At 65.3% G+C, this 57,671-nt stretch carries 54 protein-coding genes and 1 pseudogene (1 of these 55 only partly in view); 16 read left to right on the top strand and 39 right to left on the bottom strand.

What is annotated here, in order from left to right; all coding sequences use genetic code 11:
• The 4 genes from OG716_RS12490 to OG716_RS12475 all read left to right on the top strand — a co-directional run.
• Positions 1-922, top strand: the 3' portion of a protein-coding gene (locus OG716_RS12490) for a TolB family protein (protein WP_405137799.1). The gene continues 74 nt to the left of window position 1, outside the view; 922 of the gene's 996 nt are visible here — the last part of the coding sequence; the start codon falls outside the window, past its left edge; it ends in the stop codon at positions 920-922.
• 61 nt (positions 923-983) lie between these two features.
• Entirely contained in the window at positions 984-4,187 is a 3,204-nt protein-coding gene (locus OG716_RS12485) for a CHAT domain-containing protein (protein ID WP_405137798.1), read from the top strand.
• Positions 4,188-4,730: 543 nt separating this feature from the next.
• Entirely contained in the window at positions 4,731-5,396 is a 666-nt protein-coding gene (locus OG716_RS12480) for an RNA polymerase sigma factor (protein ID WP_405137797.1), read from the top strand.
• Positions 5,393-6,013: a hypothetical protein gene (locus tag OG716_RS12475; RefSeq protein ID WP_405137796.1), complete on the top strand. Its 621-nt coding sequence runs from the start codon at positions 5,393-5,395 to the stop codon at positions 6,011-6,013. Before OG716_RS12480 ends, OG716_RS12475 begins: the two co-directional genes overlap by 4 nt.
• A 236-nt stretch (positions 6,014-6,249) precedes the next feature.
• Here the strand turns inward: OG716_RS12475 and OG716_RS12470 are convergent, their stop codons facing one another.
• From OG716_RS12470 to OG716_RS12440, 7 genes are all read right to left on the bottom strand, one after another.
• Positions 6,250-6,657: a hypothetical protein gene (locus OG716_RS12470; protein ID WP_405137795.1), complete on the bottom strand. Its 408-nt coding sequence runs from the start codon at positions 6,655-6,657 to the stop codon at positions 6,250-6,252.
• 356 nt (positions 6,658-7,013) lie between these two features.
• On the bottom strand, positions 7,014-8,189 hold the full coding sequence (locus OG716_RS12465) for an amidohydrolase family protein (RefSeq protein ID WP_405137794.1): 1,176 nt from the start codon (positions 8,187-8,189) through the stop codon (positions 7,014-7,016).
• Positions 8,190-8,250: 61 nt separating this feature from the next.
• A complete protein-coding gene (locus OG716_RS12460; RefSeq protein WP_405137793.1) occupies positions 8,251-9,972 on the bottom strand; it encodes a class I adenylate-forming enzyme family protein in 1,722 nt (573 codons plus the stop codon).
• Positions 9,973-9,997: 25 nt separating this feature from the next.
• A complete protein-coding gene (locus tag OG716_RS12455) occupies positions 9,998-11,251 on the bottom strand; it encodes a MaoC family dehydratase N-terminal domain-containing protein (RefSeq protein WP_405137792.1) in 1,254 nt (417 codons plus the stop codon).
• 12 nt (positions 11,252-11,263) lie between these two features.
• The gene (locus tag OG716_RS12450) at positions 11,264-12,247 is read right to left on the bottom strand and encodes an MDR family oxidoreductase (RefSeq protein WP_405137791.1); all 984 of its coding nucleotides are present in this window, start codon (positions 12,245-12,247) and stop codon (positions 11,264-11,266) included.
• 55 nt (positions 12,248-12,302) lie between these two features.
• Positions 12,303-13,073: an SDR family NAD(P)-dependent oxidoreductase gene (locus OG716_RS12445; protein WP_405137790.1), complete on the bottom strand. Its 771-nt coding sequence runs from the start codon at positions 13,071-13,073 to the stop codon at positions 12,303-12,305.
• Positions 13,070-14,608 (bottom strand): class I adenylate-forming enzyme family protein, encoded by a 1,539-nt coding sequence (locus tag OG716_RS12440; protein ID WP_405137789.1) that lies wholly within the window; start codon positions 14,606-14,608, stop codon positions 13,070-13,072. Before OG716_RS12440 ends, OG716_RS12445 begins: the two co-directional genes overlap by 4 nt.
• 92 nt (positions 14,609-14,700) lie before the next feature.
• On the opposite strand from OG716_RS12440, the gene OG716_RS12435 reads away from it, so the two are divergent.
• Genes OG716_RS12435 through OG716_RS12420 form a run of 4 tightly spaced genes read left to right on the top strand, consistent with a single transcriptional unit; the run spans position 14,701 to position 18,841 of the window.
• Positions 14,701-15,909, top strand: a complete 1,209-nt coding sequence (locus OG716_RS12435; protein WP_405137788.1) for a CaiB/BaiF CoA transferase family protein — start codon at positions 14,701-14,703, stop codon at positions 15,907-15,909.
• Positions 15,910-15,912: 3 nt separating this feature from the next.
• Entirely contained in the window at positions 15,913-16,806 is an 894-nt protein-coding gene (locus OG716_RS12430; RefSeq protein ID WP_405137787.1) for an HpcH/HpaI aldolase/citrate lyase family protein, read from the top strand.
• Positions 16,803-18,074, top strand: a complete 1,272-nt coding sequence (locus OG716_RS12425) for an acetyl-CoA hydrolase/transferase family protein (RefSeq protein WP_405137786.1) — start codon at positions 16,803-16,805, stop codon at positions 18,072-18,074. Before OG716_RS12430 ends, OG716_RS12425 begins: the two co-directional genes overlap by 4 nt.
• A complete protein-coding gene (locus OG716_RS12420) occupies positions 18,074-18,841 on the top strand; it encodes an enoyl-CoA hydratase/isomerase family protein (protein ID WP_405137785.1) in 768 nt (255 codons plus the stop codon). Before OG716_RS12425 ends, OG716_RS12420 begins: the two co-directional genes overlap by 1 nt.
• Before the next feature lie 17 nt (positions 18,842-18,858).
• On the opposite strand, the gene OG716_RS12415 is transcribed toward OG716_RS12420, so the two are convergent.
• Entirely contained in the window at positions 18,859-20,400 is a 1,542-nt protein-coding gene (locus tag OG716_RS12415) for an AMP-binding protein (protein WP_405137784.1), read from the bottom strand.
• Positions 20,401-20,585: 185 nt separating this feature from the next.
• On the opposite strand from OG716_RS12415, the gene OG716_RS12410 reads away from it, so the two are divergent.
• A complete protein-coding gene (locus tag OG716_RS12410; RefSeq protein WP_405137783.1) occupies positions 20,586-21,143 on the top strand; it encodes a TetR/AcrR family transcriptional regulator in 558 nt (185 codons plus the stop codon).
• 364 nt (positions 21,144-21,507) lie between these two features.
• On the opposite strand, the gene OG716_RS12405 is transcribed toward OG716_RS12410, so the two are convergent.
• Positions 21,508-22,965, bottom strand: coding sequence for an aldehyde dehydrogenase family protein (locus OG716_RS12405; RefSeq protein ID WP_405137782.1), 1,458 nt, complete (start codon positions 22,963-22,965; stop codon positions 21,508-21,510).
• 288 nt (positions 22,966-23,253) lie between these two features.
• Between OG716_RS12405 and OG716_RS12400 the strand changes: the two genes are divergently transcribed.
• On the top strand, positions 23,254-23,652 hold the full coding sequence (locus tag OG716_RS12400) for a hypothetical protein (protein ID WP_405137781.1): 399 nt from the start codon (positions 23,254-23,256) through the stop codon (positions 23,650-23,652).
• A gap of 341 nt (positions 23,653-23,993) precedes the next feature.
• Here the strand turns inward: OG716_RS12400 and OG716_RS12395 are convergent, their stop codons facing one another.
• The 4 genes from OG716_RS12395 to OG716_RS12380 are packed head-to-tail and all read right to left on the bottom strand — an operon-like array spanning position 23,994 to position 26,423.
• Positions 23,994-24,299, bottom strand: a complete 306-nt coding sequence (locus tag OG716_RS12395; RefSeq protein ID WP_405137780.1) for a cytochrome C oxidase subunit IV family protein — start codon at positions 24,297-24,299, stop codon at positions 23,994-23,996.
• Positions 24,300-24,307: 8 nt separating this feature from the next.
• Entirely contained in the window at positions 24,308-24,919 is a 612-nt protein-coding gene (locus OG716_RS12390; RefSeq protein WP_405137779.1) for a cytochrome c oxidase subunit 3, read from the bottom strand.
• Positions 24,916-25,683, bottom strand: a complete 768-nt coding sequence (locus tag OG716_RS12385; RefSeq protein ID WP_405137778.1) for a hypothetical protein — start codon at positions 25,681-25,683, stop codon at positions 24,916-24,918. Before OG716_RS12385 ends, OG716_RS12390 begins: the two co-directional genes overlap by 4 nt.
• Positions 25,680-26,423, bottom strand: coding sequence for a hypothetical protein (locus tag OG716_RS12380; protein WP_405137777.1), 744 nt, complete (start codon positions 26,421-26,423; stop codon positions 25,680-25,682). Before OG716_RS12380 ends, OG716_RS12385 begins: the two co-directional genes overlap by 4 nt.
• Positions 26,424-26,576: 153 nt before the next feature.
• Here OG716_RS12380 and OG716_RS12375 point away from each other — a divergent pair, with 153 nt between their 5' ends.
• Complete coding sequence (locus tag OG716_RS12375) at positions 26,577-27,233, top strand: TetR/AcrR family transcriptional regulator (protein ID WP_405137776.1); 657 nt, start codon at positions 26,577-26,579, stop codon at positions 27,231-27,233.
• 370 nt (positions 27,234-27,603) lie between these two features.
• Here the strand turns inward: OG716_RS12375 and OG716_RS12370 are convergent, their stop codons facing one another.
• A complete protein-coding gene (locus OG716_RS12370; RefSeq protein WP_405137775.1) occupies positions 27,604-29,070 on the bottom strand; it encodes an MFS transporter in 1,467 nt (488 codons plus the stop codon).
• Between the two features lie 176 nt (positions 29,071-29,246).
• Between OG716_RS12370 and OG716_RS12365 the strand changes: the two genes are divergently transcribed.
• Positions 29,247-29,861 (top strand): TetR/AcrR family transcriptional regulator, encoded by a 615-nt coding sequence (locus tag OG716_RS12365; protein WP_405137774.1) that lies wholly within the window; start codon positions 29,247-29,249, stop codon positions 29,859-29,861.
• A 347-nt stretch (positions 29,862-30,208) separates the two neighbouring features.
• Here OG716_RS12365 and OG716_RS12360 read toward each other — a convergent pair whose 3' ends face one another.
• The 11 genes from OG716_RS12360 to OG716_RS12310 form a co-directional block, all read right to left on the bottom strand.
• Positions 30,209-31,063 (bottom strand): ABC transporter permease, encoded by an 855-nt coding sequence (locus OG716_RS12360; protein ID WP_405137773.1) that lies wholly within the window; start codon positions 31,061-31,063, stop codon positions 30,209-30,211.
• A 1-nt stretch (position 31,064) separates the two neighbouring features.
• Positions 31,065-31,910 (bottom strand): MlaE family ABC transporter permease, encoded by an 846-nt coding sequence (locus OG716_RS12355; RefSeq protein WP_405137772.1) that lies wholly within the window; start codon positions 31,908-31,910, stop codon positions 31,065-31,067.
• Between the two features lies 1 nt (position 31,911).
• Positions 31,912-32,493, bottom strand: a complete 582-nt coding sequence (locus OG716_RS12350) for a hypothetical protein (RefSeq protein ID WP_405137771.1) — start codon at positions 32,491-32,493, stop codon at positions 31,912-31,914.
• 288 nt (positions 32,494-32,781) lie between these two features.
• Complete coding sequence (locus OG716_RS12345; RefSeq protein ID WP_405137770.1) at positions 32,782-34,059, bottom strand: MlaD family protein; 1,278 nt, start codon at positions 34,057-34,059, stop codon at positions 32,782-32,784.
• Positions 34,056-35,162, bottom strand: a complete 1,107-nt coding sequence (locus tag OG716_RS12340) for an MCE family protein (protein WP_405137769.1) — start codon at positions 35,160-35,162, stop codon at positions 34,056-34,058. The genes OG716_RS12345 and OG716_RS12340 overlap by 4 nt, the downstream gene beginning before the upstream one ends.
• The gene (locus tag OG716_RS12335; protein ID WP_405137768.1) at positions 35,159-36,271 is read right to left on the bottom strand and encodes an MCE family protein; all 1,113 of its coding nucleotides are present in this window, start codon (positions 36,269-36,271) and stop codon (positions 35,159-35,161) included. The genes OG716_RS12340 and OG716_RS12335 overlap by 4 nt, the downstream gene beginning before the upstream one ends.
• The gene (locus OG716_RS12330) at positions 36,268-37,317 is read right to left on the bottom strand and encodes an MCE family protein (RefSeq protein WP_405137767.1); all 1,050 of its coding nucleotides are present in this window, start codon (positions 37,315-37,317) and stop codon (positions 36,268-36,270) included. Before OG716_RS12330 ends, OG716_RS12335 begins: the two co-directional genes overlap by 4 nt.
• Positions 37,318-37,322: 5 nt before the next feature.
• On the bottom strand, positions 37,323-38,360 hold the full coding sequence (locus OG716_RS12325; RefSeq protein ID WP_405137766.1) for an MCE family protein: 1,038 nt from the start codon (positions 38,358-38,360) through the stop codon (positions 37,323-37,325).
• Positions 38,357-39,661, bottom strand: a complete 1,305-nt coding sequence (locus OG716_RS12320) for an MlaD family protein (RefSeq protein ID WP_405137765.1) — start codon at positions 39,659-39,661, stop codon at positions 38,357-38,359. The genes OG716_RS12325 and OG716_RS12320 overlap by 4 nt, the downstream gene beginning before the upstream one ends.
• Positions 39,662-39,667: 6 nt before the next feature.
• Entirely contained in the window at positions 39,668-39,805 is a 138-nt protein-coding gene (locus OG716_RS12315; RefSeq protein WP_405137764.1) for a hypothetical protein, read from the bottom strand.
• A 224-nt stretch (positions 39,806-40,029) separates the two neighbouring features.
• The gene (locus OG716_RS12310) at positions 40,030-40,323 is read right to left on the bottom strand and encodes an alpha/beta fold hydrolase (RefSeq protein WP_405137763.1); all 294 of its coding nucleotides are present in this window, start codon (positions 40,321-40,323) and stop codon (positions 40,030-40,032) included.
• A 179-nt stretch (positions 40,324-40,502) separates the two neighbouring features.
• On the opposite strand from OG716_RS12310, the gene OG716_RS12305 reads away from it, so the two are divergent.
• A complete protein-coding gene (locus OG716_RS12305; RefSeq protein ID WP_405139649.1) occupies positions 40,503-40,715 on the top strand; it encodes a helix-turn-helix domain-containing protein in 213 nt (70 codons plus the stop codon).
• A 289-nt stretch (positions 40,716-41,004) separates the two neighbouring features.
• Here OG716_RS12305 and OG716_RS12300 read toward each other — a convergent pair whose 3' ends face one another.
• From OG716_RS12300 to OG716_RS12285, 4 genes are all read right to left on the bottom strand, one after another.
• Complete coding sequence (locus OG716_RS12300; RefSeq protein ID WP_405137762.1) at positions 41,005-41,220, bottom strand: hypothetical protein; 216 nt, start codon at positions 41,218-41,220, stop codon at positions 41,005-41,007.
• Between the two features lie 173 nt (positions 41,221-41,393).
• The gene (locus OG716_RS12295; protein WP_405137761.1) at positions 41,394-43,166 is read right to left on the bottom strand and encodes an acyl-CoA dehydrogenase; all 1,773 of its coding nucleotides are present in this window, start codon (positions 43,164-43,166) and stop codon (positions 41,394-41,396) included.
• 674 nt (positions 43,167-43,840) lie between these two features.
• A complete protein-coding gene (locus OG716_RS12290; RefSeq protein WP_405137760.1) occupies positions 43,841-45,094 on the bottom strand; it encodes a cytochrome P450 in 1,254 nt (417 codons plus the stop codon).
• 871 nt (positions 45,095-45,965) lie between these two features.
• The gene (locus OG716_RS12285; RefSeq protein ID WP_405137759.1) at positions 45,966-46,148 is read right to left on the bottom strand and encodes a hypothetical protein; all 183 of its coding nucleotides are present in this window, start codon (positions 46,146-46,148) and stop codon (positions 45,966-45,968) included.
• Positions 46,149-46,677: 529 nt separating this feature from the next.
• On the opposite strand from OG716_RS12285, the gene OG716_RS12280 reads away from it, so the two are divergent.
• Entirely contained in the window at positions 46,678-46,908 is a 231-nt protein-coding gene (locus OG716_RS12280; protein ID WP_405137758.1) for a hypothetical protein, read from the top strand.
• Between the two features lie 181 nt (positions 46,909-47,089).
• On the opposite strand, the gene OG716_RS12275 is transcribed toward OG716_RS12280, so the two are convergent.
• Positions 47,090-47,488 carry an HD domain-containing protein gene (locus tag OG716_RS12275; RefSeq protein ID WP_405137757.1) on the bottom strand — a complete coding sequence of 133 codons (399 nt, stop codon included), beginning with the start codon at positions 47,486-47,488 and terminating at the stop codon, positions 47,090-47,092.
• A gap of 34 nt (positions 47,489-47,522) precedes the next feature.
• Between OG716_RS12275 and OG716_RS12270 the strand changes: the two genes are divergently transcribed.
• Positions 47,523-47,660, top strand: a complete 138-nt coding sequence (locus tag OG716_RS12270; protein ID WP_405137756.1) for a hypothetical protein — start codon at positions 47,523-47,525, stop codon at positions 47,658-47,660.
• A gap of 14 nt (positions 47,661-47,674) precedes the next feature.
• Complete coding sequence (locus OG716_RS12265) at positions 47,675-47,860, top strand: cation transporter (protein ID WP_405137755.1); 186 nt, start codon at positions 47,675-47,677, stop codon at positions 47,858-47,860.
• A gap of 29 nt (positions 47,861-47,889) precedes the next feature.
• On the opposite strand, the gene OG716_RS12260 is transcribed toward OG716_RS12265, so the two are convergent.
• The 9 genes and pseudogenes from OG716_RS12260 to OG716_RS12220 all read right to left on the bottom strand — a co-directional run bounded on the left by OG716_RS12260 (position 47,890) and on the right by OG716_RS12220 (position 57,611).
• Complete coding sequence (locus OG716_RS12260) at positions 47,890-49,023, bottom strand: Mrp/NBP35 family ATP-binding protein (RefSeq protein WP_405137754.1); 1,134 nt, start codon at positions 49,021-49,023, stop codon at positions 47,890-47,892.
• A 50-nt stretch (positions 49,024-49,073) separates the two neighbouring features.
• Positions 49,074-50,450 carry an FAD-dependent oxidoreductase gene (locus tag OG716_RS12255; RefSeq protein WP_405137753.1) on the bottom strand — a complete coding sequence of 459 codons (1,377 nt, stop codon included), beginning with the start codon at positions 50,448-50,450 and terminating at the stop codon, positions 49,074-49,076.
• Positions 50,447-50,782: a ferredoxin gene (fdxA, locus tag OG716_RS12250; protein WP_405137752.1), complete on the bottom strand. Its 336-nt coding sequence runs from the start codon at positions 50,780-50,782 to the stop codon at positions 50,447-50,449. Before fdxA ends, OG716_RS12255 begins: the two co-directional genes overlap by 4 nt.
• Complete coding sequence (locus OG716_RS12245; protein ID WP_405137751.1) at positions 50,779-51,546, bottom strand: ABC transporter ATP-binding protein; 768 nt, start codon at positions 51,544-51,546, stop codon at positions 50,779-50,781. The genes fdxA and OG716_RS12245 overlap by 4 nt, the downstream gene beginning before the upstream one ends.
• Entirely contained in the window at positions 51,543-52,415 is an 873-nt protein-coding gene (locus OG716_RS12240) for an ABC transporter permease (RefSeq protein ID WP_405137750.1), read from the bottom strand. The genes OG716_RS12245 and OG716_RS12240 overlap by 4 nt, the downstream gene beginning before the upstream one ends.
• Positions 52,416-52,450: 35 nt before the next feature.
• The gene (locus OG716_RS12235) at positions 52,451-53,875 is read right to left on the bottom strand and encodes an ABC transporter substrate-binding protein (protein WP_405137749.1); all 1,425 of its coding nucleotides are present in this window, start codon (positions 53,873-53,875) and stop codon (positions 52,451-52,453) included.
• 21 nt (positions 53,876-53,896) lie between these two features.
• Entirely contained in the window at positions 53,897-54,124 is a 228-nt protein-coding gene (locus OG716_RS12230; protein WP_405137748.1) for a ferredoxin family protein, read from the bottom strand.
• Positions 54,124-56,789 (bottom strand): annotated as a pseudogene (locus tag OG716_RS12225) (fumarate reductase/succinate dehydrogenase flavoprotein subunit). Before OG716_RS12225 ends, OG716_RS12230 begins: the two are co-directional and overlap by 1 nt.
• 12 nt (positions 56,790-56,801) lie before the next feature.
• Positions 56,802-57,611, bottom strand: a complete 810-nt coding sequence (locus tag OG716_RS12220; protein ID WP_405137747.1) for a GntR family transcriptional regulator — start codon at positions 57,609-57,611, stop codon at positions 56,802-56,804.
• Between the last annotated feature and the right edge of the window lie 60 nt (positions 57,612-57,671).

The following is a 57,671-nucleotide window of genomic DNA, read 5'->3' as shown; positions in this document are numbered from 1 at the left end:
CCTGCTCGCATCCCTCGGATTAGCGACCGGCTGCTCGACTCCAGCACCGGAGCCCGGCACGGCAGGCCCTGCAAGTCATCATTTCGCAAACGGTCGTATCGTCTACGCCGCCGACTCGGGTACCACGTACACGTCGATCTTCTCCATTGGTACCGACGGCAGTGACGTCCAGCGGCTCACGGACAGCAGTGGCGACAACGGCACGGTGGCAGCCGCACTAGACGGCAGCAAGATCGCGTACATGCGCACCAGCGCAGACGACGCCTCCGGCCTCTACGTGTCGAACATCGATGGCACCAATCCGCAGCATGTGATCGGGAGGTCCCCCGACACCGAAGCCCCTGCCCTCTCTGCCGACGGGACGAAACTGGCATATGCCAGCGCTTCGTCGAGCGCCGACAGTTCGGCGTTCGACATTTTCGTGATGGATGTCGACGGGAGCAGGGTGCAGCAGCTCACTCGTACCGGAGACAGCGTCGGTGCCGCGTTCTCTCCGGATGGGTCGAAGCTCGTCTACAACCGGTTTGCGCATACTGCTGATCACAGACCGTTCGACATTTTCGTGATGGATGTCGACGGGAGCAGGGTGCAGCAGCTCACTCATACCGGAGACAGCGTCGGTGCCGCCTTCTCTCCGGACGGGACGAAGCTCGTGTTCTCCCGAGGCCAGTGGAATGCCAGCAGTTCCGACGTTTTCGTGATGAATGTTGACGGCAGCAACATGCAGCAACTTACTCATACCGGAGACAGCGGCGGTGCCGTCTTCTCTCCGGACGGAACCAGACTCGCCTTCATGCGTCGAGGTAGCGACGATTCCTACAACGTCTGCGTGATGGATGCCGATGGCAGTAACGTCAGAAGGCTCATCGCCACCGTCAACAAAGGGTTCAGTCGAGTGGCCTGGGGTGCGGTGCAGCACTGATCGACTTGCGGACCTCTCGGTGACGGAATGTTCAGCGTGGCAGAAGGTCTCGCCGATCTACGTGCGCTGTGACAGCACGGTTATCGTCACCGTAACTGCGCTCCCATCGCGGCAAAACCGCATTATCGAGGTTCACGAAAGGAAAACCCGCGTGAACGAAAACCCGCAACCGCTCAGGGGCAGCGATGCCTGGGACCGTTTGCTGCGCAACGACGCTCGTGACTCCTCGAGGCTGGCGGCGATCTGCATTGCAGCGCAGCCTTGGTGCCCGGAATCGCTGAACAAGGTGCGACGTGGCGGCTTTCCGGGCGGTCGCCCGTCCAAGCAAACGGTGCGTCGCGCTGCGGCCGCTCTGCTCGCACTCACCGACAATGCATCGGATCGGTATGGCCGCGCCCGACGAGCGATGGCGTATTTGTGCATACATCACCAGGCGCAAGAGTCGATCACCACAGGTTCGGGCCGCTCGGAGCTCGACGAGGCTGTTGCCGACGCACAGCATGCCCTCGAACTGGTCGCTGAGGTCCCGGACACAGCGATGAGACTCCTCATTGCCAGCACCGTGTGTACCGCGATGCGGAACACAGGAGCGCCGGCGCGTGGTGCGGCGGCGCTGAAGGCCGCGATCGACTCGGCGGAACTCATCACCGACGAGTGCGCGGGTGCGTTGTTGAACGCGGATGCACCGTTCCTGCTCGACAACCTCGGCGAACGCTCGGTGTTCCGCGCCCTGCGCACCCTTGCCAGGGCGTATCTCGATGCGGAAATGGTGCCGGAGGCGACGGCGACAATCGAGAAATTTGTTCATTGGGCCAGCGGATCGAAAGAACGGCTTCCTCTCCATTACGCACGCGCACTGGCTCTGCGAGCGCGAGTGGAACGGCGACGGCGCGACGTGGGTGCGTTCCTCAGCACCGAAGCCGAAATGAAGCGGTTGGCCGAATCCATGCCGGACAACACCGCGATCCACCGGCATTGGAATGTCCTTGCCGGCACCAATGCGGTTCGGTTGCGCGATGAGAGTCGCGGGTCAGAGCTGCGGCTCGAACGATTGCATTCACGTGTCATGTCCAGCCTGGGCTGGGATGTGTTCGCCGACAACACGATTCCTCCCGATCTCGTTGCGTTGCGCGAGTGCGTCCGCCGATTCCGCGCTGCTGGATCGAAAGAAGGACTGACATGGATCGGCAACATCACCTATGACATAGCCGCGGCGACGGTTCGTACGGGACGTGTCATCGATGACCCGGCGGTACATGACTACACGCTCGCGCTCCTCGGTGTCGTCGCCGACGCGTGGGCAGGGTTCGCGATCAACGGCATCTACTCGGTGACGTTCTCCCGTGCGAGGCTGCTGCTGCGGTCCGGAACTGTGCCGAACGCCGAATTGGAGGGCCAGCTCCTCGATGTGCACCGAGGAGCCCGGCGGGCGGAGCTGAGCTACAACGCGCTGGCCAACGCCGTCCGGTATGGGCGGGCGGGCAGTCCGCTGGTTCGTGCACGCCTTGATGAGCTCCTCGCTGATCCGGGCACGGTCGCCACCCTGACGCTCCATGCGAAGTTGAACGGACTGTCGGCCGAATGGTGGTGGCGCACAACATCGTCGGCATCGGATGTCTCGAACAAGGCGTCTGTCGAGACTTCGGCGCTGCAGGCTGTAGCGCTGCTTCGGCCCGCCGGTGTGAGCATCGACCCGGAGCGTGAGGCCATCGCGTGGAATGCCGCAGCCTGGTGTGCCTCCATCGAGGGTGACCGCGAGGCCCAGATGGCGCGCTTACTCAAGGCGGTGCGCTGTGTCGCCGAGCTGATGGTCACCATCGGGACCGACGCCGACCGACGGGAATTGGCGGACACGTTCGGGTATGTGTTCACCGCCGCGGCTGAACTGGCGGTCGATATCGGTGACCATCGAGCCGCCGATATCGTGATGGAAGCGGCCCGCCGCGACCGGGTCGGGCTGATCCTCGCCGAGCTCGCACGAAACCCCAATGTCGATGTCCGGATTCGGTCGACGGCCCTGGAGGTCAGCGCTTCGGCGATCGCGACTGCCGGCCAACCCGCAGCCGACGCCGGCGACGGCGATGACGGCGGCGCTCCTCCACCTGAGGATGTGGCCATACGTTCCGCAGTGGTGCGTGGCGATCGGGCCGACGCCCGGCGACACGCAAACGCTGTGCTGGGGCCGCTCGGTGCCCTGTGTGATCCCGGGCTCCTGGAGCAGGCACACCCGCAGTCGCTGCTGGCGGGCGATTCGCGTCACGGCGATGTTGCTGTGCTGCAACTGCTTCCAGCTTCGGCGCCGGCACTGGGCAGTCCGGATGCCGACACGGAAACGGTGAGAACGTTCCGCCGCCTCACCTGGATCGCGGCGGATGAAACCGACGCCCACGAGTACCTCGACGCCATCGAACTGCCGCGGACACTCACCACGCTGACACCTGGTGATCCGAGAGGGTTCACATGGGCCGCGGCCATCGCCAAAGCGTTGCTCCCTCCGTCGCTGCGCCGTCGGCTCGAGGACTCGTCGGCATCACCGCTGCGGCTGCTGATCGTTCCGACCGGGTTCTTCCATCTTTGTTTCGATACACTCCCCGTCGGCCGCGATCAGCACCTGGTCGATCGAGCGGTCGTGAGTTTGCACGGGTCCCTGACTGGCGCACTGGCCCTGGCTCGGATCGAGCAGACCCGCTCGCTGGCGCCGTCGGTAGCGGTGTACGACGAGGTCCGACTGCGTCATACGACCGCCGAGTATCGCGCGTTGCTCGCGAACATCCCCGGCGTCAGCCGGGTAGACCGCGCCGAGCACCTCGAGGCGGCACTCGGGGCAGGGCCCGTTCAACGAGTATCTTTCCTGGCGATGGGGGTTCACGGCACAAAGGACGAAACCGGTTGGGGCCAGGCCAAAGTACTGCCGGACGGCAGCACCATGACCGCCGCACAAATCTTGACGCTGGCGATACCGCGGCTTTGTGTCCTGGCGTCCTGCCACTCATCGATCACCACAGCTGACGGAGTCGAGCTGGGCGGGTTCCCGCTCGCGTTGATGCTGCGCGGCGCTACGACAGTGATCGGCGGCCTGTACGACATCGATGACGAAGCGACCGCGCAATTGATGACACGATTCTGGCAGAACCTCGCCGCCGGCGCTGCACCGATTCATGCATTGCGTGAGGCGAAGCTCGACTGGCTCGCCGAATTGCCCTCGCGCCGAAAGCACCCCGAGCTGTGGGCCGGCCTGGTCACCTACGGCAGTGTCAACGATTGACTCGGGTGCTGTCGGGGCTATTGCCCGGAATCCGAGTGCGCCGCGAACCATGTTGGGCCCGTGCAGGGCCCACATGATTCGACGGTACTCATGCCGCGCGTTGGGGCTTCGAGGTCAAGTGCCAACCGTCACAGTGCGGGCATTGATAGCCACGGCATTCGCGGCGGTTACTGAGCTCGCCTGCGAGGTTGGCTGCGTCGCGTCCGCGACGGATTGCTTTGAGCGCAAGTTTCACGTCCTTGCGTTCGCGCAGGCGGTTCTTTCCCGTCTCGGGACATACCGGCCAACGGTGACGTCGGCTGATTCCGGTGCGGCGGGCTTCGATGCGATAGGACATCTCGCTCCTGAACTCACGGGGCACCTGGCGGGAGCCCCTCTGGGAACAATGACCACCGCCGCCCGCTGAGCGTTCGCGCTCGGATCGAACGAATCTCGCCCGACTTCCTCCGACACATGCATAGCTATTCGTGACCTCGCTCGGCGAACACGCGAGACGTCCAGGAGGTCATCTATGGCGAATGCCGAACGAAAGGCTCGTGCAGCATGCCCGCGGAAGAGATACCGACAGAGGACCACGACCCCAACGGTCAACAGCCACCCCCACTTGCCGACGAGCACCCATACCTGGCCAGCGAGGAGCTAAAGGCACGGCGGTTCGGCGAGTACTTCGGGTGCACCATCGAGCAGGCTTTCGACTGGGTACTCGATCAAGCACTCAGGAGAACGAAGAACGCGGCCGATGCCGAGGACATCGCGCAGAAGTCGCTCCTGAAACTCTGGATCAGATGTTCCGGCGACCCGCTGACTGCGCGAACCGCCGAGGCGTATGTCCGTGGCACCGTGAACAACGTGTGTGCGACCCAGTGGAAAAAACAGCATCAGGAGCGTGAGCGAGCCGGCACCCGCGTCGGCTTCGACATCGCGATCGACCTCCACGGCGGCGGCGACGTCGAACCCACAGTGTTCGACGACGAAACGATCGCGTGGACCAACCAGGCGATTCCTCAACTGCCCCCACACCTGCGTGATGTCGTCGAACTGCTGTGGGACCCCGACGACGGTGGCTTCGACGCACGCACACTGAACGAAGTCGCACAAATACTCGGCATTCCTCGGGGGACCGCCGGACGGCGCTGGTTCGACGCTCGTAAGGAGCTTCGGGCCCTGCGAGAGCGATTCACCACCGAAACCAAGGACGACCCGAAATGAACGAGGACACCAACCACATGTCCGGCCACCACGACGCCAACAACCCGCCGGACCCATTCCTAGCGGCCCTCAGCCAGTACGACGAATCCTCCTCTGCCGATGAGGAAACGGCCGGCACACCCTATCTGGATCCTGCGCAGCGCGCCGCCGCACAGCGACGGGTCCTGGCGAACCTGGGATTCCGCAATCCGAACACCGAATTGTCGTTGTCCGACAACGAGATCGCAGACGTCATGGACGAGTGGTCGCTGCAGAACGTCCGCGGCGGCGAGGCTCCAACCGGTCGCGGCGACACCATCACCGTGGACATCGACCAGACCATCGTTCCGGCCGGCATGACCGACGATGAAGCTCGAACGCTGCAACTCGTCGTGACCGCCACTCCGGTCGACAACCACGAAACCCGCATCAGCGCACGAATCGCGCTGCCGGACAACCCCTCACCTGTTCAGGTAGTGGTAATCGCAACGGTGATCTTCGAAGGTAACCGCCCCGTTCGATTCCCACTCCAAGCGAAAAATGAAGGCACAGCGGACTTCCCCCTCTGGACACTTGCCGGCGGCGCCAGTATCCCTGCGTACGGGAGGATCACAGGCGCCCACATCGACATCGAGTAGTAGGTGCCGGTCATCCGGGAGGCGGTCAGCCACATTCGTCGATAGCGCTCGGCTCGCGCTCGTGGACATGACCCCAGGCTACGAGTCCTCCTTATCGACGGGGCTGCGCAATCGGAGTTGAACATGTGAAAGCTCTGCCCAGTGTGAGCAGAGCTTTCAGCAATCGGAGTCGTCGCCCGCCCGAAGTCAGCCACCGCGGTCGCGGTGGCTGACTTCGGCAACGGTCCTGGTACTGCTCAGCGCCGTTTGTCGCAGAACCAGTAGTACCCGTCGGTCTTGGCTGCGGTGTTCTTGTAGAAGGTGTCGCAATACCGCTGAACATCGATGCTGCCCAGACTGTTGACAGTGAATCCGACCCCTGCGGGAACCGAGAGGCTCCACTGGTTCCGGGCGCAGTACCAGTCGTACGGACCCGAGATCAGATTCTTTGTCGCATAGATCGACCCGTCGAGGCTATTGCGGCTGTAGCTGTACTGAACGCGGCAGGCATCGCTCAGATCGACGGTGTACCACTTGCCGGTCGAGGACAGTGCGTCGGGTTTCGGATCGGCGGCGGCCACCGATTCGAAACCGGCGGCGATCCCCGTGGACATTGCGGTTCCGAGCAGGACAGTCGCGGCGAACCGCTTGATGTTTGTGTTCATATCAGTGCAGACCCCAAGCGAAGTCCAACTGTTCGCGGCAGCCTGGCAATTACGACCCCAGCCGTGGTCCACTCAATTCTCGACGATGTGGTCCACGGTATCGGCGACGCGACCTGACCTTGGTTGGATTTCTGGGTGTTCCTCGGCTATCTCGACAGCTTGATTTTTGGCCGCTCATAATCGTGGAAGTGCTTCCAGTGCAAGATGATTTGCACTCATCACCGATCTGCGCGGGTGTCCGGGCTGGCAGAGCCTGACTGTTTGCCTTGCGCCCCTGTCGCGCAACCGCGCCCGAGGCGATCACCCGCCGTGAAGTGTGATCCCGGGAGTTGTCGCGGGGTTCGGCGCTGCCGGGTTCAGACGTTCAGGAGGCGGGCGAGGTTGCCGCCCATGATCAATTTCTGCTCCGGCAGTGAGAGGTCCTTGATCTCGTCGATGTAGCGGGCGGGTTCGGCCAGCCCTTCCGGGTGGGGATAGTCCGAGCCGAACAGGACGTGATCCGCCCCGATGAGGTGAGACAGTTCCACCAGGTCCTCTTCCCAGAAGGGGCTCACGTGGATCTTCTTGATCGCCTCGACCGGATCGCTCGGGAATCCCTGCGGGGCCTTCTTGTACACGGTGGCAAGGCTTTCGAGCAGGCCCGGCAGCCAGGCCGCGCCGTTCTCGATCACGGCGATCTTCAGGTCCGGGAAGCGGAACAGCGCACCGTGGCAGACCCAGGAGGCCATGGCATCGCGGATGGGCTGCCATTCGTTGATCATCTTGAAGGTATTGATCTGGAAAGGCAGCATTTCCCGATTGCCGCCGTCCCACTCGGACGAAAAGCGTGCGTAGCCGCTGTCGGAGGAGTGCATGGTGACCAGCACGTCGAGTTCGACCACGCGCTTCCAAAACGGGTCGAACTCCGGTACTGCGAACGAACGGGGACCGTGCAGCCCGGGTACCGGGGCGGGGCGGACCAGGATGGCCCGGGCACCGCGTTCGACGACCCATTCCAGTTCCTCGATGGCCTTGTCCACGATCGGCAGGCTGATCACCGGCACGGTGAAGATGCGATCGGCGTAATTGAACGACCAGGTTTCGTGCAGCCACTGGTTGAGCGAGTGCACGACCGCGTGGATGAGCTCCGGATCATCCTTCATACGCTCCTCGATAAGGCTCGCCAGGGTCGGGAACATCAGGGCCCGATCGATGTGCAGCTCGTTCATGAGTTCCAGGCGGGGCGCGGGTTCGCGGAAGGCCGGTGACGACGGGATCGGCTTGCCGAAGATGTCCCGGAGGCTTTTGCCCTCGGGATTGCCGTGTTTGAAGTACTCCTCCATCGCACCCGGTCGCGCGACCACATCGAAGGTGGGGTTGGGGATGTAGTTGCTGATCTGACCCCGGATCGCGATCTTGGTGCGCCCGTCGACCTCGACGTATTTGATCGCGTCGCGGTAGCGGTCCGGCAGGAACTTGGTCAGTGCCTCTTTGGTCTCGTAGAGGTGATTGTCGGCGTCGAACAGCTTGTACGGCAGGTCACGCTCGGCCATGGGATTCTCCTTGTCGATACTTCGGAACGGATCGTGTGGCCGGTGGAACGGCCGGGGATGCTCAGCTCTGTAGCCGCTGTGCGGCCAGGGCGCGCAGTTCGCTGGATTTGATCTTGGCGTTGCCGGTGAGCGCGAAATCGTCCTCGGCGAACGGCAATACGTGGCGCGGCACCTTGTAGCTGGCGAGCCGCTCGCGCAGGAAGGCGCGGATCTGCTCGCCGTCGAGCGCTACGCCGTCGTGCGCCACCACACAGGCGACGACCATCTCGCCGAGCGTGTCGTGCGGCACCCCGACCGTGCGCGCGAGCTTGACGCCCGGGTACGCGGCCAGGGCCTCGTCGACCTCCACGGGGGAGACGTTCGCGCCGCCGGTCTTGATGATGTCGGTCAGGCGGCCCACCCAGAACAGTCGCCCGGCCGCATCGAGGTAGCCGCCGTCACCGGTGCGGAAAAATCCTTCGGCGTCGAGGATTTCGTCGCGTGGGATCCCGAGGTAGCCGAGCATGAGCGTCGGTGACTTGACGCAGATCTCGCCGCTCTGACCGCGGGGCACCACCGCGCCCGTCACCGGGTCGGCGATCTTGATCGTCACACCGGGCAGTGGGACGCCATTGCTGCCGGCGTGTTCCTGCTCCGGTGTGTCAGCCGGGAATGAGGTTGTAATGGTGAAGGTTTCGGTATTGCCGTAGGCGTGGTTCGGCTCGGTCCAGTGCGAGGTGACAGTGGGATGCTGGGCGAACGGACTGCGGGCATCCACGAATCGCATACTGCTCAGGTCGGCACTGTCCCAGCCGGGAGCGCCCGCCAGCTGCTCCCACTGGTGCGGCCACGCGAACGGGAAGTTCACCCGCTCGGCCTGCATCAATTCCAGCGCCTCGGCGGGATCGAAAGTCGGTTGCAGCACAATGGATCCGCCGGCGGCCAAGGTCCCGCCCAGGGCCAGCGCGAAATTGCCGGACCAGAAGAACCCGTTGGCGGACCACCCTCGGACCTCGTCCTGCGAGGTGAAGCCGTACATGCGCCGGAACCGCCACATTTGGATGGCCACACCTCGATGGGCGCTGAGAATGCCCTTCGGGGTGCTCGTCGAACCCGAGGAGAAGAACAACACGGCGGGATCGCTCGGGCGCACCGTGGCAGCGGTCGCTTCGATCGACTCTGCGCGTTCGCCCGCACCACGGGCGAGGAAATCGGCCCACGTGTCGATAGCCGCGCCGGCGCCGCCCTCTCCGATGACGGCCAGATGGCGTAGGAACGGGTATCGCACCGAGCGCAGCGCGCCGGGCCGGGAGGTGGCGAGACCCGGCTCGAGTTCGATCAGCACCTGCGCGAAATCCCTTGCCAGCACCTGCCTTTCGAACAGCAGCACCGACACTGCGGAGGCCTGGAGCAGCTGGTCGAGTTCCGCCGGCGCGGAGAAGGTACTGAGGGTGACGGCCACACCCCCGGCCAGTGCGGTGCCGAATACCGCCGAGATCCACTCCGGCCGGTTGGTCATCAGCACTCCCACCCGACCGTCCTTGCCCAGCCCGGTCGCATGCAGTGCCCGGGCCACCTCGACCGACCGCTCCCACAGATCGGTATAGCTCCACCGCGTGGTGCCCGCGGGCGTGCGGGCCACCAGCGCCTCGCGGCCGCCGTACAGCTCGGTCACCTCCCGCAGGAAACCGGGTAGGGTGAGCGTCCCCAATCCGGGTTCGCGCTCCAGCGGTGGTCCGGAGAGAACCGAATCCTGTGGTACCGGAACTGCATTCGTCTCCGGAGCAATTACCTGGGCCGACATTGCTGCCTCTGTTCTTTCCGGGCCGCTAAAGCGGCAGTTCGACTTCGGCGGTGGAGTCCACCAGCACGCCGCCGTTCTGATCGGTGAGGCGCAGCTTGATCTCGACCACGGGCACGCCCCAGGTCGACAGCGCTTGTTTGCCGATGATCTCGGCATCGAAATAGGTCACATCGCCCTCGAAGGAGGGCAGCCGGAAGTCGGATTTGATATGGCGCACCAGACCGTCGCTGCCCGCCCAATAGGCCAGGTAGTCGGTGCACCACGCGCCCATGGTCGCGCCGTAGCCGTAGGAGCGCGCCATACCGACCTCATCGGCCTTCTCATTGTCGGTATGCCCGCGCGAGGGGCCGACGTACAGCCCGTCACGCTTGCGCGGATCGATCTTGGCGCCCTCCTCGTCGAACGCGAAACCCTCGATCCAGCCGGGATCCTGATACACCCACGGGTCCTCGACGCCCTGCGGCGCGACCCATTCGAAAGTGCCCCAGATGTTGAAAAGGAACGCTCGGTACTCGGTGGTGAAGCTGGCGATGCTGTGCGGGCCGATCACGCGGCGCGGCAGCGTATCCCCGACTTTCACCTCCTCGAACCGCGGAGAGATGCCCTGCCGGTTGGACAGCAGCCATTCGGTGCGCACGGCGTGCACCGCCTCGAGTTCCTCCGGCGTCCAGCGCTTGAGCTCCCCGGCTTGGTTCTCGTACATGCCGCGCTTACGGGCCTCCTCCGCGAGATATCGGATGGTTGTGGACCTTTCGCGGGCCACCAGGGTGCCGTGCTGATTGCGGTGCGTGGTGTCACCGCGCGAGAACAAGGTGGGACCGGCGAATTTCGTGTCCGACACCTTGTAGTCGTAGAAGCGGCGCTCCTGGAAGAGTTGGTCGCCGGGCCGCACCGGAGCGTCGTAGAACCACCACTCCTCACCGGCGAAGATCAGATGACTGCCCGGGATCCGCCCGACGCACGCGGGCGCGCAGCCGTGCCCGTAATCCAGTGCGACAGCCATGGATTGCGGCGCGACGAGCCCGCCATAGCGGGATTCGCGGGCGAACTGCTGATCCCAGTGCAGCGGATTCGGGTAGTCCATCGCCATGGCCCAGCGCCGGATATCGGAGGCGCTGCACGGTTCCCAGAGTTGGCCGCCGCCGACCGGCTGACCGACCCGCGGTTCGACATCGGACAGGTCGAGTTCGACGGTCGAGGCCGTCCTACTCGACGCCCGGCGGGGCTTGGCAGCTACGGGTTCGGCGGACTTCTCGGGTTTCGTGGTCTTCTTACTCACTGCGACTCCTGCTTATCGATTGACGTCGACGACGATGCGGCCGCGCACGGTGCCGTCCATGAGCCGGTGTGCGGCGTCGATCGTCTCGGCGAGAGCGACTTCCTGCGTAATCGACTCGAGCACTGCGGGTTTCAGATCAGCGGCCAGCCGGGACCAGGCATCGGTCCGGCGCTGACGGGGGGCTGTGACACTGTCGATTCCGAACAGGGTCACCCCGCGCAGAATGAACGGGGCGACGGTGCCCGCGAAATCCATGCCCTGGGCCAGACCGCAGGCAGCGACCGCACCGCCGTATCGGGTCTGGGCGCACGCATTGGCCAGGGTGTGACTACCCGCGGCGTCGACGACACCGGCCCAGCGTTCCTTCTGCAACGCCTTACCGGGCTCGGCGAGTTCGGCACGGTTCACCACCGTGGCAGCACCGAGCCCCTGCAGGTAGTCGATCTCGGAGGTCTTTCCGGTCGCCGCGGCGACGGTGAACCCGGCCGCGGCCAGCAGTGCGATGGCCACGCTGCCGACGCCACCGGTTGCCCCGGTGACCAGCACCTCGCCTTGCTCCGGTCGCACGCCGTGCGCCAGCAGCGCGTCGACGCACAGGGCGGCCGTATAACCGGCGGTGCCGATCGCCATCGCCTGGCGGGAGGTGAAGGCACCGGGCAGCGGTACCAGCCAGTCGCCGTCGAGGCGGGCTCGCTGTGCCAGTCCGCCCCAATGGCTTTCACCGACGCCCCAGCCGTTGAGCACCGTGCGATCGCCCGGTGACCAGTCCGCATGTGTGCTCTCGGTGACGACGCCGGCCAGGTCGATGCCCGGGATCATCGGGAACTTGCGGACGATCGGCGACTTGCCGGTAATGGCCAGGGCGTCCTTGTAATTGAGCGTGGAGTATTCCACCTCGAGGGCGACGGTCCCGTCCGGCAGTTGTGCCTCGTCCACGCTGGTCAGCGAAACCGATTGCCCGGCTTCGCCTTTCTCGATGAGAAGTGCGGAAAACATGTGGAGAATTCCTTCCTGAGTCCTGAATGTCCCGGGTGCCGGGACCGATGGGTGGTCAGCGTGCGGTCCAGCCGCCGTCGACGACGACGGTCTGGCCGGTCACATAGCTCGCGGCGTCACCGGCGAGCCAGACGATCGCGCCGACCATGTCGGCGGCCGTTCCTGCTCGGGGGAGCGGGGTATTTCGGCGCAGGTATTCGCCACCGCGGGCGCTGTCGTAGAGGCTGTCGGTGATCTCGCTGCGGAAGAAGCCGGGCGCGACGGTGTTGACCCGGATGGAATGGCGCGCCCACTGCACCGCGAGCTCCGTGGTCAGACCCGAGAGTCCCGCCTTGCTGGCCGCATACGAGGCCTGCGGAATGCCGGGCACACCGACGCGCCCCGAGATCGACGAGACATTGACGATGGCACCGCGGCCGACGGTGCGCATATGCGGAAAGACCTGCTGTGCCAAAAGGAACGGCGCCACCAGGTTCAGGTCTACGGTGCGGCGGATCTCGTCTGCGGTCTCGGATTCGGCGCGGGCGGTGGAGAAGCGGTTCCCGGCGGCATTGACCAGGATCTGAGGCGGGCCGAGCGCATCGGCGACCGCGGGCACGATCGAGGCGATACCAACCGGGTCGGCCAGGTCGCACGCGACAGCGAGGCCATCGATCTCCTTGGCCAGCTGCGCTAATCGGTCGGCGCGGCGGGCCACCACCGCGACGTGCGCGCCCAGCCCGGCGAGGGCGCCGGCCACGGCCGCACCCAGACCCGAGGAAGCGCCGGTGACGATGGCTACCCGGCCCTCGAGGCCGAACATGCGCGTGGTGTCCTGCGATGTCATGGCCGGCCCCTCGGGGTGATCCGCGGGACCGTTTCGCGGGCAACGAGGTCCGGCAGCCGGGTGCGATCCACCTTGCCCATGGCATTGACGGGCAGCGCGTCCACGCGCACCCAGATCTCCGGCACCTTGTAGCCGGCCAGCTCATCGCGGCACAGCCTGGCCAGGGCATCGAAATCCGGTGCGGGGACCGTGCTTTCGATCAGGGCCGCGACTCGCTGGCCGAGCCGTTCGTCGGGTATCGGGCACACCGCGACCTTCGTGACCTCGAGGTGCCTCCCGATGACCCGCTCCACCTCGAGCGGATAGACATTGGCTCCGCCCCGGATGATGACCAGCTTCTTGCGATCCAGCACGCTCAGCCACCCGTCGGCGGTGACGGTGCCGATATCTCCGGTTGCGAACGGAGTGGGCTCCGGCGGTCGGATGCCGCCGTGCTCCCAATAGCCCAGCGGCGGGGTCCAGGTGTTCGCCCAGGGGCCGGAAGTGGCTGGGCTGATTCGTAATTCGCCGAGTTCGCCGGGCGGCAGCCGCACTCCCGCGTCGTCGTAGGCGGCTACGTGATACTGCGGCAATACCCGCCCGCTCGAATCCGGTCGCCACTCGTCTCCGGTGGGGTCGATGGCGACCACGGTCGGGGCTTCGGTGAGGCCGTAGGTCGCGCGCGGAATCAACCCGTGCGCGGTGGCGAATGACGCACGCACACTGCCGGGCGTATCACCGCCACCGCTCCAGACCTCCTGCAGTGCGCCGAGATTCAGATCCGGCCGCCGCGCCAGATCGTAGAGCTGTGCGGGCGCCCCGTTCCAGACCGTGACGCGGTGTTCGGAAATCCACTCCGCGACACCCTCGACATCGCGCCGATTCATCAGGACCGCGCACCCGCCGGCCTGCGCGGTCAACAGGGTGGACAGCACCATGAGATTGAGAATTGTCAGCGGAAAACTGTCGCCCTTGCGCAGCTCCGGCCCCCAGCCCCGGCCGGCTACCAGAGCCGCGCCCGGCAGCAGCAGGTTGCGCTGGCTGTGCACCACGGCCTTCGGATGTCCGGAAGTACCGCTGGTGAAGGCGATTCCAGCGGGTGCATCGCTGTTCTGCGGCACCTGCGGCGCCGCGCAGGCTTGGGCAAGCAGGCCGGACCATCGATCCGGGGCGAGGCAGGCCGGTGTGCCGAGACGGCAATTCGGCCCGGCCAGTACGACCTTCGGTTCGCAGATGCCGGACAGCTCCTCCTGCTCGCTCGCGGACAGCGCCTCACCGATTCCCGCCCAGATCGCCCCGATCCGCTGCGCGCCGTGGAAGGCCGCGACGATAGCGAGGTCGTTGGGCAGGCAGGCCGCGACGCGATCCCCGGGGCGCACGCCGAGCGACCACAGCGCACCGGCCGCCCGCCGCGCCTGCTCATCGAGTTCCGCATAGGACCAGATACCTGAAACCGCTTCCACCGCAGGCGCGTCGGGCCGTGCGGCGAGCGCGGCGTCGAGCACCGTGGCGATGGACGCGGGCCGCGGTGCTACCGCGACTGTGCTGCTTTCCACGTCACCCTTGATATCAGTATCTTTACTATCCTTGCAAGGATTCATCCGATAGTGTGGCCGCCATCGTCCCAGAGTGCGCGGAGCGGAGGCAGATGAGTCAGGCAGGCCCGTTGACCGGGGTGCGTGTGGTCGACCTGACGGCAATGGTCATGGGGCCCTACTGCACCCAGATCATGGCCGATATGGGTGCGGACGTGATCAAGATCGAACCGCCGGCCGGGGACAACACCCGTTACATCTCGGTCGGACCCGAACCCGGGCTCGGCGGAGTCTTCGTCAATGTGAATCGTGGCAAGCGCAGCGTCGTGCTGGATCTGCGGTCCGCGGAAGACGCACGGGCACTGCGGGATCTGCTCGCGCACGCGGATGTGTTCATCCATTCGATGCGCGCCCGCGCGGTTGCCGGACTCGGGTTTGCCTACGCGGACGTGGCCGCGGTGAATCCGTCGATCATCTACACCAACTGTTACGGCTACGGCCGGCGTGGACCAGACGCGGATCGCACCGCCTACGACGACACCATTCAGGCCGAATGCGGTCTGCCCTTCGCGCAGGAGCAGTTGACCGGCACGCCAGGCTATGTCGGCACCATCATGGCCGACAAGGTGGCCGGCCTGACCGCGTTGTGGGCCACCGTCATGGCGCTGTTCCACCGCGAGCGGACCGGCCAAGGCCAAGAGGTGGAGGTCGCCATGTTCGAGACGATGGCGGCATTCATGCTGGTGGAACACGCGAACGGGGCGATGTTCGAGCCGCCGATCGGTGCCGCGATCTATCCCCGGGCGGTCGCGCCCAATCGAAAGCCGTATCGGACCAAGGACGGGTATGTCTCGGCACTGGTCTACAACGACAAGCAGTGGTCGGCGTTCGTCGATGCGGTCAAACCCGACTGGGCCGGTGCGGAATTCGCGACCCTCGCGCAGCGAGCCGAGCGGATCGACACCGTCTACGCCCTCCTGGGAATCACCTTCGCCGAGCGCACGACACAGGAGTGGCTGGATCTGCTGCATTCGCGCGATATTCCGGCCGCACCGGTCCGCACCCTCGACGAACTTTTCGACAACGCGCATCTGAACGCAGTGGGATTCTTCGAGATGGTCGAGAGCGGGTACGGCCCGGTGCGCTTTCCCGGTATGCCCGCATGGTTCTCGCAGACGCCGGGCGCGGTCGCCGGACCGGCCCCGCGGCTGGGCGCGGACACCCTCCGCGTGCGCGCGGCCTTGCGCAGGCACGGCGCGAATTGGCCGGTCGGCGGCGACATGAATCGCGCGGCAGAGACATTCGATCGAGGAGTTGACTAGGGAATGACCAGCGCCGAACAGGCATTCAGCGCGCGCTCCTGGCTATTCGCGCCCGGTGACAGCGAGCGGAAGATGGCGAAGGCTACCGCGGGATCGGCGGACATCGTCCTGCTGGACCTCGAGGACGCGGTCACCGACGCCGGGAAACCCGAAGCACGCAAGCTGGTCTCGGCCTTTCTCGGGACGCAGGACGAGGCGGGCCGCGGTCGCCTCTGGGTCCGGGTCAATCCACTCGACGGCCCGCACACCCTCGCCGATCTGGCGGCGGTCATTCCCGATCGGCCCGGCGGCATCATGCTGCCCAAGGTTCGCGGCCGACACGATGTGGAGTTACTGGACCACTACCTCTCCGCGCTGGAGGTCTCCCGCGGGATCGAGCAGGGCTCGACCAGGGTGATCGCCCTGGTCACCGAAACCGCCGAAGCCATGTTCACCACCGGCGGCTACCGGGGCGCGCCCCGCCTGATCGCGATGACCTGGGGGCCGGAGGATCTCGCCGATGCCGTCGGCGCGAGCGAGAACCGGAATCCGGACGGCAGTTACGGTTTCACCTATGAGCTGGCCCGCAGCCTGTGCCTGCTCGGCGCTGCGTCGGCGGGTGTCGCGGCCGTGGAAACCATTCAGGCCGACTTCCGGGATCTGGAGGGATTGCGCGCCCGGGCCGAGAAGGTGCGCCGCGACGGCTATCGCGGGATGCTCGCGATTCACCCCGACCAGGTCGAGGTGATCAATGCGGCGTTCACCCCGTCCGAGACGGAGGTAGCCGCCGCGCGGGAGATCGTCGAGTTGTTCGCCGCCAATCCTGGTGTGGGAGCTATCGGTCACCGGGGCTCGATGGTGGACCGGCCGCATCTGGCTCGCGCGCAGGCCCTGCTGGCATCCCGGGCGCGCTCGTGAAGACCATCGACAAGCCTGCGGACCTGGATCTCGGAACGATTCTGCGCGCCGGTGACCGAATAGTCGTCGGTCAGGCATGCGGCGAACCCACCACCCTGATCGAGGCGCTGATCGCGCAGGGCCGTGAGATCGGCGGACTGTCCGTGTTCACCGCGACCAGCTTCTCCGGACTGTTCACACCCGAGTCGGCCGAGAGTTTCACGCTGTCCAGTATGGGAGCGATCGGGGCGCTGCGCACGATGACCAAAGCTGGTGCGTTACAGGTGATTCCCTGCCATGTGAGCCAGGTCGGCCCGATGATCGAAACAGGGCACATCGGCTGCGATATCGCCTTCGTGCAGGTCAGCCCGGCCGATTCGCGGGGGAATCACAGCTTCGGACTGGTCAGTGATTACGTGGAGTCCGCGGTCGCCGCGGCGCGGATCGTGGTGGCGGAGGTCAACGATCAGGTACCGCACACCCACGGGGCGCGGCTGCCCGGGTCCGAGATCGACGTCGCGGTGCACGTCTCGCGGCCACCGGTGCAGGTGCCGCCCGCGCGGGCGAGCGAAACCGATACGGCCATAGCGCATTTCGCGGCGGAATACATCGGAAACGGTGCGGTATTGCAGAGCGGGATCGGTGCGGTGCCCGATGCCATCCTGCCGCTGCTACTGGACCGCAGGGATCTCGGCGTGCACTCCGGAATGGTCGGAGACGGCCTGGTCGATCTCGTCGAGGCAGGTGTGATCACCAATGCGCGCAAACGGATCGACAGGGGAGTGTCGGTCACCGGGGCACTCATCGGCACCGAACGTCTCTACGGGTTCGCACACCACAATCTCGACATTCGGATGTGCGCCACCTCCTACACCCATGACGGCGCGGTACTCGAGGCACTGGAGCGGCTGGTGACGATCAACTCGGCCGTGGAGGTCGACCTCACCGGGCAGGTGAATGCCGAACAGAGCGGTGCGGCCTATCTCGGCGGGACCGGCGGTCAGGTGGATTTCGTGCGCGCGGGATCTCGCTCGCCGGGTGGCCACGCGCTCATCGTATTGCCGTCCACCGCGAAAGGTGGTGCGGTGAGCCGGATTACCGCCGCATTGTCCGGCCCGGTGACCACCGCGCGCAGCGATGTGGACGTTGTCGTCACTGAATTCGGGGCGGCCGAACTGAAGGGACAGAGCGTGGCCGAACGGGCCCGCCGCCTGGTGGCCATCGCCCATCCCGACTTCCGGGAAGAATTGTCGGAGGCGGCCCGGACCATCACGCGGAGAGGCTTCTGATGAGTGACGCGGTCTTGTTCGACGCGCGCCCGGACGGCATCGCCGTGCTCACGCTGAATCGTCCGGAGCGACGGAACTGCCTGGCACAGGATGTGCGCGAAGGGCTTTACGCCGCCTGGGACCGATTCGAACGTGATCCGCGCCTGCGTGTCGCGATTCTCACCGGTGCGGGGGAGAAGGCCTTCTGTGCCGGCGGTGATCTCGAAGAGATGGTGGAAACCGGGATGACGGTGCCTCCTCGCGCGATGTTCCCGCTGCCCTACGACACCATCGAATTGACCAAACCCACGATCGCGGCGGTCAACGGCGTCGCCTTCGCCGGCGGCTGGATGATCGCCCAGGCGTGTGATCTGTGCGTCGCGAGCACCAGCGCGCGATTCGCGATCACCGAGGTGCGGGTGGGCCGCAGTTCGCCGTGGGCGGCACCACTGATCCACATGATTCCCCAGCGGATCATGATGGAGCTGCTGCTCACCGGCCAGCCCGTCACCGCCCAGCGCGCGTACGAGATCGGTCTGGTCAATCGGCTCGCGGAACCTGCGGAACTGCTCGATACCGCCATCGAATTGGCGCGCGAGATTCTTGCGGGAGCCCCGCTGTCGGTGCGTGCCGCCCGCGAAACCGTCATGCTCGCAACGGAGATGGGCCGGACCGCGGCCCTGCAGGCGGCTCGCCACGCGTCCGAGCTCTGCTACCACAGCGAGGACGCGCAGGAGGGACCCAGGGCGTTCGCCGAAAAGCGCCCCGCGCAATGGCGGGGGCGCTGACAACGGCCGCCGCCGCGCTACCGTAGGACTGCGGCGGCCAGATCCTGCCGGATCCGGAACTTCTGTATCTTGCCGCTTCCGGTGCGCGGGAAGTCCGCGACCGTGTGAATCTCCTCCGGCCATTTCTGTTTCGCCAGACCGGCTGCGGCGAAATGAGCGCGAAGTTCCTCCAATGACGGTGGATGAGAGCCCGAGTGCAGGCGCAGGATTGCCGCCACCCGCTCACCGAGGCGCTCATCGGGGATGGCCACGGCCGCCGCTTCGGCCACCCCCGCGATGCTCAGCAGCACCTCCTCGACCTCGAGCGCACTGATGTTCTCGCCCCCGCGAATGATCATGTCGGACTTGCGGTCCGAGATGGTGAGGTAGCCGTCCTCGTCCAGGGATCCGATATCGCCGGTGTGATACCACCCCTCGGCGTCGAATGCCGCCGAGGTGAGAGCGTCGTCGGTGTAGCCGAGGCACAGATCCGGGCCTCGGCTCAGAATCTCGCCTTCGTCGCTGAGGCGGATCTGCACCCCGGGCTGGGTGTTGCCATCGGTATAGAGTCGTTTGGATTCCGGTGCGGTGCACAGTGATCCGGTGATCGACGGATGCTCGGTGCTGCCGTACGCGCGATACACCGTGATCCCCAGCCCAGTGAGCCGTTCCGCGACCGACGCCGGGACCGGCGCGCCACCCATTCCCGCATACTTCATGTGCAGCAGGTGCTCCGGCGTGAACGTCGGGTGATCGATCAGGCTGGTCATGTAGTAGGGCACGCCGCCGCCGACGGTGGCGCCGTAGGTCCGCATCAGATCCAGGATCAACGAGGGATCCCAGCGATCGACGAGATTCACTGCCACGCCGTCGATCACGGGAATGAGCAAGCCGTTCACCATCCCGATGAAATGCCCGACCGGAGCGGCGGTGAGCTGCGGCCCCATATCGGCCGGATAGTGCGCGGCCAGTTGGCGAGTCTCGCATCCCAGCGTCTGATGGCTGTGCACGACTCCCTTCGGTGCGCGCGTGGTGCCGGAGGTGAAGGCGTACAGCGCCGGTGTTCGCGGATCGACCTCGGCCACACCGCTCATCGGCTCGGCGGCCAGCAGTTGATGGAAGTCGCGGCCGACCACACCCACGATGGGTACCTCGGCACACAGATCCTCGTGAAAGTTCAACGCGCCGAAGCTCTCCGCGGTCACGAATACCCGCGGTCGCACCGAATCCAGGATGAACCGCACCTCCCGATGCCCGTAGATGTGCACGATCGGTACCACCACCGCGCCCAGGAACGCGGACGCCCAGAAGGTCGCCGCCGCTTCCATCCAGTTCGGTAGCTGGAACGCGATCACGTCGCCCGGTTCCACCCCGCGCTCGCGCAATCCCGCAGCCAGCCGGCGCGCGATCAACTCGACCTCACGGAACGTTCCGGACCACGGCCGGACCGCGGAATGCACGCGGAATCGGGCATCGGGCGCGGCTTCGAGACCACGAGTCAGCATGTCGCCGAGGGTGTCCTGATTCCACCACCCCTCGGCCTCATAGAGTTCGACGAGCTCGGGAGGGATGGTTCGCATGCGTGACTCCAATAGCCGGAGCGGGGATGTGCCGGGCCCCACCAGCTCCACTGACGGTACCTACTTCAGAACAAAGTCTGTCGACGGTGAATATAACATTCTCTCAATGGGAGAACACTCATATCTTCAGTGAGACGGGGCTGGCTGTGCTGGCTCGTGACGACCTCGTCGGTACGGTTGACCGCGTGAGTTCACCACGCCGTGCCAATCGGGGTCCCGCCGCTGCGGCGGAGAATCGCGCTGCCCTGCTGGCCGCGGCGAAGGCCATATTCTCCGAACGCGGCCTGGACGTACCTTTATCGCTGATCGCCCGCACCGCGGGAGTTGGGCAGGGCAGCCTGTACCGGCACTTCCCGAACCGCGAGGCGATTATCTTGGCGGTCTTCGAGGAGAACATCGGGCAACTCGAGGCGCTGGTCGCCGATGCCGACTCGACGCTCGATGAACTGCTGTCGGAAATCGTGGACCAGATGACCACTGCCTCAGCATTCTTCGAGCCTTTGCAGCTTGTCGACAGCGCCGATCCCCGGCTGGTGGGCGTCATCGAGCGGATGTTCGCCTTGCTCTCGGACAAGCTCGACGACGAGTCGCGTCGTGGGAGTATTCGCGCCGATGCCACCGCGCAGGAGATTTTTCTGGCCATCGGGATGTTGGGCGCCTTTTTGAACAAGACCCCCGAGCGTGACCGCGTGGCGGTGGCCAGGGACGGCTGGGCGCTGTTGTTGCGCGCGCTGCGGTCCTGACCCCGGGTCCGTAATCGGGACGAGCGCAGCCGATCTCGTCGACGCAGCCGATCGTTCGGCGCGCGTGCAAACCAGTCGTTCTATGATTCGCTCGATCCTGAGCACGGCCCCTCCCGGTCGATCGCCGGTGACCTGAGCCTGCGATCGCGGAGGGCAACGTGCTCACCTCGGACCTGTGACACGGACCGCTGGCGGGGGAACGCCGCAGGATCGGCGATAACGCCGATGTGACAGGGAGTTCGGCGACCGCACGCAGTCGGTCGCCGAACTCGTTGCATCTCAGGCCATCTGGAATCGCGAAGGTGCAGTCGTCGCAAGAACAAGTGCCCACCGGATTTCACCGGCGGGCACTTATGGGTGGGTGCTACAACTGCGCCCAGACGGTCTTGGTCTGCAGGTAGGTGTCGATGCCCGCCTTGCCGGACTCGTAGCCCCATCCGGACTGCTTGTAGCCGCCGAAAGGCATCGAGTGATCGAAGACAAGTTGGCAGTTCAGGGATACGGTTCCGGCCTGCAGCCGCTTGGCCAGTCGATGCGAACGCGCGAGGTCGCGGGTCCAGACGGTGGCGGCCAGGCCATAGGTGCTGTCGTTGGCCATCGCGACCGCCTGGTCCTCGTCGTCGAACGGCAGGATCGTGACGACGGGGCCGAAGATCTCTTCCTGGTAGAGCTTGCTGGTGGCCGGATCGACATTGGTGAGCACGGTCGGATGCACGAAGTACCCGGTCCGGTCGAGCCGGTGCCCGCCGGTGACGACCTCGACGCCATCGGAGTTGCCCTGATCGATGTATCCCATGACACGGCTGAGCTGCTTGGCACTGATGAGGGGGCCGATCATGCTGCCCTCTTCCTTCGGGCCGCCCAGTTTGAGGTTGTCGGCCAGCTGTGCGATGCCCTCGACGACCCGCTCGTACACGCTGCGTTGCACCAGGATTCGTGATCCGCACACGCAGGCCTGGCCCGAGTGCACGAAGGTGCCGAACCCGGCCATCATGATCGCCATGTCCAGGTCCGCGTCGTCGAAGATCAGCACCGGGGATTTGCCACCGAGTTCCAGGGTGAGCTTTTTCAGGTTGCTGCCCGCCGAGGCCCGCGCGATCTCCCGCCCGACCTCGGTCGACCCGGTGAACGCGACCTTATCTACGTCGGGATGCGCGGTGATCGCCGCGCCGGCGGTGTGACCGTAGCCGGTCAGCAGATTCACCACCCCGTCGGGCACGCCCGCCTCGGCCAGGATCCGGTCCAGGACCAGTGCCGAGAGCGGTGTCTCCTCCGCTGGTTTGACTACGCTGCTACACCCGGCCGCGAGGGCCGGAGCGAGCTTGGCGCAGTAGTTGAACACCGGACCGTTCCACGGAAAGATAAGGCCCACAACGCTATACGGCTCTTTGCGGGTGTAGGCATGCATATGTGAGTCGACGCCGGTCAGGCCGCCGGCGTTGACATCGTGCGAAATACCGTCGACCTTCGTGCACCATCCCGCGTAGTAGCGGAACCACTCCGAACCGACGGACACGATCGTCTGGGCCTGGTTGGTGGGGATGCCGGCGTTCAGGGACTCCAATTCGGCCAGAACGTCGGCGTTCTGATCGATCAGGTCGGCGATTCGCCACATCACCTTGGCTTTCGCGCTACCGGTCAGACCCTGCCAGGCGCCCGACTCGAAGGACGCTTTGGCCCGGGCGACCGCGGTGTCGACGGCCTCACTCCCGCAATCGGTGAATTCGGTGATCTGCTCCTCGGTAACCGGATCGATGACGGGAATCACCTCACCGGTCCCGGGCCGTTTACGGATCTCATCCAGCACAGACTGCACCGTCATTGGTATCGCTCCTTGCATGTGTGCGACGTTCTCGATCGGGATGGAGTCGTGGATTCACTCCCGCCAGGGGTCGGCGCCATTGCCCTGCGCGCTCTTGCGCATCGGCGCGTCACACTGTCCGGCTTCCAAGTGGAATCCGCATTCTCTCTTGGCGAGAATAACATTCTATTGAGCGGGTGGCGATGGGTTGTTCGAGTAGAGGCTGCTGTGAGCAGGGTGCCCTCCACGGGCGGGGATGGCCCGGCTGAAGGTCGGCGGGGTGACTATGCCGGGTTCGGGGCCGCCGCAGTGGCCGGTGTCGAATGCATCGATAGTGGCGACCCCGCCGCCCGTGATTTCTTCATCGACTGGCACCGCGCCGCTGACGACATCGCCGGCATGCTCCGCACCGAAGCTGCCCGCGACCTGCGGCTGATCGAACTCATCGGTGAATTGTCTACCCGCAGCGAGGAATTCGCGCGCGACCGGGAAGCCCACAACGTGCGGTTCCACCGAACCGGCAACAAGACGCAGCACCATGCTGTTGTCGACGCGCTAGACCTCGGCCTCGGAGCGATGGAATTCCCCGCCGACCTGGACCGCACCTGCTGGTATACGCCGGCAGCATCGGGTCCTCCCACCGCAGACGCTCTCAAACTCCTCGTGAACCGCTACCACCGATCGCACCCTCGTGACCCAGCACGCTGACCGACCGGAACCAAGCCGCAGCCAACCAGCCAAGAGGCGCGCAGATCGGTGACCGGCACAGATCCCGTATATGTCGCGAGGCGACGACCACCGCGCCTCCAGCCCGTGCAGGACCGTGGTGTGGAATGCGTCCACCGAGGTGCCGACCCCGCCTTCCCCGTGTCGGCGGACGATCTCCTCGGCCAGCCCCACGATCACCGGGTGATCGGTCCACCCGTCCTCCGGCCCCTCCCTGGGACCCGCGAACGGAGTCTTACGCTGAGACCTGATTGATACGGCACAGTCGCGAGGTGCGGCCGTGACCGAGGGCTGGTCGAGACAAGGTCCGATTCGGTGGGCCGTCACCGGTAGAGGTTTACTCCCAGGAGGCCCAGCCAGAGGACGACGATCCAGCCATCGGTGGTAAATCGTAGCCATCGGGGGGCGGTACGGATCTCCATGAAGTAGCGGATGATCAAGCGGGACTTGATCATCCCGAGCGCAGCGATAGCGCTGACGAGTACTTTTCCGGACGCAGTCGCACTTCCGTGGTCCTCCGGGGTCAGCTGCCACCAGACGATGGTGATGGCCATCAGCGCGATCCATACGATGGCGTTCCTGCGGGTGGCCGGTTGTAGCCGGCGCGCGCGGGCGATGGGTGTGTTCATGTCTGTGGTCACCTCATGCAGTAGAGAATGGCGAAGATGACGACCCACAGCAGATCGATCATGTGCCAGAAGGTGGCGCCCTGTTCGACCAGCGACGGGCGTTGCCTGTGGGTGCTGGAAAGTTCCCGGTCGACGACGCCGAGGATCAGCAGGCCCAGCGCCAGGTGAGCGAGGTGGATGCCGGTGAGCACGAAGTAGAAGCTGAAGAACTCGTCAATGACGGTGTATCCGTGGGTCACCTCCTGATGCCATTCGAATCCCTTGAGCACAATGAACACGACCCCGCATGCGCCCGCGGCCCGCACCAGTCGTTGTGAGGTCCGCGGCGCGCCGCGCCGGACGGCCTGCACTGCGGAAGCGATGAACATGGAACTGGTCAGCAGGACGACGGTGTTGGTGACACCGATGCTCATGTTCAGATGCCGTTGCGCGGCGGTGAACTGTTCCAGGGAACGGTCGCGGAACACCATGTAGACGATCAAGTAGCAGCCGAAGAAGAACAGATCGCCGAGCACCATCACCCATATGTCGAGGTCGCCGCCGGGCAGCCGCTCGGGACTGCAGGTCGCAGGCCCGGTTCGCTCCAAGTCGGTGGGGGTGTCCCGATCCGAGACGGTCATCGCGGATCCTCCCGGTAGATCGCAGGGGTGTCCGGAGTCTCGGCCCGGCCGGCGTTCCACATCAGCGGCAGTAGGCACGCGACCCAGATGCCGAAGATCACCACGGCGATATAGAAGGTGATCATGCCGTTCCAGGCGAACGCGCCGGAATGGAACACCCACATCTGGGTCGCCACCACCTCGGTGACGATCTGCCAGATCGAGATGTAGGCGAACCATTTGGGGAAGATGCGGTTGCGGTCGTAGAGGATGGCGATCGCGAGCATGGCGTACGCGGTGGTGAAGCATCCCAGCGATCCGTTGTAGGACAGATTGCCGAGGTCGTAGAGCATATGGATGATCCGCGGATCGCGCTCGGGACGGAACGTCGCGGTGAGATAGCACACCAGGATCAGGTGGAACCCGGGGACGGCGCCGACACCCATGCTTCCGATGAACGCGTACGCCAGAACCGGTCCCGAGCTCATCCGCTTCATGAAATAGCCGATGATGCCGTTAGATATCGCGGCACCGCCGGCGATCGCCAGAAGGATCGGGAACCCGATCCGGATGGTTGTGGCATGTTGGGCGAACCAGTGTGCCGACTGCAGGTCGGTCACGTCCGGCCGTGGGGGCGGGGTGGCCCGGCCCATCAGCACCACTCCCGCGGACATCGCGGCGTAGAAGGCGGCGAACACCCAATACGTGATGTAGACATCACGGCCTATGTTGCGCTCGCCGTCCGGGCGAGTAACCGTACCGCCGTCCGGGGTCACGGTGGTCATTCCGCTGCCTCGTGCTCCCAAGCCTGCTGCTTGTAGCAGGATCGCAGCACGAAGAACATCACGACGACGAAGGCCGCCATCGCGCCGTTGCGCAGCCAGAACGACACCAATCCGTTCCAGGCCAGCGGACCGTCGTGCACGACCGCCGCCGCAGCCGATGGCGCCATCGCCACTGCGGTGAGCAGGGCGTAGTGCCCGACCCAGCGAGGGAACACCGGCGCCTGCGCGTCGTCGAAGTACACGGCCAGCGCAAGCAGCACGAACTGGGCCACCAGCATCCCGATCGGCGCGATGAAGATGATCCACGCCAGGTCGTTGAGGACTTGGATCAGATCCGGCGACCGATCGGGACGGAAGGCGGCCACGGCGAAGAAGATGTCCGACAACGCGAACAGCGTCGCCCCGGCCACGACCGCGGCCAGGTACGAGAACGCGAAGATATGGCTCTGACCACGCATCCGCTGCATCTGAGCCAGGATCAAGACGAAGAACGGGACGACGAAGATCCCGCACAGGTTGAACCCGACCATGCTGAACCGGATCAATGCCGTGTGATCACGGTAGAAGTCGGCCACCTGCTCTGCTGTCATGTCCGGCGACATCGGCGGGAAGAAGCCGGGGAACAATAGGAACAACAGCAGCAACACCAGCGCGACCACCGGCGTCGACCATAGAACCGCATGTTGCGCGCGCACGCTCGTCATCGCTGCGTGGTCGTCCTTGCCGAGGAGGGCTTGCATACCCAACTTCCTTCCCGCTGGGCAGTCGGTCCCCTTCGATCGGACCGGCGAGTCACGCGCCGGACACCGGGATCGCAGCCGCCTGTTCCGTGCCCGAAGCCTCCCACCATTATTGACGGTAGTCAATAAATGGCTGCTATGTAGTATGCAGCTATGGCAGCGGCTTCGCGAGGTACGAAGGGTGACGACAGTCAATCGAGAGCTGTTCCGGTCCGCGCTCGTGGCGAGGCAAGCCGCAAGGCGATCATGCAGGCGGCGATGGCGCTGTGGCGCACCAAAGGCTTCGCCGACACCACCGTCACCGACATCTGCAAGGCCGCAGGTGTCTCCAAAGCGCTCTTCTACGTGTACTTCTCCCGGCGCGAGGACGTGCTGCTCGGAATCGAGGTGTTCACCATGCGCGATGCCCACCAGGCAGCCCGCGCCGTGGTCGCCCGTCCATACGACCTGGCCGACGTAATCGCCGTAGTCATCGCGACACTGGAACGTCAATCCCGCGCCTATCCGGCCGAGCTGGTCTTCGAAGCCGTTCTTGAGACCTACCGGCTCGAACGCCGCGCCTTCGACGAAGGCGTCGCGGAAAGCCAACTGACCTTTCTGTTCTTGGAGCCTTTCCGACAGGCCCAGCACGATGGAAAACTCCCGGAAGGCATCGACGTCACACGCGCCGCATACATTGCGCAGTCACTGGTCAGCGACAACATCCGCCGCTGGGCCGCCAACGAATTCCGCGAACCTCTGCGCCCCGAACTGCTCGCCCGCGAGGTCGCCGACTTGTTGTTCGGCACATGGCAAGGTTCGCCCGCCTGAGATCAGGCGCAGTCCGGACGCGGGCACGATTGCGCGACCGGAGTGGTCTCCCGGAGCTATTGCGTCATCCGCTGATCCGCGCTCCGGCGTCGAATCCCCGCAACGCCATCGTCATCAACAGGTTGACGCAGATCATCACCGTGCCGCCGGCCTGCATGGCGCGCCCGGCGGCCGCCGACGCCTGTTCCCGTGGCGCGCAGCGCACCCCATGCTGTGAGATCCGGACGGAGCTATCGAGAAGTTGGCGCTGGTCATGCCGTCGACCCCCGTGGCAAAGCTAGAGTCTGCAAAACAGAGAACAAAGATCTACCGCCTGAACAGGTTGGGCTGCAGCGTGGTTCGTGATCGAGGTGCTTCCGAGCGTGCGGGTTCAGGTGTGCGGAACGACCGGAGACTGTTCTGGCGCAAGACGTTCGACGGGCCGACCGGGGGCCCATATTCCGATCGCGATCGCCGCTACGAACGTGATGGCGCCGAGCGCGAAAGAGGCCTGCCGGACGCCGTGGACGAACGCGGCTTCGGCCGCGTCGGCCAGCGGCGTCGCCTGCGGCCCGAGGTGATCGGTCACCTGCAGCGCGGACGCGAGGGAATCTGATACCGGACTGCGCAGGGGCTCAGGGAGTGCGGCAACGACCGGCGCGATACGTTTGCCGTACCCGGCGGCAAGAATGCTGCCCGCTATCCCGATCCCGATCGCCGCGCCGACCTCGCGGGCGGCATCATTCACCGCTGCCGCGATACCGTGGTTGGCCGTGGGAACACCGGAGACGATGGCGGTCGTGGCGGACGCCGTGGCAAGCCCGATACCTGTGCTGGTAATCAGCAAGGGCCACACCAGATCCGGATAGGTGCTGCCCGCCGATAGGTGTGCGACCGACAGTAATCCGATTCCGAGTATCGCCAGGCCGGCGGCGTTCGCCAGTCGTAGTCCGAACCGATCGGCGAGCCAGGGCGAAACGGGGGAGAGCAATACCATCGGGCCGATCATCGGTGCCATGGCCAATGCCGACAGCAGCGGGCGATAGCCCAGGATCAATTGCAGGTATTGCACAATGAGCAGGAACAGCCCGAACGAGACCAAGGACTGGATCGCGATCGAAATGGTCCCGCTGCCGAGCCCGCGGTCAGCGAACAGGCGGACATCCAACAGTGGGTGTGTGACTCGCAATTCGACAATGACGAAGGCTGCACCGGCGAGCAGGGCCCCGCCACCCGCGGCCCACGGGATCGGATCTGACCAGCCGCGCGCGGGTGCTTCGATCGTGAGAAGTACCAGCAGTCCGACGGTGGTCGCGGAAAGGGCTGCGCCCCAAAGGTCGAACGGGGGAGGTGTGGGATCTGCGGACTCGGGCACCGTGGTCGCTGCGACCGCGAGTAGCACGCCGATGACACTCATGGCCAGCGGGATCGATTCCCACGACCAGCGCTCCAGCAGCAGTCCGGAACCGATGATCCCGACAACCGCTCCCGCACCGGCCATTCCGGCCCAGATGCCGATCGCCAGCCCACGCCGAGAAGCGGGAAATCCGGCGGTCAGCAGGGACAAGGTGGACGGCATGACCAATGCCGCCCCGGCGCCGGCCACGGCGCGCGCGGCGATGAGAAACGATGATCCATCCACTACCAGTGGTACCGCGGAAGCTGCGGCGAACAGCGTCAAACCGACTACCAGCGTGGCGCGCCGGCCGTAGCGGTCCCCGAGTGCGCCTCCGGGTAGGACGAGGCAAGCCAGCGCGAGGGTGTAGCCGTCCACGATCCACGTTATTTGCTGCTGGGTCGCACCGTTGGAGGCTGCGATCTGGGGTAGCGCGGTATAGAGCGCTGCCATTGACGCCATAACCAGAACGATTGCCAGACAATTGATTACGAGTGTTCGGCGTTGAGTCGGGGACATTCGGATCGAGGCAGAGTCCATCGTATCCCTCTATGCTACTGGCCGTATCTGTACAGTACTACCAGTATCATAACTACCTCGGTGGAGGATAGTCGTCACGCAGGAGGAATGCTCGAGTCATGACCGGCTCTGTCGAACCAACGCATGACGATGTCGATCCGCGCAAGGCGCGATCTCAGGCGAGATTGGTGGAGGCTGCTACCTCGTTGCTGAAAAGCGGTGGAGTGGAGGCAATCACGATCGAGGCGGTCACCCGGGTCTCGAAGGTGGCGCGCACCACGCTGTATCGGCACTTCGACAACGTCGCGCACCTGCGTGCGACGGCGCTGGAGCAACTGTTGCCCCCGGTAGTCCAAGCACCGGCTGATGGTTCGCTGCGAGATCGACTGGTCGAGCTGGTAACTCGCCAGGCGGCGCTGATCAACGGCGCGCCGGTGCACGTCACGACCCTCGCGTGGCTGGCCACCGCCGATCAGACCGACTATGGCGAGGCGCCGGCCTTCGTATCGCTACGGCAGCGAATCATCGAGCAGCATCGCCAGCCTTTCGACGAGTTGCTCGGAAGTGCCGATGCCCGTGCGATTCTCGGCGATGCCGATACCGAACTGGCCCTGGCGCAGCTCATCGGCCCGATCGTCTTCCTCCGGCTGATCGGTAGTGCCCCCGCGACGGGGGACGACTGCGCCTCCATCGTCGATGTTTTCTTGGCCGGCCGTGCTCAATCCCGTCACTGACCAGTGTCAGCCTGTGGCGATGACTCTCCGGCGGGGTGAAAGTCGAATAGCCGACAGGGTTCCTGGGCCGGGGAGTCCGAGAGTCGCCTCGACGGCTGCTTCGGCGGCGCTGTAGCCGCCCGTGGTGGGGTAGGAGGCGAGGCCGAGCGGGGCTGGCCACGTTGATGATGCGGCCGCTGCCCTGGGCGCGGAGGTAGGGCAATGCGGCCTGGACCACCCACAGGGTGCCGAACAGTGCGCGCAGCACCGGATTTGGTCGGTGTTCGCCCGCAAACGCGGGCTCAGAAGACGTGCGGGCAAGGGATATCGCTGAACCCGGCGATTACGACGGTGCGTCGACGTAATCCTTATCCGCTGATCCGGGCTCCGGAGTCGAAACCCCACAGCGCCAGCGTCATCAGTAGATTGACGCAGATCATGACGGTGATGCTTGCGCGCATGGCACGGCCGGCGGCGACACCGACGCCGACCGGGCCGCCGGTGGCGTAGTAGCCGTAGTAGCACTGGATGATCGTGGTGATCACCACGAAAACGATGGCCTTCGCCAGCGAGTAGAGGATGTCGGCAGGGGTGAGCACCAGATGGAAATAGTGGCTGAAGGTTCCGGGGGATCGGCTGCCGGCGATGCCGATCGCGAATTCGACCGAGACGAAATTCATTGCCAGACAGACCAAGTACAGCGGGATGATGGTCGCCACCGAGGCCATCAGGCGGGTCGTCACCAGATAGGGGATGGACCGGATGGCGATCGTCTCCAGCGCGTCGATCTCCTCGGCGATGCGCATGGCGCCGAGCTGCGCGGTGAACCGGCAACCCGCTTGCGAGGCGAAGGCGATGGAGGCCATGATCGGCGCCAACTCCCGGGTCGAGGCCGTTGCCGAAACCAGTCCGGTGGCAGGGCCGATCCCGAGCAATTTCAGGGCGCTGTAGCCTTCGATTCCCACCAGCGCACCGGCGCTCGCGCCGAGCACCACAATGATTCCGGCCGTGCCACCGCCGACGATCAACGACCCGTTGCCCCAGGTGATATCCGAGATCAGCCGTAGCAGTTCTTTGCGATAGTGACGCAGTACCACCGGAATCGAGAACAGCGTGCGGAACAGGAATGTCGCGATGTGCCCGAGGCGCATCATTCCCGTCAACGGCGGACCGGCCGTGCGGACGAGTCTGCCGAGGCCGAGTGGATAAAAGGGTGCAGCCATCTCAGAGCGCCTGTCGTGGGAAGAGCATCGTATAGATTTCGGTGAACCCGACGTTCACCACCATGAGCAGCACGATCGAGGCGACCACGGTGGCATTGACCGAATTCGCCACTCCGCCGGGCCCACCCTTGGTGCTGAGCCCCTTCTGGCACGCCACGACGGTCACGATCATCCCGAACACGATGGCCTTGACCACCGCCAGATACATATCGCCGATGCGGGCGAAGGAGGAGAAAGTGGCGATGAAACTGCCGGGCGTGCCGCCCTGGACATAGACATTGAACAGATATCCCGCGAGGAATCCGACGAACGCGCTCAGCCCGGTCAGTCCGACCGCGACCAGCACACCGGCGGCCACCCGCGGGACCACGAGTTTGTGCAGTACCGAGACGCCCATGACCTCCAGCGCCGAGATCTCCTCGCGAATGGTGCGGGAGCCGAGGTCAGCGCAGATCGCCGATCCGACGGCTGCGGCCAGCAGCATAGCCGTGACCACGGGTGCGGCCTGTCGGATGACCGCGAGACCGCTTGCGGCACCGGCCAAAGAGGTGGCGCCGACCTGGCCTGCGATCAGGCCGAACTGAATCGACAGGGTGGCACTGATCGGAAGTGCGACCGCGATGGTCGGCAGATAGGAGGTCTTGACCATGAATGCGGCCTGCCGCACGAATTCCTCGAAAGCGAAGCGGCCCGTCACGATATCGGTCACGAGGTATTGCACGGCACGCACACCCATGATGAATTGCGCACCCACGGTATCGAGCGAAGCGACCGGATGCCGGTGCAAATAGCCGCGGCCCCACGCGGTGATCCGGGACGTCGATGGCCCGGACGATCGGACTGCCATATCAGGCCATTTCCACTTTGCCCGCGAGCCAGTGGCCGCCGACGCGTTCCATCGTCATGATGATGCGGCTGCGATCAAGGCGCGGATCGGCGCTGGCGGTATTGGTCACCTGCTGATCGACGAACAGCATCACCTCGACACGATCCTTCGACGCGGATTTGACGCTGGCGCTGACCACGCGGCCCTTGCTCACCGCCTTGTTCTGGACCAGCAGTGTCTTCAGCTGATCGCTGGACTGCGCGTACATATCCTTGAATTCCCCGGTCGCACCGGCCAGCACGTCGGCGAAATTCTGGTCGATGTGCTGGGAATCGATGCTGGTCAAAGTGACCGCATAGTTCTGGGCGACGGCCGAGGCCTGCCGGGCCGCGGCGTCGGTCTGCTCGCGGTCGTGCAGTTTCCAGCCGAAGAACGTGGCGGTGACGGTCGCGGCGACCGCGAGTACGGCGACGGCACCGGCACCGATGCGTACGGCCCAGCGCCGTCGCCGGGATTTCGGCGAAGACTCCTGGGCCGCGGCATTTTCCGCTACGTCATCCTTGCTTGCGGACTCGTCGTCTGCCGTTGCCGTGGCCTCGGTCATCCGTGCGCCGCCCTTCGCCGCGGTGTCCGTATCGGATCCGCGTGCCGGGGCTGATTCGGGGTGCACGGATTTGCGTGCCGCAGGGTGTGGTTCGGCATCCGATGCGGACTCGGCTGCCGCAGTCGGTGATGCCGAATCGTGCGCGGACTCGGTTGCTGCGGTAGTTGTTTCAGTATCCTCCGCGACATCCGTTGCCACAGAGGGTGTTTCGCCTGCCCCGGCACAACCCTCATCTACCTCCATCGTCGCCTTCTTCATCGTGGTCCTCCTGATCGTTGTCGGTCGTGGTTACTTCGGCGGTACATAGGACGGTGCGGGCGAGCCGCCGTAGGGAGTCGGAATCGACAGCGGCCCCACGGGTGTGGTGTCGGCGGTCGCGAGTGGATTCACACCCGAGGGCGGGCCGGCGGTGTCGTCGCCGGACGGTCGCGGTGCGTTGCGAGCGCCGCGCGGCATCAGGGTGGGGTCGTTGCAGTAGGTGTAAAGGTACGGTTCGGGAAAATTGGGCAGGATGGCCGGCGGGCGCGGCAGGTCGTAGTCGCACTGTTTGCGCGGATAGATACTGACGAGCGCCCATAAGGTGCCGTCGCGCACTGCCGTGGAAGCGGCGTCCGCCGTGGAACCGGCTCGCTGCTGCGGGAAGAACAGATCCTGGATGGCCGGTACGTGCAGATACGACATCCGGGCGACGGTGGCGAGATTCCCCAGCAGCTGGACCATCGTCGGGGAGTTGTCGGCGATGATCTGATCCATGGTCTGTAGCGCATTCGGTCCGGCGTCGACCAGGGTGCGGAATCCGCCGGTCATCGACTCCACCCCGGCGAGGGTGCGATCGAGATCGTTCGCCGTGGCCGCCAGTCCGGGCCCGACATCGCGCAATGTGCTGAGCACGATCTCGCTGTGGTGCAGCAAGCTGACGGTCTGCGGCAGCACCGAACCGAGCGTGGTGATCAGGAACGTGCCGCCGTCGATGATCGCCGCCAGTTTCTCCGGCGCCGCGGGCCCGGCGCCCAGTTCGTGCACGATCGTGTGGAGCTTGCCAGGATCGAGCTGGACGATGGTGCCGTTGAGATCGCCCAGTAGCTGCGCCAACTGCACCGGCACGGAGGTTCGGGCGGTGTCGACAACCGCGCCGTCGGCCAGGTACGGCCCCTGGGAGGTCGAGGGGACGAAATCCAGGTACTGCTCACCGGCCGTCGACAATCCCGCCACTCGAACCGTGGTGTCGGCGGGGATCCGGGTGCGGCTGTCGATCGATGCGATCGCGACCACACCACCGCCGGCGAGGTCGACCGACGACACCTTGCCCACCCGTACTCCGCGCACCGTCACGTCGCGGTCCGGCAGCAGTCCTCCGGACTGCGGCAGGTCTACCCGGATCTGATAGGTCGATGCCAGCGGATTCAACTCCAGCGATCCGAACACGAGATACGTTGCGCCCATGAGCAATGTGGCCAGCAGTGCAAGCCACGACATGGTGAGCCGATGCCGGACCAGCCGGTCGACGAAGGACACGATCACGGTCGAGATCGACTCCAGGACACCGAGAGTGGACCGTGGATTCATCGGCCGGGTCCGATCACCCGGTCGTGCAGCCGCCCCAGCGTGTACGCCAGCGAACCGACGAAGTTGACCCAGTCCGTCTGATCGGGCACTCGGGCCTCGGGATTGCCCGCGAAATTCGGATCGGGCGCCGGTCCCAGTGCCAACTGGGCGATGTCGGCGTCCACGCTGGCCGCGGGGGCGTTGCCCACCTTGTCGCCGACGATGGACAGGGTGCGCAGCAGCGGGTCGAGATTGGCGGCGGGGTCCTGGGCGGCGGTATTGAGCCCGGCGGCAAGGTTGTCGATGTCGGTGACCAGGCTGCGCTGACCCTTGCCCTGTATCGAAGGGAACTTCTGCAGGTTGCGGGCGATCTGGTCCAGCCGGGCCGCGAGATCCACGATGTTCTGTGTGTCGGAGCTCACGGCGGACAGTGCGGGTCCGGCCGCTGCGACCGCACTGTTGACGGTGTTCTGTTGCGCCGCAATTGAATCGGTCAACGCCGTAGTGTCGAGGACCACGGTCCGGATCTGGTCCGACCGTGCCGAGAGGGTCCGCACCAGCTCGGTGGACTGGGCGATCAGATCCCCCAGGGGGTCACCGTGTCCGCCGAATTCGGTGCCGAGTCCGTTGATCACCTTCGTCAGATCCCGGATCACGCCGCCGTTGACGAGCAGCGCGGCGCGGGCGAGCACATCTTCGATGGTGGCCGCTGCGGAGGTCGACGCCTGCGGGATGCGGTCACCATCGCGCAGGGCCGCTGCCCCGGGCTGCGGATTCGGCGGCGGGATGAGCGCGACGAAAACGTCGCCCAGCGGTGTGGCGGAACGGAGTTCGGCAGTCGTGCTGGCCGGCAGCACCACCTCGGAGCGGATCCGCAGGGCCACGACGGCGTTGTAGTCGCGGGCTCGCATGGACTCGACCTCGCCGACATCGGCGCCGTCGAGCTTGACCTTGGCCTTGGTCGGGAGGTTGAGCGCGTTGGCGAAGGTCGCGGTCAGCGCGTAGCTGTGCGGCCCGACCGAGGGCGCGGGGAGCGGCATCGTGTCCAGGCTCACCGAGCACGCGCTCGCCGAGAGCATACTCACCGCCGCGACGACTACGAATAGTGTTGTTCTCGTGATCATTTCGGCAAACCTGCGATTCCGGCCAGCATGGCCACGACGCCGAAGTCCGGTCCCATATCCGACGCCTTCCCGGTGTTGCAGCCCAGCTGCTTCATGTCGAGCAGGTTGCAGATCTCCTTCACCATCTGTCCGTCCAGCACGACCTTGTCGATGTTGACGTGCACCCGGGCCGCGCCGGCCTGCTGGTCGACCGCGCCGTAGGCATTGTCGACGGCCAGCGGAAACACATCCATGAACTCGGCGACCTCGCGGTTGTAGTCCGCCAGGGACTTGACGACGACGTTCCCGCCGGACATCGTGCCTGCCAGCGCGCCTCGACTTTGCTGCAAGAGATCGGTTGTCCGGGTGAGGATCTCGTTCAGCTTCGCGCCGGTGTCGCCGTCGCCGAGGCGCTGGTCGGCGAGTAGGTCGCTCAATTGCCTTACGCCCTGGCCGAAGTCGCGGATCTTCTGGTCGTTGTTCGAGGCGGCGGTGGTCAGCGAGTCCAGGTTGTTCACCAGCGTGGTGATCGCGTTGCGGGTCGCCGCGCCGTGATCGTCGCCCATGCGCAGCGCCCGGGACAGCTGGTCCAGCGCACCCTTGATGTCGTTGCCGTTGCTGCCGGTGACCGCGGTACCGACATCGACCATGGTGCCGATCGGCCCGTTTCCCTGCCCGTCGCCCGCCAGTGAGGAGGACAGCTTGTCCGCCATCGCGAGCAGGCTGTCGAATTCGACCGGGGTCCTCGTCCGGTCCGTGCCGAGCACGGCGCCGTCGGCCAGCGCCGGTCCGGAGCGGTAGGCGGGCGTGAATTCGATGTGCCGGTCGGTCAGCACCGAATCCGAGACGATGACCGCGGTGGCGGTGGCGGGAATCCGGACCGAGCTGTCCACGCTCATCCGCACCTCGGCGTATGCCCCGCGTTGCTCGATGGACTTCACCTTGCCGACCGGCATTCCCAGCACATCCACCGAATTCCCTGGGAAGACGCCGGCCGCGCTCTCGAATTGCGCTGTTACCACGAGGGTTTCGCTGGTCATCTGGGCGATGGATCCGGTGGCCGCACCGGCAATCGCCACGACGGCCACGAGCAGCAGTACGAGCTTGACCGAGCGGGGCAGCGACCTCATTTACAATCCTCCGAATACGGCGGCAGATTCACCTGCGGGGCCCGTGCGACGAGCGCGCACATGAAAGAGTCGATAAACGCTCCGGACGTGGCGTTCGCGTCCAACTCGGTTCCGGAGCCGGTCAGGTTCGCCCAGTTACGCCAGGTCACCGGGAGAATCTGCAGGATATTGCGGAACAGGTCGTCGTGGCGGGCGAGCATCCCGGTGATCTGGTTCAGATTGTTCAGCAGCGATTGGATCTCCGGCTGGTCGTTCACCGCGAGCGGTTGCAGCGTGTTCACCAGATTCGCGGTAGCGGTGAGGATTTGGGTGATGGCCTGGCGCTTGGCCTGAACAGCCTGTAGCAGTTCGCTGCCCTGGGTGAACAGCACGCCGAGGTTGGTGCGCTGGTTCTGGATCACCGTGGTCAGCTGGCTGGTACTGGTCAGCAGGGCGCCGATCTGGTCACGGCGCTCGGCGATCACACCCGAGAGCGTCTTGATGTTCCGCATCACCGACGGGACCAGCTGCGGCAAGCCCTGCAGCTGGGTGGACAGATCGGTGAGCGCCGTCCCCACCTTGTCGGCGTCGACCTGGTCGAACGTCGTCGTCGCGTCGGACAGCGCCGATTGCAGATCGTAGGGAACTTCGGTCTGCGCCAGCGGGATTCGGGCCATGCTGCCGGAGCCCGCTGGTCGCAGCTCCACATAGCGGTTACCGAGCAGCGTGGTGAGTTTGATCGCCGCCGTCGTGGCCGAGCCCAGCGCCACATCGTTGTTGATGCTCAGCGTGGCCGAGACATGGTCGCCGGCGAGCCGCAACCCTGCCACCCGCCCGACCGGGACACCCGCCACGGTCACCTGATCCCCGACGCCGAGCTGTGCGGCTTGCGCGAAGTCCGCCTCCACGCGTCGCTGCCCGATATCGAGCGAATTGACAATAAGCGCAACGGCTACCACCAGGACCAGCAGGCCGATCGCGGCGAGACCGAGCCACGGCCTGCTGAAATCTTCGAGCGGCCGACGCCGGAATATGTTGCGGCGGAGTCGATGCCATTGTAGCTGCATGTCTTTCACCTGCACTTGGAAGTGTGTTGGGCCGCCCCGCCCGGGGTCACCGCGTCGACTATTTGCGGAATCAGCGGAGTCAGGCCCGGGACCAGAGAGACGGAGATATCGCAGAGGTAGGCATCGACATAGGGCCCTTCCTGCGTCATGCGGGCCATGCCCTTCAATACCAGTGGCAGGTTGAAGCCCAGGTATTCGAACTTGTACTTGTTGTCCAGGAAGTGCTGGGAGTAGCCGGGATTACGGTTCAGGAAGTCGTTCAGCGCGGGCTGGTCGGCGGCCACGATCTGCGAGGCGCGGTCGACCACCGCCGAGATCCGGTCCACCGAATCGAACAGGACCTGCCGGTTGCGGGCCAGTCCCTCGAAGAGCGCGCGGGTCTGCTCGATGACCGTGGTCAAATTCCCGCTCTGCGCAGCGAGGTTCCCGGTGATGTTGGCGAGATTGGTGATAACCCGGCCCAGCACCTCGTCCGGTCCGGCGAAAGCCTCTGCGAGCCGGGTAGTTTCGGCGATCAGGGTGGTGATCGCGCTGTTGTCGCCCTGCAGCGCCTTGATCAGCGCGCCGGTGATGTTGTCGATCGCGGCGTGGTCCAGCGTGCCGAACAGCGGCTCGAATCCGTTGAGCAGCTTGGAGATATCGAACGATGGCTCGGTGTGGCCGACCGGAATCTCGGCGCCGGGCTTCAGGACGGTCGGGTCGTTGTGAACGCCCATGGCCAGCCCGAGATAGCGTTGGCCGATGAGGTTTTGATAGGTCACCGAAGCGGTGGTGTTCCCGGTGATCACCTGGTCGCTTTGTACCTTGAAGCCGACCCGCGCGAGCGCGCCGGAGAGCTGAATGGAATCGACCCTGCCGACCCGGACCCCGGCCATCCGCACGTCGTCGCCCACCCCCAGACCGGAGACGTCGGTGAACATCGCGGAATACCGATTGGTGGCGCCGCTGATGCCGCGTTCGAGGGTGACGATCATGGTCCAGGTGAGCATCACCGAGACGACGAGGAACACTATCAGTACGAGCAACGACCTGCGATAGCTCATCGGCCGCCTCCGTTCGGGTCTGGAACAACGGTGACGCTGGTGCCGCGGGCGAGCGGGCCGAACAGGATGTCGGCGGCGGCATTCGGTTTCCCGCCGAGGATGTCGGCGATCTGCTGCTGCTCCTGCGGGCTACCGACCGGGCCGATCGCGGGGGCCAGCGAGCTCGGTGGATCGAAGTTTCGCGGGTCGAGGCTGGACGGGAGCGACCCGATGGGTGCGGGCGTGTCCGGGTTGCCGCAGTTGGGCCCGGCCAGCGCGCCATATCGGGGGCAGTCCGCGGTGGTGTATTGCCGGTTCGGGGTCAGTTGCACGATGACCTTCGGAGTGATCAGCTGCGTCCCGGGATTCCACAGTTCGTTGAACAGGGTGTTCAGTCTGGTCACCGATGCGCTGATCTGCGGGAAGTGCGCGGCGCCGTCACCGAACGCGCCGAGCGCGGGGGAGATGTTCGTGGTGATGTCGATGAGGCGGTCGGTGTTGTGATCCAGTGCGTCGCCGACGGTTCCGAAGGTGCGCAGACCTCCGGAGAGTAGTGCGGTGAGCTTGGCCCGCTCCTGTGCGAGCGTCTGCATCGGCACGATCGAATGATTCAGAGCGTCGAGCAGATCCGGTGTCGCCGTGCGGATTTCGTGTATCGCCGCAGACAGTGAGTCGAGCGTGGAAGGAGCCTCCTGCACCGACACCACTTGCCGCAGCTGCGTGACGATCTCACGTAGTTGCGCGCCCGCGTTCTCCACAGCGGAGCCGCGTCCCTCGGTGGCCCGCGCGAGCGTTGTCAGCATGCCGACCGCGGTGTCGGCGTCCTCGCGTCCGACCGCTGCAAGGATGCGGTGCAGCTGATCCAGCGAGGTCTGCAGGCGCACGGTCGCCAGGCTGCGATCCTGGGTGATATGCGAGCCCGCCGTCACTGCGGGGCCCGCGCCGTTGTAGACCAGCTGCACCGAGGGCACCGCGAAGACGTTGCTCGGCACTACCCGCGCGGTGACGGTGCGGGGAATCGACTGCGCGAAGTGTGGATCCAATTCGATTCGGACATCGTTCATTTCGGCGCCCGCCGCCGGTGTGACAGCGGTGACGAGGCCGACGCGCACTCCCTGGAATTTCACGTCCGATTTGGGGGGTAGCCCGTCGCCCACATTCGCCATCTCCGCCGTGACCGGCACGGTGCTGCGGAACGTGCCACGCGAGTTCGCGATCATCGTGCCGGCGGCGACAGTGAGGACCAGGGCGAACCCGATTCCGGTGAGCAGCAACCGAAGTCGGGACGGGCCACGGCCGTCGGGATCGAACTGGGTCGACACTGGGATTCACTCACCCTTTCGGCGCGTCGGCCCGAAGTCGGTGAACTCGGAGATCCGCTCCTCGGTCGCCGGATCGAACACCGGAACGGCTTCGCTCCTACTCAGGGGTTTGGGTACCTCGTCCAACAGGGACCGCAGCGTCACCGTGGATCCTCTCTCGGTGCCGAGCCGGCACCACTCGGCGGGTTCTTCTCGTGAACGGCGTGGTCGAGCCCGCGCCACCGGTTCGGCTGTAGATTCGCGGCTCCTCCGCGAGCGAACTGGCATAGAACACCGCTCATACTTTTCGGAATCATCATTACCGTGGAGGAGAATAGCATTTCCGTCATGGATGCGGGCTGAAGTGGTGCTGTCCGGGGTGCCGCCGCTCAGCAGTGAGTCGTGGCGGAGATGGACGTTGGTGTCCGGGGATCCGTCCAGGCCTTCTGGGCCCAATTCGCGGCCAGGAATGTCGACGGTGTAGCCCGACCATGCCGCCCTGGCTGTTTGCCGACCCAGTGCACCGGCCCGACTCTCAGTTGCTCGATGAAGGCTGCATACACCTGCGCCAGCCCGCCCATCGACAGATCATCGGCGTTGCCACTGCAGCCCTGGCCCAGATGGTCGGGACGGATCCCCCGATAGCCCGCCGCCGTATACAAGGAGGTGAGGGTGCCGAACATTCTCGAAGTGAAGAACAGCGAATGCGCTCGACGAACGCCGGGCTCCGGAAAGCACACGGCTGGCGGCGATTTCACGCGACGCGCAGCGTCACATTCAGGCATACTGCGACGACCCGCGGCTGAGCGTGGATTCGCCGGCCGAACATCTTGGCATCACGCGCCGCCAACTCGAGCGCGCAATGCGACTCGCGCAGACCCCCCACGCCTTCCTGCTCAAAACCCGTGTACAGCGCGCCGCCGACCGGCTCACTGATCCCCAGCACAGCAGCAGCAGCACGATCGCCGACATTGCCTGCAGCAGTGGGTTTTCGGCCCTGTCGGTCTTCAACAGGGCCTTCCGCGACCACTACAAGCTCTCCCCGGGCGAACTGCGCCATCGCGCCGCACTCTGACCAGGCGCAGTTTGCCCGACGACTCGGCTCACGACAGCGGCAGTAACACCAACACCGTTGTCCCACTGCACCGATCGCCTGTGTGGTGTGTGCTTCGAGCCGTGTCGCGCCGGTGCCCTCCCAGCTCCGCGGGGTTGCCGAGGCTATTTCCAGCCAACGTCACCACCTTCGAAGGCAAGGGCAATCGATCCAAAGGCGTTCGGCGCGTAACGGCGTCGGAAAGTGTCGTGCGTGCCGGCTTGCTTCGACGAGGGTACAAGCGTGTCGATGACTGCCTCCACGGCGCTGATCATCGAAGATAAGCGATGCATTTGCCGAACGGCAACGCATCCAGCAAAACGCGGCCTGGCAGATGGATCGTGGTCGATGCCCGGTGGTAGCAATGCTGTCCTAGTTTGTCGATCTCGTGAATCGTCGTTCCGATCCCAGAGACATCGCCGGCGTGGGAGCTTCGAAACAGTCTCAGCCCCAACAGTTCAGCAACGTCCTTCGCGTCCTCGTCCACTTGACCATCATCGATGCTGCGCCGTCGTGGCGCCGGGTGGCTCCCGAGTCGGTCCGCGCTGCGTTGGCCTTGAGTTTGCGCAGGCAGATCCGGAGATCGCTCGGTGCGCTTGACGAGCAGTGCCGGATCAGGCGCCAACGCCGGGCGCCCGATCCGGACCTGTCCAGGCGGGACTAGTGGCGCCGTGGATCGTGGCAGCGGGATTCCCATGCAGCAGGTAGATCTTCGGAAAGCACTGGTGCGCCGAGAATCGCATCGTCGAAGCCGAATGAGTCCAGCAGTTGGGGTAGGTGCTCGGCGAGGGTGTCGATGGCGCGGCGCAACTGCTGCTGGATCGACTCGATTGCGTCGATGTCGAGTAGCTGATGCATGAGATACCAGGTGGCGTGCTGATCGAGATAGCTCAGTGCGAAAACGTCCCGTACAGCGGCGATCTCGGCATGCTCGGTGGCCTGTTGGTGGAGTAGTTGCAGCGCCTGTTCGGCGCAGTATGCCTCGGCCAGGGCGAGCGCGTCGGGAATGATCGCCAGCCGTGCCTCGAGTCCCGGTGTCTCCAGGTACGGCTGTGCTTCCTCCACGATCGTCAGAGTGCGAGCGTTGAACAGACTCAAACGGTCGCCGGGGTCGGCGGGATCGTGGATACCCGCTTCGGGCGCCGGCTTGCCGGCGAGGTGTTTGGCCAGCACACGACCGGCCACGGACCCCAGGACGTGGCAGTCGCCCTCACCGGTGATGGCCGCGTGGCAGACCCCGATGTAGTCGGCGACCCGGTTGGCGCTGAACATGCCCTGGGCAGCCATCTTGAGGCGACTGTTCGTCACCGTCTGCAGTGCGTGTGGCTGGATGAAGTGTTTGGCCAGCATCACCGAGACGACGGTGTAGCGGTCGGTGAGATCGCCGCCCGCGAGCGATGTCTTGATTGCATTCCCGTAGATCGTGCGGGCGACGGTACCGGCCAGATCGGTGAGCAAGGTGTCACGCACATGCGGGATTTCGATCATGCGCGGGCTGTCGAACGGTGTGAGCGGCACTGTCCGTTTGGCGGCGTAGCGCAGCGTGATGTAGAGCGAGGCGCGGGCGGTCGCGTTCAGGCAGGACGCGAGGGCCAGTCGGCCCACGGTGAGCTGGCTGATCGCCGAGGCGAATGCCCGTTTTCGACTGTTCTCGTCTCGCCAGGTCAGCGCCCCGCGTTCGTCGATGGTGGCGAGGTCGTTGCTCAGCCAGGCGCTGCGCTCGACCCGGAGATTGTCGAACCTGATGACCGAGTTGTCCATGATCACGAGCGGCTGGTGGTCGAGTTGGGTGATCGTCACTCCGGGTGCGGGTTCTCCGCTGGTGTCTCGCAGCCGTGCGGTGAACAGGTGCACGCCCTGATCGATACCGGCCGAGTCGATGAAGCGGGCACCGACGACGCAGACCCGGGAGACCGGGATGCCGACACTGGGCATGAATTTGCGGGCCTGCGGGTTCGGGGTGGTGATCACGAACCCGTCGCCGTCCCACGTCGCGGTGGTCTGCATAAATTGGATATTGGAGCCGCACCCGAACTCGGTCAGTAGCATGACGCCGATAGCGGAGGCGTCGTCCAGATCAGCCAGATATGGTGCGGCCGAACCTGAATCGGTGAGGGTGGCCAGGCTGCCCGAGGCCAGGTTGTAATGGCCGGAGATCAGCGGAATCAGGTCTGTCGCCAGCACTGCTGACCAGTCGAATACCGCGAAGAGTGCGGGCAGGTCGATTGCGATGTCGCGGGTACTGCCGATCTCCTGGACCAGATGCCGCAACTGGTCGTAGGCGTTCTGCCTGCGCTGTTCCTGGCTTTGTTTCTCGGTGACGAAGTAGTCCGGGTTGCTCAGGATCTTCTGCAACTGCTGGTGGAAATCGAGGCTGCCGTGCCGAAGAAGCTCGGCCAGCGATGTTCTTTCCGCGCGCCCGTGTGTACCCATAACCGCCTCCTACTCATCTACTGTCCCAGCGGTGACTGATCCACCGGTGGGCATACGAGGCCATCGCTGCCGCACTTCGACGCACCGGGTCCGCGGTTACCGCGTGCTCAGCCGGGGCAACGCGCAGACCGGTAGAAGGGGAAGGCGATCACCTGTCACAAGCTCGACGCATCACACCTTTACGTGAGATTCCGTTCGTTCCTGACCGTTGGAGTTCCGCGGTCCGTGCAAGCAAAGTCGGCCTGGCGCAGATCTCGGTGTTCGAGAACCGCGGGCGCGCTGGAGAAGTTCCTGAAGCCACGGCGCCGATCGGGTCGTGTCGGCGGGGCGGGCGTTCTGGTCGTATCGGCCGGGCGGCAGCGTGTAACCGCTGGTGAACCACTATGACGGTCGGGTTGATCCGCGTGATTCGTTGCCACTGTGCAGTCTTCGGCCTTACCTTCACGAATTGTAATGTTACACAAAATGTCTCGCTGCCTGTTGTTAACGTCGCCGCGCCTATCGGGTGATAGCCGCGCGCGGGGTCGGTCTTCGCCGGTGCGGGTGCCATTCTCGGCGACCGGCGGTCACCAGGCGGTCCGCGAAGTGCTGCGGGTAATCGTGCCGCTCGATCGAGATAGCCGGGCAGTGACGCCTGCCCGGCCACCACGGATCCGATGCGCAGGGAGGGGTGCCTACAGAGTGTGAAACGGGCGAGTCGGCGGGAACACGACCGGCAACGCGGTCAGTGCTCGGTGGAACGGGCCGGGCCGCCAGACGAGGTCTTCTTGGGCGACAGCGAGTTTGGCTTCCGGGAGGTAGTCCAGGAGTTGATCGATGACGTCCTGCGCGAGCAGGATCCCGTAGGGCCGGGCGTGTGCGGGGCAGGCGTGATCGCCGGAGCTGAACGCCAGGTTCCAGCCGTTGTCCAGGGAACTGCCGGGGTCCAGGTGCGGATCGGTGTTGCATGCGGTCATGCTGATCACGACCGGTTGATGCGCGGGCAGCCACACATTGTCGATCAGGGTGGGCTGGCGTGGATAGGTGATGCAGTAGTTCGCCATTGGCGGGTCGGTCGCCAGCCTTTCGTCGATGGCATTCCTCGTCGGCAGCGGGATCCCTTGCACGGTGCTGGTGAAGCGGCTGTCGGTCAGCATCAACAGCAAAGTGTTGGCGATGAGGTTCAGTGGCGGTTCGACACCCGCGGCGAACAACAGCACCAGTTGATGCACCATCTCCTCATCGGTAAGCCCCGCGGGATGCTGGACGAGTCTTGTGGTGATGTCATCGGCCGGCTGAGTCCGCTTCAGTGTGGTGAGGTCGAGCAGCGCTTGGCCCATTTGTGCGTTCACCGTTGCCGTGTCGACGCCGTCGAACATCGCGGCACTGGCCGCGGCGACCCGCTCACCGATTTCCGGTGGGCAGCCGAGTATTTGGCAGAACACCGAGAAGACCAATGGGAGCGCGTACTGGCTCAACACGTCTGCGTGTCCGTCTTCGCAGAACGTGTTGACCACACCGGTGGCGGAACTCTCGACCATCGATCGCACCGAGTGCAGGTTGATCCCGGCGAAGGCGTCGGTCAGTGTCTTGCGGTAGCGAGCGTGCTCGGCACCGCTGGTGCGGATGGCGTTGGGCCGGTACTCGACCATCGGCATGATCGGGATACCGGCGGGTACGGTCTTCTGCCAGGTACTCGGATCGGCCGGAAAGCGACTGGAGTCGCCGAGAATACGCACCGCGGTCGTGTATTTGATAACCAGAGTTGCAGGTACTCCCGGCCATATCTCGATCGGCACCAGCGATCCGTAGTCGCTCCGCATCCGGCGGTAGTGCCCGTGGGGATCGGCGGCGAATTCCGGACTGTAGATCGCGATTCGAGGACCGATGTCCTCGATCGGCGAATTCGAGCTGCCGGTAGCACCCTGATGCGTGTGCTGCGAATACACGTGGGTCTCCTTGAAATCGGTTGCGGCAGAATGGTACCCAAGACGGGCTGTGGACGCGCCCGGGATGTGACCGAGGTTCGCCCCTACCGCAAACCCGCGGCGCCGTCAGAATCCCGGGTGAGGTGATCCCTTGGCCAGGCACGCTGCTGACAACCACCGTGGATGTCTGGGCCTGCAATCGTCACAGGCGAATCCGCAGAGTCACAGCCGTCCACTTCCCGTGCGGGCCGGGGCAGTGCGAGTATTCACCGCGCCGCAGGCGCGGTCCGAAGGGAGCAGACAGCGAACATCGCCGTTGCAGAAAGCGCCGACACCCAGTGTGTTTCGGACTCGATCGTGATCAGATATCCCACCCCTGCGCAAGAGGATCTGCCCCGCCTGAACACATATCTGACAGCGCGGGGCTGGGTCGAGTTTGTTCGACAGACTTGAACCCGCCGCGCGCTCTCGATCCCCGGGAGCTGGTCGAGTGCCGGTTCTTCGGTCCATGCGGGCAATCCTGATCTTCCTGCCAGGCCCGCTCCGAGCACGGCTGTGGGCTCAGGCCGCCGGCCGGTTCGCGCGGCGCACATCACCGGTCGGCGCCCGTGCCCGGTTCAGGCGCCGAGGTAAACCGGCAGTGAGCCGTGGCCGTTGGAGGTGAACGAACTGATTGTGCCGAGACCGTCCGGCTCCTTGGCCAGGCGGCACCGGACGGAACGCCTCCGGCAGGCCACCGATCCGCGACGCCTCCGCATACCGAATCCGCGGCCTGCGGCGGTGATGCCGAACCCCGGATCACCGCCCATCCAGGCTGATTCCCTCAGCCCGCGAGTGGACCAAATGATATCTCTACCTGCACAAACGCACCCATGGTGCACGGTCAGCGTGATTATGCCCGGGCCTGCCGCCGGCGGGAGCGCCACGCCAGGCCCGCCCACGACACGATCACGGCGACTGCCACCAGCACGCGCACCAGCTCGAGCGCACTGCGGGGATACAGCACGCCGTGCCGGTGGTGGTTGTGAGCCGGTCGCCCGACGGATCCGGCTCGACGGCCCGTGTGCTCTGCCACGATTGGTCAGGGTCGGCGCACAGCGGGTCATCTGCTGTGCGATGCAGAGGAACTGGGGGCTGAAAGATGCCAGAATTCGGTGGGCCGCGGGCGTTGTTCGAGGTGCCGCAGTTGTACGAGACCTCGATCGTGATGCGGCATCTGGATGGCCAGGAACGAGGGAACACGCGCAGCGATCGACTCGATCCGCACCAAGTTCGGGCGCCTGATGCGCCGCCGGAGCCGCGCAGAAGCTGCCCCGCTGGCAGAACCGGCACCGCCGTCCCTCGAACCTGAAACCGAATCCAGGTCGTCGACACATAGCGCCGCGAAGACGAAACAACCTGACCTGAACAAACTGGCACGGTCGTACCAGGTCGAGCCGCGCCCCGACAGTGATGAGGAGAAGTAGGCGTCACCGCTGCGGGGGAATGCACATTCCTACCGGGGCTTTTGCATCCGAGGATGAACCCGCCGATAAGCCGTCTGCAAGGTTTCGTTGGTGCCGTCCCCGCACGCTGATCTTGTTGCAGACGAAGGGGCTAACACAATGAATGCACTCGAGGCCACCACGGTGATCGGCGGTTCTGTCGCGGCGGCGTTCATCGGGTTCGCAGGGCAGGCGTCCGCGTCGGTGGCGCACGCTTGGTGTCCCCACGTCGATGGCACCAGAACCTTCGAGCGGCAACAGATCCTCTTCTCGACCTCCTTGCTCAGAGACCCGCCGACGAGCGCGGACACCGTTGTGGCGACACCAATGACAAGGCGGGTCCGCGGCTGAGGCCCGCTGACGGCACCCAGGGGTCAGGTAGGCCCAACTGTGCCCATGCCTGGGTGGCAAAAGAATCCGAGACACGAGCACTGTCAAGGGGAAACAGGTCCTGGCTACTGGCGATCTAATCCGACACGATCACGGCGGCCGTCAACAGCACCTGGGTCGCCAACGGCAACCGGACTGTCTGTCAATGCGGCAAACGCTCCAGTGCGCCAACCGATTCGGTGACATGGCACAACAGTTCCTCACGGCTGCGCTCCCACGTACGCTCACCGAGCAGCGAACCCAGAAACGGTGCGGCATCGGATTCTGTACCCGAGGGTGGGCGGCCGTGATGACTGCCGACAACGATCGAATACGACCGTGCGATCTTCACTGGCCATCCGCGCTGCCGCAGAAATCGCTCCAGCGCCACCTGCCCGGGCAGGCCATGCGGCAAGGTCCGACGATTCGCGGGAACGGAGCCGATCCGCAACCCGCACAGGTGCATCCGATCAGCCAGCGCCGGCACCTGGCAGGCGAACGCCGGCGACAACTTCCCGACATCGTGCACCCCCGCCAACCACCGCGGCAAAAACCCGCCCATCATCAACCCCGCCGGGCAGTCCCACCGACATCACATGCTTCGTCCGCGCCGGCAACCACCGACCCTGCCCGCCACCGGCGAGACCCACATCAACCTCGCTGTCCTGCAACCCGGCCGCATGGACTACGCCTGCGGCATGGGTATGTACACCGGCATCATCACCATTGTCTGAAAGGCCCAATTCCTATGACTACCTATGTTTTCCTGGTCGACGGCATGCACTGCGGCAGCTGCGCACTGCTCATCGACGACGCCCTCGATGATCTGGCCGGCGTACGCGGCACGGAAACCTCGAAGAAGACCGGACTTACCCGTGCTGACCTCGATACGACTGTCACCACGCCGATGGTTCGATTGGCGATCGTCCGCTAGTCCTCGGCATCCCGATCGATGGAAGTCGATCAGCGGGGTGTCACGGTAAGCCGCACTCCCACGAGGCCGCGCGGTGCGGGGGTGAGTGCGCGGGCGATATCGTGGAAGACGGTCGCGGCGGGGGATTTCGGAGCCGAGAGGACTATCGGGGAGCCGTGGTCGCTCGCAGCGGAGAATTCGGGGTCGAAGGGAATGCGGCCCAGGAGTGGACAATCCGCGCTCAGGCGGTCGGACAGGCGTTGGCTCACCAGGGTGCCGCCGCCCGCGCCGAACGGTGTTCGGCGAGTGCCGTCGGGGGCGTCGTACCAGGACATGTTCTCAATAACGCCGACCACGTGCTGTTTGGTCTGGGCGGCTACGGCGCCGGCCCTTTCGGCTATCTGGGCGGCGGTGTGCTGCGGCGTCGTGACGACGAGAAGTTCTGCGGTGGGCAGCATTTGGGCCAGTGAGATCGCGATGTCGCCGGTGCCGGGTGGGAGGTCGACGAGTAATACATCCAGGTCGCCCCAGAACACGTCGGTGAGAAATTGCCGCAGGGCTCGGTGCAGCATCGGTCCGCGCCAGACGACGGGTTCGTTGTTATCGACGAACATGCCCATGGAGATGACCTTGATGCCGTGCGCGCTGGGTGGCATGAGCATTCGATCCACCTGGGTGGGACCGGCCCGGAGGCCGAGCATGGCGGGGATCGAGTGGCCGTGGATGTCCGCGTCGAGGATGCCGACGCGGAGGTTCCGTGCGGCGAGCGCGGCGGCCAGGTTGACTGTGACGCTGGACTTTCCGACACCGCCCTTGCCCGAGACGACGCAGTAGACACGGGTGGATGAGCCGGGTTGCGCGAAGGGGATCGATGGTTCGTCGCCGCTGACCTTCTTGCGCAGCGCGGTCCGCTGCTCGTCGGTCATGACGCCGAATTCGATGGTGACCGTGGTGGTTCCCTCGATGGCCAGTATCGCGGCTCGGATATCGCTGGTGATCCGCTCGCGCAACGGGCATGCGGCCACGGTGAGCAGGATCTGCACGCCGATGGCTCCGCCGGGCTCTATGGTAATGGCGCCGACCATGTCGAGTTCGGTGAGGGGACGGTGGATTTCGGGGTCCTCCACCAGACTGAGCGCCTGGCGGACCTGGTCGATGGTGACAAGTTGTGCCGAGGTGAGCATGGGTGACCCGCCTTTCGTGACGGTGAGAATGCGGTGCGCGCCGAGGGCTTTCAGTGCCTGCCGAGGCTCGCCACCACCATGTCGGTGCGCTCGACGACCTTGACGCGCTCCCGGCCTTCGCATGCGCCGAGCTCTCGTTCGTAGGCGTCCAGGCGGTACCAGCCCTGCCACGTCGTGAATGGAACACCCTTGGCCGCGAGGAACGCTGTCACCGAATCTGGATCGGGATCGACTGCGGCTGCCAGTGTTTCGCGGTCGTCGAGCAGACAGGCGACGGTCTCGTTGGCATCGCCCCTGGTGTGGCCGATGAGTCCGATCGGGCCACGTTTGATCCAGCCGGTGACGTACACGCCCGGCAGGTACCGTGCGCTGCCGTGCGCATCCTCGTCGGTCAGTACGCGGCCCGACTCGTTCGGCACCACGCCCGCACGATCATCGAAGGGCAGCTCGGGGATCGGTTGTGACAGATAGCCGACGGCTCGATAGACCGCGGTGACCGGCCAGTCCCGGTATGCTCCGGTGCTTTCGACATTGCCGGTGCCGTCGAGCCGGGTGCGTTCAGTGCGCAGGCCTGTGACCCGGCCGTCCGCTCCGAGTACCTCGGCCGGTGATTCGAAGAAGTGCAGGAACAACTTGTGCGGCCGATCCCCGGGATCACGAATGGCCCACTGCTCCAGCGTGTTCGAAATCATGTCCACTTGTTTGGACTGTCGCCGTGCGGTCTCCGAACCGGCGTCGTAGTCGATGTCCTCGGGGTCGACGATGACCTCGATGGTGGGTGAGTGGTCGAGTTCGCGGAGCTCCAGGGGCGTGAACTTGGCCTGCGCGGGTCCGCGGCGGCCGAAGACATGCACCTCCGCTGCCTTGTTGGTGCGCAATCCGGCGTAGACATTGGGCGGGATCTCGGTCGGCAGCAGTTCGTCGCCGGTCTTCGCGAGCATCCGTGCCACATCCAAGGCGACGTTCCCGACTCCGATCACCGCGACCCGCTCCGCGTCCAGCGGCCAGGTGCGCGGCACATCGGGATGACCGTCGTACCAGGACACGAAGTCGGCGGCGCCATAGCAGCCGTCCAGGTCGATGCCCGGAATATCCAGTGCCCTGTCGGCATTCGCTCCGGTGGAGAAGATCACCGAGTCATAGAAGGTGCGCAGATCGTCCAGGGTGATGTCGGTGCCATAGTCGATATTGCCCAGGAGCCGGACCTGCGGCCGATCCAGGACCTTGTGCAGTGCGGTGATGATCCCCTTGATGCGCGGATGATCCGGTGCGACGCCGTAGCGAATCAGCCCGAACGGTGCGGGCATTCGCTCGTACAGGTCGATGGAGACATCGGCATCGGATTTCATAAGTGCGTCGGCGGCGTAGATGCCTGCCGGCCCGGCGCCGATGATAGCCACGCGCAGTGCGTGTTTCGAGCTGGTCATGGCTGATACGCCTGTACGAAGCCGGTATCCACGCCGATCTCGCCCACTTGTGTAGCGCTGCCCGGAGATCCGAGCGCCTCGGTGCGCCCCGGTAGCGCCTCATCGAAGAATCGGGCATTCTCCGCCACGAATTGCTCTTGCCCGGCCGGGATGTCGGTGTCGAGGTAGATGGCCTCGACCGGGCAGACGGGTTCACAGGCCCCGCAGTCGACGCATTCGGTGGGATGGATGTAGGCCATGCGGCCGCCGGTGTAAATGCAGTCGACCGGGCACTCTTCGACGCAGGCTCGATCCATGATGTCGACACAGGCGGCGCCGATGACGAAAGTCATGATGCTTCCTCGGTGGTTGTGGCCACGAGTTCGGCGGTGTCGCCGAGGGCGGCCAGGATTTCGTAACGGCGGCGGGCGAATTCGGGTTCGAATCGGGCTCCGGGCGCACGCGGATTGTCGATTGTCACAATTCGCTGAATCCGCGCCGGGCGCGGGGTCAGCAAGACGATTCGATCGGCCAACAGCAGGGCTTCGTCGACGTCGTGGGTGACGAACAGGACCGTCGTCTTGTGCTGCTGCCAGACGGTGATGAGCAGGCGTTGCATATCGGCCCGGGTCTGGGCGTCCAGCGCCCCGAACGGTTCGTCCATGAGCAGGACCCGGGGTTCGGTGGCCAGCGTGCGCGCCAGTTGGACGCGCTGACGCATACCGCCGGAGAGGGCCCCCGGCAGGTGCTCGGCGAAGCCGTCGAGGCCGACTTGATGCAGTAGGTCCAATGCCTCGGCCCGGCGGCGGGGGCGGGGCACACCACGCAGCTTCAAGGCGAATTCGACGTTCTTGCGGGCGCTGCGCCAGGGCAGCAGTGCGTCCTCCTGGAAGACCATCGCGCACTGCTCACCGCTGCCGCCGTCGATTTCCGCGGTGCCGCCGACCGGTTCGAGCAATCCGGCCATAGCCCGCAGAATGGTGGATTTGCCGCAGCCGGACGGGCCGAGCAAGACTACGATCTCGCCGGGGGCGACCTCGAGATCGACTTCCGCGGTGAGGCTTTCGCCGTAGGCGATACGAAGTCCGTGCAGCCGCACGGCTGCTCCGGTACTCATCGCACGGCCCGCGGCAGCCAGCGGTTGACCCGGTGCCCGGCCGCTTCGACGAGCCAGGCAGTGGCCCAGCCGAGCACCCCGATGGAGAGCATGCCGACCACGACGCCCGGATAGTCGAGCAGCCCGTAGCACTGCCAGGTGAAGTACCCGATGCCGAACTGCCCGGAGATCATCTCCGCGCTGATGACGCAGATCCACGCGACACCCATGGCTACCGACAGCCCGGAGAAGATCCCGGGCAACGCTCCCGGTAGCGCGATATGGAACAGGACTTCCCACCGCCGCGCACCCAGCGTGCGTGCGGCCTCCTCCCACACTTTCGGCAGTGCGTGCATGGCATGGATGGTGCTGACCGCGACCGGGAAGAAGGCGGCGAAGAAGGTGATGAACACAATGCCCTGCTCCCCGGTCGGGAACAGCAGAATCGCCAAGGGCACCAGGGCGATTGCCGGGATCGGCCGGAATACCTCGAGTACCGGCCGGACCAGTGCGCTCACCATGGCGGACCGTCCGATCGCCATGCCGGTGAGCACGCCCGCGACGGTGGCCAGGCCGAACCCGATCAGGATCCGCCGCATGCTGGAGAGGAGGTTGCTGTAGTAGGCGTGTGTGCCGAGCTGGATGCGGAAGGAGTCGAAAACGTCCGCGGGCGAGGGTATTTTGTCGAAACGCAGCCAGAACACCACGTGATTGGCGGTGAGCAGGTACCACAGCAGTACCAGCCCGGTCAGCGGTGCGGCGGTCAGCAGTGCCGAGCGCAGTCCTCCCGGGAGCGGGATGCGGACCGACCGCCGCGGTGATCGCGGTGTCGTCTCCGGTTCGGAAGATGTCGTCGGGATGAGGGAAATCGGTTCCGCGGAAACCGTCATGTCGAGCCTCCTGAGAGCTATCGGTGCGGTCGCACTTATCTGGCGACCAGGGCCGCCTGGTAGTCGAGAACAGCGCTGCCGGCGTGGCTGCCCGAATAGGCCTGGGCGTCGGCCTTGACCGCGAACGGTCGCAGCCGTTCGTCCGGTCCGCCGGCCGGATCGTTCACCCAGGTCGCGGTGGCGGCGAAGGTACGGGTGCCCGAGGCGGTATCGGGGACGTAGGCGGCGCGGGTATCGCCGCTGTGTGCGGCGATCAGACGCAACAGGCAGGCGGGTGTCCTTGCCACCTGCGTGGTCTTCTCACCCTTGAACCACACCTCCGACGCGGTCGCCGGATTGTCCACCGCGCCACCGCAGACCGAGTCGATCCCGGTCAATGGGTCCGGCGCGGTGGTCGATGCCCGTTGGGTCTCATAGTCCGAGCCATACAGTGCGCGAACATATTTGTCGTTCACGAAATCACCGAGGTTCAGATCCCCGAGGGCGCCGAGGCCCTTCAAAAATGGCTGCAGTTTTCCGAGCGCGTCGACCAGTTGCGGCTTGATGGTCGAATCGAAGTTCACCATCCCATTGGGGCCGTTGTAGAGGTATATGACTTCCGCTGGGATACCGGTGATTTCGGCGACCCGCTCGGCCGCGGCGAGCGGATTGTGGTTGAGGTAGTCGGCGGTCTCGCGCTGTGCGGACAGGAACGCGTTCACGATATCGGGATTGTTCGTGTCGAACCGCTTACCGGCGACGACGGCGTGGAAGGTCGGAATGTTCGCGCTGCCACCGTCATAGAGCAGCCTGGCCTTGCCATCGAAGATCATTTTCTCCGGCCAGGGCACGAACTGCGCCAGCGCCGAAACCTGACCGCCCTGCAGTGCGGATGCGCCGACCGCCGGATCCTGGCCGAGCAGCTTCACATCGTCCAGGGTGAGGCCGGCGCCCGCGAGTCCGGTGGAGAGCATGCCGTGCGCGGCCGAGCCGATACTGGTGGACACCACCTTGCCGCGCAAATCCGCAAGTGTGGCGGCGGGCGAATTCATCGGCACCACCACTTGATTGAGCGAACCGCGCAGGTTGTAACCGGTGACGGCCACGAGCTCGGTTCGGACGTCCTCGTGGTCGTGAGTCTTGGCGCCGTTGACCAGAATCGGGGCGTCGCCCATCGAACCGATATCGACCTGCCCGGCCAGCATCTGCGCCGTCAGTGGGGGACCGGCGGCGAAATCCTTCCACTCGACCTTGTACGTAATGCCCTTGGCTTTACCGATTTCGGCAAGTTTGGCTTCGAAGGTGCCGCGGTCACGCAGCAGCGTCCCGGCGGTGACGGTATTGATGGTCTTGGACTGGTAGCCGATATTGATGGTGACGGTCTTGCCGTCTCCGCTCGCACCGCAGCCGGTGATGGCGGTCGCGGCAGTCGCCGCGCCGAGCAGCAGGGCCAGCGCCCTGCTGATGCGCAATGTCCTCATCGTGATGTCCTTCAACCGTTTTCAGCGCAGCAGGTACGGGATATCGACGGTCACGGCGCCGACCGGGCAGCGCGCGGCGCACGGCCCGCAGTACCAGCATTCGTCGACGTGCATGTACGCCTTGCCGGAGTCGGGGTGGATCGCCAGCGAATCCAGCGGGCACATATCGACGCACAGCGTGCAGCCGTCTATGCATTTGGTTTCGTCGACGGTGACCGGAACATCGATTCGTGCGTTGACCTGGGCCATCAGTTTTCCTTTCGAGAGTTGACAATGCCTATGCGGGCGAAGGCGCGGACATCGGCGTCCGGATCCTCCAGGGCGGATTGGAGGGCGGCGGCGACCTCGGGATGTGCGGCGATGCGCTCGGCCAGCGCGCGGACGGCGGCCTTGCGGACATCGAGGTTCTCATCGGTGACAGCGGGAATCAGGTGCGGGGCAGCGGTTTCCGGATCGGTGACCGACAGCGCGATGGCCGCGCTCTGACGTACCTGCCAGGCCGGGTCGGCCATGGCGGCCGCGGCGACGGCCGCCGCCTCGTCGTCACAGCCGGTGTGGGCGAGGGCGGTGAACGCGGCGGCGCGGACCAGGAGATCGGTGTCCGACGCCAAGCCGATCAGGGTGGCCGCGCCACGTGGATCACCGACCGCCGCAATGCCCTTCGCGACGGCGATGCGTATGAGTGGCGCGGGATCGCCTGCCGCGGTGTCGAGTTCGGCCAGGGCGTCGATCGAGGTGAATCCGCCGACCACCCTGCTGCGCACCTCGATATTCGGATCGGCGAACCAGCCGGCCAGCTCCGCGGCATTACTGCGGCGATGCCGCCACAGCGCCTCGATCGCGGCGGACCGCACCGCGGGCTCGGGGGCGGTGACGCAACCCCGCAGTGCCGCATCGAATTCCGGCCCGGGTATCAGCACCTCGAGCAGTTCGGTCAGCAGCCCGATGGCGGCATGGCGCACCGTCACATCGGCATCGGCCAGCCCCGCCGCGATGAGCGGCGAGGCCGCCGCCCACTCCTCGGTGGTCTCACTGAGCACCGAGAGCGCGGTACGTCGTACCTCCGGATCCGCATCGGTCAGGTACGGCCGCAGCTCATCGAGCTCCGGCCACTCCTCGGCCAGGTCCATCAGCTGGAGCAATCTGGTACTCACCGTCCACCCCAAGCGCCGACCAGTTCCGGTGCGGCGACATCGGCGACGCCGTCGGGCCGCACGAACCCCGGTACCGGCACGATGTACGGCGCGACCGGCCGCGTGGTGAATTCCATCGCCCCCGACTCGCCCCGCAGGAGATTGAGATGGCAGAACCATTCGGCGTCATTGGACTGCGGCCAGTCCGAGCGCTGGTGATAGAGGCCCCAGCGACTTTCGGTGCGCCGCAATGAGGCTCGCGCTGCCATTTCAGCGCAGTCCCGGATGAAGGTGACCTCCGCGCATCGCATCAGCTCGTGCGGGGTCTGCCCACCCATCTGCGAGATATCACCCCGCATGCGCTCGAACGCCTCCAGCCCGAGGGTGAGATAACTCTGCGTCTTGGGTGGCTGCAGATAGTCGTTCACGAAACGGCGCAGCTTGTACTCGACCTGTTGCTGCGGCGGACCGTCCGGATTGCTCAGCGGCCGGTAGATGAGCGCGTGCGCGGCCTCGATCTGGTCTTCGGGCAGTTCGGGATGCGTCGCGCCCCTGGCATATTCGCTCGCGCTCTCGCCCGCGATATCGCCGTAGACGAAGGCGCCGATCATGTAATTGTGCGGAACCAGCGCCATATCGCCCGCCGCGTACAGGCCGGGGACCGTGGTCGCGGCATGCTCGTCGACCCACACCCCCGACGCGGAATGCCCACTGCACAAACCGATCTCGGAGATATGCATTTCGATATCGTGGGTCCGGTAGTCGGTGCCGCGCCCGGCGTGGAAGGTGCCGCGGGTGGGCCGCTCGGTGGTGTGCAGAATGCCTTCGATCTGCTGGATTGTCGCGTCCGGCAGATGACTCAGCTTCAGATAGATGGGCCCGCGCGCACTGTCGAGTTCGCGTTTGACCTCCGCCATCATCTGCCCGGACCAGTAGTCGCAATCGACGAACCGATTGCCCTCGGCATTGACCTGATAGCCGCCGAACGGATTCGCGACATACGCGCACGCGGGGCCGTTGTAATCCTTGATGAGCGGGTTGATCTGGAAGCATTCGATACCCGAGAGTTCGGCGCCGGCGTGATACGCCATCGCATAGCCGTCACCGGCGTTTGTCGGATTCTCGTAGGTGCCGTACAGATAACCACTGGCGGGCAGTCCCAGTCGCCCGCACGCCCCGGTGGCCAGAATGACCGAGCCGGCCGAGATGGTGACGAATTCCCCTGTACGCGTATCGAATCCGACCGCACCGACCGCTCGTCCCGCGACCGTGAGCACCCGCACCGGCATCACCCGATTACTGATGGTCACCTTGGCGCGTACATCGCGAGCCCGTAGCGTGCGATAGAGCACCTTCTTCACATCGCGGCCCTCCGGCATGGGCAGCACATAGCTGCCGGACCGGTGCACCTTGCGCACGGCGTACTCCGCGTGCTCGTCCTTCTCGAACTTGACGCCGTAACTCTCCAGTCGCTGCACCATCTCGAACCCGCGGGTCGCGGTCTGATACACGGTGCGCTGGTTGACGATTCCGTCATTGGCGACGGTGATATCGGCGACGTAGTCCTCCGGGCTGGCCTTACCCGGCACCACCGCGTTATTGACCCCGTCCATACCCATGGCCAGGGCGCCGGAGTGCCGCACATGCGCCTTCTCCAGCAGCAGTACGTTCGCGCCGTGCCGGGCCGCGGTGAGCGCGGCCATGGTGCCTGCGGTGCCGCCCCCGACGACGAGCACATCGCAGCTCAGTTCCCGGCGTTGTGCGGCCGGTGGGATATCCATTGGCATCGGAGATCAGCCCCTTTCCTTCGGTTGCGCCGCACCGCGATTCGGTGCGACCGGTATGCGGTCGAGTCGGCCGGACAGCGAGAACCGGTCCCCGCGATAGCGGACGTATTCCAGGTCGATGGGCCGTCCGGAGTCGGTGTAGGTGAGCCGTTCCAAGAACAGCAGCGGCGCGCCGGAGCGAATCTCGAGTAGTCCGGCGACCGTCGGATCCGCGGCGACGGCCTCGATGGAGACGACGGCGGAACCGAGCGGGAGACCGAGCTCGGTTTCCAGCAGGCCGAATACGTCGCATCCGGTCAGATCCAGTGCCAGCAGCGGTGCGCCGACATCGGCGGTGAGGTAGCTAGCGTCCAGCGAGAGCGGAATCCCGTCGAGATAGCGGATCCGTTCCAGCGCCACCACAGGTGTCGCGGGTTCGAGTTCGAGTCGCTCGGCGACAATGGGTGTCGCGGGGACGACCTCGGCGAGCAGCACCCGATTGACGACACGATCGCTACCGGTCTCGAAGGTTTCGGCCAAGCCGCGCAACCGATCCAGCCCCTGCACCGCTTTGTCCGATACCACGAAGGTGCCCGCACCCGGTACCCGGTCGACGAGGCCCTCATCGCGTAGCAGGGCCAAAGCGTCACGCACGATATTGCGGCTGGTGTCGAAGTCGGCCGCCAGTTGCGATTCCGACGGCAACGGGCGATTGCCGTAGATGCCGCTGCGAATTCGTGCTCGCAGGATGTCTCTAATGCGGCGCGCCGGTGCGGAACGCCTGCCGGTGTTCGGATCCTGGGCCACCGCCCGGGCCGGATACGTTCTGCCTGTCATGTGGCAAATGTTCGGAACAGCGCGTTACGTGCGACGCTTCGCGCAATTACCGACTGGTTA

Source organism: Nocardia sp. NBC_01388 (assembly GCF_045040085.1).
Classification (GTDB): Bacteria; Actinomycetota; Actinomycetes; order Mycobacteriales; family Mycobacteriaceae; genus Nocardia.
This window is presented reverse-complemented; position numbering and strand designations above follow the sequence as displayed.

Coding starts and splice junctions, on each gene's coding strand:
- OG716_RS12480 (WP_405137797.1), top strand. CDS start 4,731: ATGCCCGCGGAAGAGATACCGACAGAGGACCACGACCCCAACGGTCAA.
- OG716_RS12475 (WP_405137796.1), top strand. CDS start 5,393: ATGAACGAGGACACCAACCACATGTCCGGCCACCACGACGCCAACAAC.
- OG716_RS12470 (WP_405137795.1), bottom strand. CDS start 6,657: ATGAACACAAACATCAAGCGGTTCGCCGCGACTGTCCTGCTCGGAACC.
- OG716_RS12465 (WP_405137794.1), bottom strand. CDS start 8,189: ATGGCCGAGCGTGACCTGCCGTACAAGCTGTTCGACGCCGACAATCAC.
- OG716_RS12460 (WP_405137793.1), bottom strand. CDS start 9,972: ATGTCGGCCCAGGTAATTGCTCCGGAGACGAATGCAGTTCCGGTACCA.
- OG716_RS12450 (WP_405137791.1), bottom strand. CDS start 12,247: ATGTTTTCCGCACTTCTCATCGAGAAAGGCGAAGCCGGGCAATCGGTT.
- OG716_RS12445 (WP_405137790.1), bottom strand. CDS start 13,073: ATGACATCGCAGGACACCACGCGCATGTTCGGCCTCGAGGGCCGGGTA.
- OG716_RS12435 (WP_405137788.1), top strand. CDS start 14,701: ATGAGTCAGGCAGGCCCGTTGACCGGGGTGCGTGTGGTCGACCTGACG.
- OG716_RS12430 (WP_405137787.1), top strand. CDS start 15,913: ATGACCAGCGCCGAACAGGCATTCAGCGCGCGCTCCTGGCTATTCGCG.
- OG716_RS12420 (WP_405137785.1), top strand. CDS start 18,074: ATGAGTGACGCGGTCTTGTTCGACGCGCGCCCGGACGGCATCGCCGTG.
- OG716_RS12415 (WP_405137784.1), bottom strand. CDS start 20,400: ATGCGAACCATCCCTCCCGAGCTCGTCGAACTCTATGAGGCCGAGGGG.
- OG716_RS12405 (WP_405137782.1), bottom strand. CDS start 22,965: ATGACGGTGCAGTCTGTGCTGGATGAGATCCGTAAACGGCCCGGGACC.
- OG716_RS12395 (WP_405137780.1), bottom strand. CDS start 24,299: ATGAACACACCCATCGCCCGCGCGCGCCGGCTACAACCGGCCACCCGC.
- OG716_RS12390 (WP_405137779.1), bottom strand. CDS start 24,919: ATGACCGTCTCGGATCGGGACACCCCCACCGACTTGGAGCGAACCGGG.
- OG716_RS12385 (WP_405137778.1), bottom strand. CDS start 25,683: ATGACCACCGTGACCCCGGACGGCGGTACGGTTACTCGCCCGGACGGC.
- OG716_RS12380 (WP_405137777.1), bottom strand. CDS start 26,423: ATGCAAGCCCTCCTCGGCAAGGACGACCACGCAGCGATGACGAGCGTG.
- OG716_RS12375 (WP_405137776.1), top strand. CDS start 26,577: ATGGCAGCGGCTTCGCGAGGTACGAAGGGTGACGACAGTCAATCGAGA.
- OG716_RS12370 (WP_405137775.1), bottom strand. CDS start 29,070: ATGGCGTCAATGGCAGCGCTCTATACCGCGCTACCCCAGATCGCAGCC.
- OG716_RS12365 (WP_405137774.1), top strand. CDS start 29,247: ATGACCGGCTCTGTCGAACCAACGCATGACGATGTCGATCCGCGCAAG.
- OG716_RS12360 (WP_405137773.1), bottom strand. CDS start 31,063: ATGGCTGCACCCTTTTATCCACTCGGCCTCGGCAGACTCGTCCGCACG.
- OG716_RS12355 (WP_405137772.1), bottom strand. CDS start 31,910: ATGGCAGTCCGATCGTCCGGGCCATCGACGTCCCGGATCACCGCGTGG.
- OG716_RS12350 (WP_405137771.1), bottom strand. CDS start 32,493: ATGACCGAGGCCACGGCAACGGCAGACGACGAGTCCGCAAGCAAGGAT.
- OG716_RS12345 (WP_405137770.1), bottom strand. CDS start 34,059: ATGAATCCACGGTCCACTCTCGGTGTCCTGGAGTCGATCTCGACCGTG.
- OG716_RS12340 (WP_405137769.1), bottom strand. CDS start 35,162: ATGATCACGAGAACAACACTATTCGTAGTCGTCGCGGCGGTGAGTATG.
- OG716_RS12335 (WP_405137768.1), bottom strand. CDS start 36,271: ATGAGGTCGCTGCCCCGCTCGGTCAAGCTCGTACTGCTGCTCGTGGCC.
- OG716_RS12330 (WP_405137767.1), bottom strand. CDS start 37,317: ATGCAGCTACAATGGCATCGACTCCGCCGCAACATATTCCGGCGTCGG.
- OG716_RS12325 (WP_405137766.1), bottom strand. CDS start 38,360: ATGAGCTATCGCAGGTCGTTGCTCGTACTGATAGTGTTCCTCGTCGTC.
- OG716_RS12310 (WP_405137763.1), bottom strand. CDS start 40,323: ATGTTCGGCACCCTCACCTCCTTGTATACGGCGGCGGGCTATCGGGGG.
- OG716_RS12305 (WP_405139649.1), top strand. CDS start 40,503: ATGCGACTCGCGCAGACCCCCCACGCCTTCCTGCTCAAAACCCGTGTA.
- OG716_RS12295 (WP_405137761.1), bottom strand. CDS start 43,166: ATGGGTACACACGGGCGCGCGGAAAGAACATCGCTGGCCGAGCTTCTT.
- OG716_RS12280 (WP_405137758.1), top strand. CDS start 46,678: ATGAATGCACTCGAGGCCACCACGGTGATCGGCGGTTCTGTCGCGGCG.
- OG716_RS12275 (WP_405137757.1), bottom strand. CDS start 47,488: ATGGGCGGGTTTTTGCCGCGGTGGTTGGCGGGGGTGCACGATGTCGGG.
- OG716_RS12270 (WP_405137756.1), top strand. CDS start 47,523: ATGCTTCGTCCGCGCCGGCAACCACCGACCCTGCCCGCCACCGGCGAG.
- OG716_RS12265 (WP_405137755.1), top strand. CDS start 47,675: ATGACTACCTATGTTTTCCTGGTCGACGGCATGCACTGCGGCAGCTGC.
- OG716_RS12260 (WP_405137754.1), bottom strand. CDS start 49,023: ATGCTCACCTCGGCACAACTTGTCACCATCGACCAGGTCCGCCAGGCG.
- OG716_RS12255 (WP_405137753.1), bottom strand. CDS start 50,450: ATGACCAGCTCGAAACACGCACTGCGCGTGGCTATCATCGGCGCCGGG.
- fdxA (WP_405137752.1), bottom strand. CDS start 50,782: ATGACTTTCGTCATCGGCGCCGCCTGTGTCGACATCATGGATCGAGCC.
- OG716_RS12245 (WP_405137751.1), bottom strand. CDS start 51,546: ATGAGTACCGGAGCAGCCGTGCGGCTGCACGGACTTCGTATCGCCTAC.
- OG716_RS12240 (WP_405137750.1), bottom strand. CDS start 52,415: ATGACGGTTTCCGCGGAACCGATTTCCCTCATCCCGACGACATCTTCC.
- OG716_RS12235 (WP_405137749.1), bottom strand. CDS start 53,875: ATGAGGACATTGCGCATCAGCAGGGCGCTGGCCCTGCTGCTCGGCGCG.
- OG716_RS12230 (WP_405137748.1), bottom strand. CDS start 54,124: ATGGCCCAGGTCAACGCACGAATCGATGTTCCGGTCACCGTCGACGAA.
- OG716_RS12220 (WP_405137747.1), bottom strand. CDS start 57,611: ATGACAGGCAGAACGTATCCGGCCCGGGCGGTGGCCCAGGATCCGAAC.